We start from the raw sequence: 53,297 nt of genomic DNA, 5'->3' as shown, positions 1-53,297 counted from the left end.
CCCCAGCTGGTTCAAGCCGGGGAAAGGTTGCACATGGGTCAGTTCTCAGTGACAATTTTGGTGGTTGCCGGGTCAGATCTCAGCGACAATCAACAATGCCGCGCACAAGGCGAAGATCGCGGACTAGGTGGGATTGGTGCGGGTGGTCGGACTCGAACCGACACTCCTTGCGGAAAGGGTGTTTGAGACCCTCGCGTCTACCATTCCGCCACACCCGCACTGGTCGCTCCCCGGTGGTAGCCTCGGGGACCGGAGCCCTGTCTAACCCGCCGCGCCGCCGGGCTCAATCCGACGCGGATGGCCTATTCCGGACCCAGGGACCGATCGGTCAGCGCAACGCCTTGAAAACGATTCGCTTTTCCGGGCAGACACCGTGATTCTGAATCCCCTGCGTCTACCATTCCGCCACTTTGGCCACCGCAAATGGCATAGCCAAGCCGCGGCGCGGCGTCCAGAGGGTGCGGCGAAATTTGCCATGTGTGGAGCCGAGGCTTGACCGCGCGGCGCACGCGTGCTGTGTCGCGGGATCTGAAACCGGGGCAGCAGCACATGATCAGATCCCTTTACGACTGGACACTGCGCATGGCCAAGCATCGCCAGGCGCTCTGGGTGCTGGCGGCGGTCAGTTTCATCGAAAGCTCGGTCTTTCCGATCCCACCGGATGTGTTGATGATCCCGATGATCCTGGCGCGCCCGTCGCGGGCCTGGCTGATCGCCTCGGTGGCGCTTGTGTCCTCGGTGCTGGGCGGGCTTCTCGGCTATGTCATCGGCGCCTTCGCCTACCAGGAGATCGGCGTGCCGATCCTTACCGCGCTCGGCAAGGATGCGGCGATGGAGGCCTTCAGCACGCGGTTCAACGATCTCGGCTTCTGGGCGGTGCTGACGGCGGGGGTCACGCCGTTTCCCTACAAGGTGATCACCATCATGTCGGGCTGGACAGCGATGCCGATCGGCACCTTCGTCGCCACCTCGATCCTGGCCCGCGGCCTCCGGTTTTTCCTGGTCGCCGGTCTGCTGTGGAAATTCGGCCCGCCGATCCGCGATTTCATCGAGCGTCGGCTGGGACTGATGACGATCCTGTTCGTGCTGCTTCTCTTTGGCGGCTTCTACGTGACGAGGTTCCTGTGATGGGGCTGTCCAGACGCCAGCTTGCAGGCCTCGCCGCGGGCGGATCGGCCGCGCTCTTGCTCGCGGCCTTCGGCTTTCAGCATATCGGCGGCATGGCGCCCTGTTCGCTGTGCGTGTGGCAACGCTGGCCGCATGTGGTCGGGGTCGCCTGCGGGGCGGTGGCACTTTTTGCCCTGCCCCGAGCGGTGGCCCTTGCCGGCATGATGGCGGCGCTCGCCACGGCGGCGATCGGCGGCTACCATACCGGCGTCGAGCGCGGCTGGTGGAAGGGCCCTGGGACCTGCACCTCCTCGGGCACGTCCGGTCTCAGCGCCGACGAGCTTTTCGATCGGATCATGGCCGCGCCGCTGGTGCGCTGTGACGAGGTGCCCTGGCAGTTGCTGGGCCTGTCGATGGCGAGCTGGAACATGGTTCTGGCGCTCGGGCTTGCGGGGATCTGGTTTTTGGCCCTGCGCGCCCGCTGAGTACAGCGGCCGGGAGCCAAGCCAAGGAGCGCTCTTGCACGCTCATCCCCCCGATTTCCAGGTATTGAGCAGAAGGCTGGTTTCCGAACTGGCGATCCCGTCGAAGCGCCGGATCTGCGCCAGTACCCGGTCGAGGGCCTCCAGCGTGTCGGTGCCGATCTCGACGATCACGTCCCAGCGGCCATTGGTGGTGTGCATCGCGCGCACCGCGCTCAGGCCGCCAAGCCGGCGCAGGATGCGCTCGGTCCCGCGCCCCTCGATCCCCAGCATCATCAGGCCGCGCACCGGATCGCGGGCCGCATCCCCGCGCAGCACCACGGTAAAGCCGACAATCTCGCCGCGCGCGCGCAGCCGATCGATCCGCGCCCGCACGGTGGTGCGCGACACGCCAAGCCCGGCCGCCAGATCCGAGAGCGAGGCGCGCGCATCGTGCCGCAGCATCGAGATGAGGGCGTGATCGATCGTATCCATTTCGCAGAACTGAGCTTTCGTTTCGGAGGATAACGCACCAAACTGTGCAAAAAATTGGCTTCTAATCAACCCGTTTCGGCATCATTCTAATCGCGACCGTAAAAGGGAATATGTGATGACCACCAAGAAAATCGTTCTGATCGGCGCGCCGGTCGATAGCGGGAAGGATCGGCGCGGCTGTCTGATGGGGCCGGATGCCTACCGTACCGCCGGGCTGGCCCAGGCGCTTGGCGATCTGGACCACGGCGTCAGCGACATCGGCAATCTCGCGCCCGCCGAAACCGTGCCCGACCCCGGGATGCCGCCGCATGTCCACGCGCCCGCGCTGACCGCCGGCTGGACGGCGACGCTGGCCACTGCCGCGCGCGACGCGATGCAGGACGGCCTGCCGATCTTCCTCGGTGGCGATCACAGCCTGTCGCTGGGGTCCATGGCCGGGGTCGCGGCGCACGCGAACGCCCTCGGGCGTCCGCAATATATCCTGTGGCTCGACGCGCATAGCGACATCCACACGCCGCAAAGCACCGAATCGGGCAACCTGCATGGCACGCCCATCGGCTACGTGACCGGGCGCCCGGGTTTTCACGGCTTTCCGCCCGTCGCCTACCCGGTGCCGCAGGAGAATATCTGCATGCTCGGCCTCCGCTCGGTCGATGCGGCGGAACGTGCGGCGCTCGACGGCACGGCGATCCGCACGCATGACATGCGCGAGATCGACGAGCGCGGGATCGCCCGGCCGCTCGCCGCGTTCCTGTCGGATGTCGAGAACGCCGGCGGGATGCTGCATGTCTCGCTCGACGTGGATTTCCTCGATCCAGGTTTAGCGCCCGCGGTCGGCACCACCGTGCCCGGCGGCGCCACCATGCGCGAGGCGCATCTGGTGATGGAGATGGTCAGCGACAGCGGTCTTCTGACCTCGCTCGACCTCGTGGAACTGAACCCGTTTCTCGACGAGCGCGGGCGCACCGCGCAGGTGATGGTCGATCTCGCGGCCTCGGCGCTTGGCCGCCGCGTCTTCGATCGCCCCACCCAGGCCCATAACTGAGGATTTCCCAATGACGCTTTCTCCCTCCGACAAGGCACTGGTGCCCTTCGTCTCTGTCGACAACATGATGAAGCTGGTGCATCACATCGGGATAGAGCCGATGCTGGCCGGTCTGGCCGAGTATATCGAGGCCGATTTCCGGCGCTGGAACCTCTTCGACAAGAGCCCGCGCGTCGCGTCGCATTCCGACGAGGGCGTGATCGAATTGATGCCCACCTCGGATGGCGAGGTCTACGGGTTCAAATACGTCAACGGCCATCCGAGCAACACGAAGGCCGGATTACAGACCGTCACCGCCTTCGGGCTGCTGGCCAATGTCGGCAACGGCTACCCTGTGCTGCTGTCGGAAATGACTGTGCTGACCGCGCTGCGCACCGCTGCGACCTCCGGCATGGTGGCGAAATACCTTGCACCGAAGGGCGCCGACACGATGGCGATGATCGGCGCCGGCGCGCAGTCCGAATTCCAGAGCCTTGCGATGAAGGCGCTGGTCGGCATTACCTCGGTGCGGCTTTACGATATCGACGCCGCGGCGACCGCGAAGGCCGCGCGCAATCTTGCCGGCACGGGGCTGAACATCGTGACCTGTGCCAGCCCGGAAGAGGCCATCGAGGGCGCGCAGATCATCACCACCTGCACCGCCGACAAGCAGTACGCGACGATCCTGACCGACAACATGGTCGGTGCGGGAGTGCACATGAACGCCATCGGCGGCGACTGTCCGGGCAAGACGGAACTGGCGCCCGGCGTGCTGAACCGCTCCACGATCTTCGTGGAATACCCCGAACAGACAAGGATCGAGGGCGAGATCCAGCAGCTCGACCCCGACCATCCGGTGACCGAGATGTGGCAGGTGCTGGCCGGAGAGGCGCCGGGGCGCGCGTCGCAAGGGCAAATCACGCTGTTCGACAGTGTCGGCTTCGCGATCGAGGATTTCTCGGCGCTGCGCTACATCCGCGACCATATCGGCGGCAGCGACTACTACCTGAACCTCGACCTTCTGGCCGATCCCGACGATCCCCGCGACCTCTTCGGAATGGTCCTGCGCGCCGCCCCCTGACCGGGCAGGCCAGCTTGATCGCCGGCCCCGCCTCTGGCATAGGCAGGGCCGACGCGGTTGGCAGCTTGCATGGCCGCACGGCCCCGTTGCACTGACAGGCGAGCGCGCATGCCCATTCTCAAACCCGACTCTTGCCACCTTCTGCTGATCGACTTCCAGGCGCGGCTGATGCCGGCGATCCGCGACGGCGACGAGGTGCTGGCGAACGCCGCGCAGCTTCTGGCCGTCGCGCGCAAGCTGAAGGTCTCGCGCAGCTTCACCGAACAGAACCCCGACAAGCTGGGACGGACCGTGCCGGAGGTCGCCCCGCAGCCGGGCGAGCCGGTTCTGGCGAAGATGAGCTTCGACGCCTGCCGCACGGCCGGGGTGGTCGAGACCCTGGCGGGGGCGACGGATTTCGTCGTGATGGGATGCGAGGCGCATGTCTGCGTGTCGCAGACGGTTCTGGGGCTGATGCAGGCCGGACACCGCGTGCATGTCGTCGCCGATGCCGTCGGCGCGCGCGCGCAGATCAACCGCGACGTCGCGCTTACCCGGATGGCCCGCCACGGCGCGCAGATCGTCACCTCTGAAATGGTGGTCTTCGAATGGCTCGGCACGGCGACGCATCCGGCCCTGCGCGAGGTCATCGCGTTGATCAAGTGACGTGCCGGGTATCCTGCCGACGCGCGCATGGGCTGGACCGCGCCCGGATCCGGCGCTAAGCGAGGCAAGACGCGGCATCGAAGGACACCAGGACATGACGGCAGTGCGCAAGGCAGAGCATGAGAGAATCCGCGCGCTGGCGGCGCGCGTCCTGCGCACCGAGGCCGACGCGATCGCGCTGATGGCCGAGGACCCTCCCGAGGGGCTCGCGCGGGCGGTGCGGCTGATGCAGGGATCGACCGGGCGCGTCGTCGTCTCGGGCATGGGCAAGTCTGGCCACATCGCGCGCAAGATCGCCGCGACGCTGGCCTCGACCGGGTCGCCGGCGCTTTACCTGCACCCCGGCGAGGCGAGCCACGGCGACCTCGGCATGGTGACGGGCGGCGATGTCTGCCTGCTGCTGTCGAATTCCGGCGAGACGCGCGAGTTGTCGGACCTGATCCAGTATGCAAGGCGCTTCGACATCCCGATGATCGCCGTCACCCGCGTGGCCGGCAGTACGCTGGCGCGGCAGGCGGACGTGGCGCTGATCCTGCCCGACGCGCCCGAGGCGTGCGCGATCGGCATGGCGCCCACCACCTCGACCACCTGCGCGCTGGCCTTGGGCGACGCGCTGGCCGTGGCGCTGATGGAAGAACGCGGCTTTGCCGCCGATGCGTTCCACGTCTTCCACCCGGGTGGCAAGCTCGGGGCGCAATTCCTGCGGGTGGCCGATATCATGCATGTCGGCGACGCGCTGCCGGTGGTCGCGCCCGACACCTCGATGGGCGAGACCCTGATCGAGATGAGCGGCAAGGGCTTCGGCATCGCCGCGGTCATCGAGGCGGGACACCTGCACGGGGTGATCACCGATGGCGACCTGCGCCGCAATCTCGACGGGCTGATGGAGCGCGCCGCGGGCCAGGTGGCGACCCGCGATCCGCTGACCGCCCGCCCCGGCATGCTGGTGTCAGAGGCGCTCGGCGTGATGAACCGCAACAAGATCGGCGCGCTGCTGGTCGTCGACGAGGCGGGCGCGCTGTGCGGGCTGCTGCACATCCATGACTGCCTGCGCGCGGGCGTCGCCTGACACAGCCTTGCTCGGAAAGGACACGCAAGACATGACCAAAACCGTTGCCATAGGACCGCTGAAGGTGGCAAACGACGCGCCCTTCGCGCTGATCTCGGGACCCTGCCAGATGGAAAGCCTCGACCACGCGCGCCGCATCGCCGGCACGCTGGCCGAGACCTGCGACCGGCTCGGCATCCCCTTCGTGTTCAAGGCCAGCTATGACAAGGCCAACCGCTCGTCCCTGGGCGGCAAGCGCGGCCTCGGGATGACCCAGGGCCTTGCGAACCTCGCCGCGATCCGTGACGAGTTCGGCTGCCCGGTGCTGACCGACGTGCACGAAAGCGACCAATGCGCCCCCGCCGCCGAGGTCTGCGACGTGTTGCAGATCCCCGCATTCCTCAGCCGGCAGACGGATCTTCTACTGGCCGCGGGGGCCACGGGGCGCGCGATCAACATCAAGAAGGGGCAGTTCCTCGCGCCGTGGGACATGGCCAACGTCGCCGCCAAGGTCGCCTCGACCGGCAACGAGAACATCCTGCTGTGCGAACGCGGTGCGAGTTTCGGCTACAACATGCTGGTCTCGGACATGCGGTCGCTGCCGATCATGGCCGACACCGGCTATCCGGTGATCTTCGACGCCACCCATTCGGTACAATTGCCGGGCGGCATGGGCGCGTCGTCGGGCGGGCAGCGCGAATTCGTGCCGCCGATGGCGCGCGCGGCGCTGGCCGTGGGCTGTGCGGGCCTGTTCATAGAGACGCATGACGATCCAGACAACGCGCCCTCTGACGGACCCAACATGGTGCCGCTGGGGGACATGCCCGCGCTGCTGGAACGTCTGGTGCGCCTCGACCGGATGATCAAGGCGGGCTGAACGGGCAGGGCCAGCCGCCCTGCCCGGCCCCGCGCCACCCGTCAGGCGGGCACCTGCATGCCCTTTTCCTGTGCCAATGTGCGCATCCGCTTCTGCAGCTTCTCGAAGGCGCGCACCTCGATCTGGCGGATGCGCTCGCGGCTGACATCGTATTGCGTGCTGAGATCTTCCAGCGTGATCGTCTCTTCGCTGAGACGACGCTGCGTCAGCACGTCCTTCTCGCGGTCGTTGAGCACGTCCATCGCCTGCATCAGCAATTCGTGCCGCTGCTGCAATTCGTCCTGCGCCTCGTAGGCGCCGGCCTGATCGGCGTGCTCGTCCTCGAGCCAGTCCTGCCATTGCATCGACCCCTCGCCCTCGGACCCGACAGAGGCGTTGAGCGAGGCGTCCGACCCGGCCATGCGCTGGTTCATGCTGATGACCTCGTCCTCGGTCACGCCCAGATCACGCGCGATCTGCTTGACCGCGTCGGGCCGCATGTCGCCATCCTCCAGCGCGCCGATGCGCGCCTTGGCCTTGCGCAGGTTGAAGAACAGCTTCTTCTGCGCGCTGGTCGTGCCTAGTTTCACCAGGCTCCACGAGCGCAGGATGTATTCCTGGATGCTGGCGCGGATCCACCACATCGCGTAGGTCGACAGGCGGAAGCCGCGCTCGGGGTCGAAGCGCTTGACCGCCTGCATCAGGCCCACATTCGCCTCGGAGATGACCTCGGCCTGCGGCAGGCCGTAGCCGCGATAGCCCATGGCGATCTTCGCCGCGAGACGCAGGTGGCTGGTGACCATCTTGTGCGCGGCCTCGGTATCCTGTTCCTCGGCCCAGCGTTTTGCCAGCATGTACTCTTCTTCCGGCTCCAGCAGGGGGAACTTGCGGATCTCCTGCATGTAGCGGTTCAGCCCGCCATCGGGTGTCGGTACGGGCAGGTTTTCATAATTGGCCATGTGTCTGTCCCTTTCCTCGTCTATCCGGTGTGCCGTGGACCCGGCTCGCGCGGCGCGTGTCCACGTTCTAGGGTCAATTCTTTAACGCATGAGGTAGCGCGTTCCGTCGCAATGTGGTGATTATGTCACAAATTCACGCGATCTTGCATGCCTGTCAGCGTCTCGCCGCGCAGGGCGGCCAACAAGCCGGCAAGATCGTCCGGAAGTGCCGCTTCAAGGCGCACGTCCTGCCCGGTGACGGGGTGCGTGAAGCCAAGGCTGGCGGCATGCAGCGCCTGCCGGCCAAAGCCGCGCGCCGCATCGATCGCCCCCGGTGTCAGCGCCTTTTGCGACAGCTTGCGCCGCCCGCCATAGACCGGATCGCCGATCAGGGCGTGCCCGGCATGCGCCATGTGCACCCGGATCTGGTGGGTCCGCCCGGTCTGCAACCGGCATTCCAGCAGCGCCGCCGCCGGTGGATGCCCGAAACGCTCGATGACCCGCGCCCGGGTGACCGCGTGCCGGCCGCCTTCAAACGTGACCGCCTGGCGCTGCCGGTCGGTTCGGTGACGCGCCAGCCCGGTGGTCAGGCACAGCACGCCACCCGGCTCGAACGCCGCCCCCCGCACCCCGCGCAAGCGCGGATCGCCGGGCTCGGGCACGCCATGCACCACGGCAAGATAGCTGCGCGCGACGCTGTGCGCCTCGAACTGCGCGGCAAGGCCGTGATGCGCGACATCGGTCTTGGCCACCACCAGCAGGCCGGTCGTGTCCTTGTCGATGCGGTGCACGATTCCAGGCCGGCGCGTACCGCCGACCCCCGAAAGGGTGTCACCGCAATGATGCAGCAGCGCGTTCACCAGCGTACCCCTCGGGCTGCCGGGCGCAGGATGCACGACCATGCCCGCGGACTTGTCGATGACGATCAGATGGGCGTCCTCGAAAACCACGTCCAGCGCGATCTCCTCGGCGCCGACATGGCTGTCCAGCGGCGCGGGCATATCGATCTCGACGAGGTCGCCGGCGGCGACGCGCGCCTTGGCGTCGCATGTCACCGCGCCGCCGACGCGCACCGCACCTTCGGCCAGCAGCCGCGCCAGCCGCGTGCGCGACAGCGCCGCGGCCTCTGGCACATCGCGCGCAAGCGCCTTATCAAGGCGCGCAGGCGGATCGTCCCCGATCCGGAAAGAAAGCGGGTCGTGACCCATGGATGACAGCCCCCCGCCGGTCGGCCCGGCGACCCTGAAGTTCCTTGCACGGCTGGTCACGGTGCTGACCGCCACGATGATCGTCGGCGTTCTAGTGATCGTCGGGCTGCTTGTCACGCGATTGCAGCGCGCCGGCCCGCCATCCCTCACCCTCCCGGCCGAGATCACCCTGCCCGACGACGCGACGGCGCGCGCCGTCACGATGGGTAGCGACTGGTACGCGGTGGTCACGACCCGCGACCGCATCCTGATCTTCGACCGCACCACCGGCGAGATCCGCCAGACCGTGCAGATCGCCCCGGCCGAAGAGCCGAGGGAATGATCCGCGTCTGCCGGCTTCACCGAGACACCGGCCGCCGAAGCCTTGGCCGCGATCCCGGAAGGGTGTCGCGGCGCATCACGGCTACGGCAAGGACCCGGGTTGATCCCTGCCCGGAGATGCACATGATGCCGATTGCCTTACTGCGACGCGCCCGTGTGTTAACTGAAGGTCGAGAGGAAAAGGTTTGAAAGTTTTCGACATGCTGCGTTGCGTCGACGGAAACGCCAAGCGCGGGTCGCGGTTCCCTGATGTGCCACCACCCGAAGGCGACATGACATGATCCGCAACATCACGATCCTGCTGGTGTTTCAGCTGCTTGGCGAGACGGTCGCACGCGGCGCGGCACTCGCGGTGCCCGGCCCGGTGATCGGGCTGGCGGCGCTGTTCGTCACGCTCCTCGTCGTGCCGGGATTGGCAGAACGCATGCGCGACACCGCCGACGGGTTGCTGGCGCATCTGTCATTGCTGTTCGTGCCGGCGGGCGTCGGCGTCACCGCGCATCTGACAACCTTCGCCGAGGCGGGTCTCGGGTTGGCCGCGGCGCTCGTGGGATCGACGGTGCTGGCGATCCTCGTAGCCGTGGGTGCATTCGTTGCGACCGCGAGACTGACCGGGGCGCACCGCGATGACTGACCCGTTCCGGCTGTGGTCCTATCTCGCGCAGGAGCCCTTGCTCTGGCTGACCGTGACGCTGATGGCCTATGTCATCGCGGACTGGGTCTCTGACAGGCTGGGCCGGCATCCGCTTGCCAATCCGGTGCTGATCGCGATTCTGATCATTGCCACCGTGCTGGCCGTCAGCGACACCCGATACGAGACCTATTTCGAGGGCGCGCAATTCGTGCATTTCATGCTCGGCCCGGCGACCGTGGCGATGGCGGTACCTCTGTACGCCAATCTCGGCCGGGTGAAGCGGGTGCTCGCGCCGATGGCCGTGGCGCTGGTCGCGGGGTCGCTGACCGCGATCCTCTCGGCGCTCGGGATCGCGTATGCGTTCGGGCTGCGCGGCGAGGCACTGCTGTCGCTCGCGCCCAAGTCGGCCACGGCACCTGTCGCGCTCGGCGTCTCCGAGGCGATCGGCGGCGAGCCGACGCTGACCGCCGTGCTGGTGATCCTGACCGGCATCACCGGCGCGATTGTCGCCACTCCGCTGCTGAACGCCCTGCGCATCGAGGACTGGCGTGCGCGGGGCTTCGCGGTCGGGCTCGCCGCGCATGGGATTGGCACGGCGCATGCCTTTCGGGTCAATTCCACAGCCGGGGCGTTTTCCGGCATCGGAATGGGGCTCAACGCGATCCTGACCGCGTTTCTCGCGCCGCTGGTGGTAACGCTCCTGCTGTGATGTTGCGAAAGGGGTTAGACGTGTTGGATAGTCTGGCCGAGTTGGTTGTTTGAATGACCGTCACGACTGTTCAAACCAGGTGCGGCATAAGTCTGGAGGCAACCTGGGTTGGACGGTCGCACACTTGGTATTTTACAGCGCAGCGTTCCACAAGAAGTGCGGAGAGCCTCCGTTCGTTTCGGTCACCACCAACGTTCGGAAGGGTGGCCTGAGCGGCTGGCCATTTCATCTTCCCACGTAGTGAATTGATTATCCTGTGTCCAACACACATCAGCCGCTTCCCGGTTTTCAGCGTCGGTGCCCAAAAACTCGGCATCGGATTGTCTCCTGAGCTAAACACGTTCAAGCCCGTACGCCAGTCATAAAACGGGCGTGCGAGTGGAAGTTCTTGAAAAATAGAAGCGCATCTCACTGGTAACAATGACCACTCATGCCGTCGCGATAATGACCGCTCATGCCATCCGCCAAGGCATGAAGCCCCCAATGCGCCGCATCGGGATTGCAGTTAAACGGCGTGCGTTCCAGCCGTGCCTTCTTCACGTCTCTCTCGGCTTCGAAGACGATGGTGTCTTCCTTGATCGCGGCCATGACCTGCAGGTCGGCAAGGGTTTCGGGGTCGACCACGATCGGGTGGTTCGACAGTAGGACGAAGTCGGCGAATTTGCCCACTTCGATGCTGCCTTTGCGGTCTTCCTCGAAATGCTGCCAGGCCGGCCAGAGCGTCATGGCCTTCAGCGCGGTCATCACATCGACGCGCTGATGCGGCCCGAGGATGACTCAGGAAGATCGTCTCGAAGAGCAGCGCGGCGGCGGTAGTGAAGCTGACGGACATTCCCTTCTGGCAGGCCGCAAGTCCGGGCCCAAGGCCACATGGGTTTTACCGGTTCCGCTGGCGGGCGATCACCTCGCCGCAACAGCAAATCCCAACCTGATCGACGGAGCCGCGAACCCAGACATCCTGACGGCCATAGGCGACCGGGACCGAGTAATCGTTGGTGTCATGCCGCAAAAGCGACTGCGAGCTGGCCGATGTCGTAAATTGATAGAGACGCCAATCATTGATCTCGCGATTGCTCGCGTCAAAGACCACTTCGCCCGCAGAGCTGCGCATCCGGCCCTCGTCCGAGCGACAGGGGGGTGTCAAAGGCTGACCGGGAACGTCTTGTCAGCCATCCAGCGGCAACCTCACTCCCCGGCCTTGATGCCTGAAAGGCCGGGTTGGGTGATCCGCATCCGCGACTCCTCCAGCCCGTCTTCAAAGCCTTCGGCATCGCCATAATCGACGAATTGGGCATAATAGGCATGATGCGCGCCGACGCGCGCCGCGTGTTTGATCGGGCACCAGAAGGCCTCTGTCCGTCCCGCCATCTCCTGAATGTAGCCGATCAGACCGTTGCAATAACCACAATAGACACAGTTCAGCTTTTGCAGCCAGTTGAGGTAGGCAAGATGGTGCCGGTCCACCCGGATGAAATCGGCGCGGCGCACCTTTTCGATCCCGTAAGCCGGAAAGCATACCGCCTGGTAGATCGTGGCAAACAGATCCAGCAGGGCGAATGGCAGAATGAGACTGTAGATCACCGGCGCGGTGATCACCGTCATCGGCCGTGTCCGGCGCAGGAAGGTCAGAAACCTGACGCGCATCTCTCGATGGCGTCGCCGCATGTCGGCCTCGAACACGACCTTGCCATTCTCGAAGCGGTATCGGAACGCCTGGCGGCGCGCCTCGAACTCTTGTTCCAGCTCGTCCTGCAGGTCGCGGATGCGCGTCAGCAGGTTATCGGTGGCTGTCATCTCGGGGCTCTCCGGTTTGGTGACGCTTGAGCAGCCTACGCCGCTTGACCGGAAAAGCAAACGCGCCGGGAAGCAGCCCGACGCGCCCCGTATCCCGAGCATGCGCGACCTCAGGCCCTGCCGTTGCGAGGCAGACCCGCAATTCGCGCGCCTGTAGCATTCTGCAAGCGCACGCAAGAAAATCTGTCGTCACTGCTGTTGGCGGCTCTCCTTCGCCACAACGCAGATCTGAACCTTTTCTGACGACAGTCCCATTCCCTCTCGCGGGTCGGGACCAGCTGAGATCAGACGTGGTCATCATACGGGCGCGGGACCCGAAGCCGACTGGCGTTTCGACGCAAGGGTGCAAACGTAATCGACAGCGCCTTGCCACTGCAGGAGCCGGGCGGATGCATGGGGATACATGAAACTGCTGGTCCTCCTTCCTCAGAGCTCTTTTAATCGCAGTCCTGTTTTCCGGATCCGTGATGGCAAAGGCTCAGGCGGATCACGTTCCGGCCGGGCACAAATGCTGCGAGGGTGTGTCGCCGATGTCGCCTCATGCTGATACCACGAGGCAAGCCGACCATCCTTCATCTGAGGGTACTGCGATCGGTTCCGCGAGCCGCACCAGTTTCGCGGCGGGCGTCATGCCGGCAACTGGATCGACACGCCGGCGCTCTTCAGCGACCCCATTTTTCGCATGCCTTGGACGGCGCAGCTTTTCAGGAGACCACGATGAATATCCGCGTCCCTGCATCCGCCCTGATCCTCGCCTCCAGCGCGGCCGGCTCGGGTGACCATGCCCACGGCGAGACCCCCGTCGGTCAGAGCGGCAGCGCGACCGACGGCGACCGTACCATCGAGATCCGCATGGTCGAGACTGACGAGGGCATGGGCCACGAGCCGTCCGAGTTCTCTGTCCAGGAGGGCGAGACACTCCGGATCTCGGTGAGAAACGCGGGCGAGCTCGAGCACGAGATCGTCCTGGGCGCCGAGCAGAGCAACCTCGCCCACAAGACGGAAATGGCCGGGATGGGCCAGATGAAACACGACGATCCCAACGCCCTGCGCCTCGATCCCGGAGCGGAAGGCGAGCTCGTCTGGACATTCTCCAATGCCGGCATCTTCCAGTTCGCCTGCCTCATTTCCGGCCACATGGAAGCCGGCATGCATGGCCCGATCACCGTCAACTGAAGACACTCCTCCCAAGGCAGCGCAGGCGGACGGTCGGCCAGCGCCCGCTACCGGGAAACACGACATGACCAAAGCACTCACCACTCGCCGCAAAGAGCTCGTCGGGGGCGCAGCCCCGGGCATCGCGGCGTTCCTGTCACCCCGGCGCCGCGCAGCCTGTCGACGCATCGCGCGGTGGCGACCATCGGCCCCATCGTGTGCGAAAAGCACGGAACGATGCCAACCTTGAACATGTCGAAGACGGAAACAAACCTGTGCGCGCGCTCCCTGCTCGCGGATCTTGTGCCGTGTAGCTGAAAACGGCGCTTGTCCGAAAGCGATGCGTCAGACGCGGCTCACCGCCACGTTAGAGGATCAGAGCGCGGCACCCTCGGGCGGATCGGCGGGGCGCGGTCCGGTAAAGGGGCGCGGCCCCAGCCCCTCGGCGGAGATCGCGGCGTGCGCGGCGCGGCTCGCTTCGAGTCGCCCGAGCATCGCGAAAAGCCGCGGCCAGCGATCCGCCCGGAAATCGCCGACCCTCCCTTGCGGGTAAAGCGCGCGCCAACGCATCAGGCAGGCGAGGTAGGGGTCGAGCAGCGTGGCGTGATCGGCACCGAAACAAGGCGCCGCACGGGTCTCGATCATGTCGAGCCCCTCGGCGAACCGCGCCTGCATCGCCGCGCGCAGGCGATCCTGTGCGTGGCCGTCGTCGCCGACATACTGGTCGGGATAGAAGGTCATCCGCAGCGTCGGGTGCAGGGTATTGGACAGGACGAACAACCATTTCAGGAAATCGCCGCGCGCGGGGTCATCGGCGGCGGGCGCCCCGCCATGGCGGTCCGCCAGCCAAAGAAGGATCGCGCCGGTCTCGAAGATCGCGCCGTCCCGGGTCTCGAGCACCGGGATCAGCCCATTGGGGTTGAGCGCGAGATAGGCGGGCGATTTCTGCGCCCGGGCGCGGCGATCCACCAGCACGGCCTCGAACGGCACGCCCAGATCCTCCAGCGCCAGCCGGATGACCAGCGAGGCGTTGTCTGGCGCGTAATGCAGCTTGTAGAATGTCGGCATCGCCCTGCCCCTTTCGCCATTCCAAGTCTTTATGACGCGCGACGGGCGGCATGCCAAGGACGCGCGGATCTCCGACTTGTGGCTCTCTTGGCGGGGTGCCGCGTCTGGGGTAGTCTCGCCCTCAGGGACAGGGAGAGGAACCAGACCGATGAAGATGAGCGACACCCGCGAGATCAAGGCCGACCGCGCGACCGTCTGGGCGGCGCTGCTCAGCCCCGAGGTGCTGAAGGAATGCGTGCCCGGCGCGCAGGAGGTGACCGGCACGCCAGAGGACGGCTTCGAGGCCACCGTCACGCAGAAGGTCGGCCCGGTGAAGGCCACGTTCAACGGCACTGTGACGCTGACCGAGATGATCGAGCCCGAAAGCCTGACGCTGAGCGGCGAGGGCAAGGGCGGGGCTGCGGGCTATGCCAAGGGCTCGGCCGATGTGCGGCTGGAAGAGTCCGGGACCGGCACGACGCTGAGCTACGATGTCGAGGCGCGCGTCGGCGGCAAGCTGGCGCAGCTTGGCAGCCGCATCGTCGACGGCTTTGCCAAGCGTATGGCCGACCAGTTCTTCACCCGCCTGCAGGAGGTGATCGACGGCCCATCGGAAGACGACCCCGAACCCGAAGCGGAAAAGAAGGGCTGGTTGAAGCGGCTGATCAGTTGATCGCGGACACCAGGCCGCGCAGCCCCGCCCGGAACTTCGACGCGCCGCCATTGGCGGGGTGCCGAAGGGTGGGCAGATCGGGGGCGAGCGGGCGCAGGTGATCACGGGCGGTATTGCCGATGCAGATCACGCGGGCTGCAGGGAACCGAGATTGCAGATCCGCGAGGATATCGAGATGGGCCGCGACGTCGCCGGGTAACGGCGTCCGGTTGGTGAGGGGGGCGCCGGGCCGATGCGGGTGGAACGGGAACACGTTCCACAACACCACACAATCCGTCAGGCCAAGAGCCACGAGCTCGCGCCAGACGATCGACGCGGTCGGCTCGGAAAAGCCTTGGGCTTTTTCCGGCTTGTTGCGCCCCGTGTCCGGGTGGCTGGTGCGCATGCCCTCCATGGCGGGTCCGAACACGACCTCTGCCGGCACGCCGGGCTTGTGCCCCAGCAGTGTGCGTTCGCAGGTCATCGCGATGCCGGAAAACCGCGCGCCCTGGTATCCCGGCGCCTCGGCCACCAGCATCAGCCGGGCACTATCCTCGCGGCGGGCGAGGTAGGCCGCGAGCTGCCGGCGACGGATCTGGGGCGCCTCGGGGCCGATATCCACGCCGGGCAGATGAACCGTGTAGGGGTTAACGCATCCCGGTGGCGCCGCGGTCGACGCGAGCCTGTCGATGAAGGCGTCGATACGGCCCGCCCCTGTCATGAAACGGACAGGTTGAACACCCGGCTGGGATGCAGCGTGCCGGCCTTGTAGCGGCCCACGGCGACCGCGCGCCCGCCCATCGCCGCCCAGCATTCGTCGCCATATTCGACGTCGGTGGCGATCACCATGCCGGGATTGCCGTTGCGCAGCCGGGCCACGCCCTCGGGCGGGACGGTGACCATCGGCAGATCGACGAGACCGTCCTCGAGCGGGCGCAGATGCGCGTCGAGATCCGGGGTATGGGCCAGCGCGTCGATGGTGTCGATGCCGATCGCGTCCTCGGCCTCGAACGGGCCCGACCACGTGCGCCGCAGCGCCGTGACATGCCCGTGACAGCCCAGCATCTCGCCGAGATCGCGGGCGATGGCGCGCACGTAGCCGCCCTTGCCGCAAACCATCTCCAGCACCGCCGTGTCGGGATCGGGGCGATCGACCAGCAGCAGTTCCTCGACCCAGAGGGGTCTTGCGGCGACCTCGAATGTCTCGCCCTCGCGCGCCAGCTTGTAGGCCCGCTCGCCGTCGATCTTGACGGCGGAATATTGCGGCGGCACCTGCATGATATCGCCGACGAACGCCCCGAGCGCGTCCTTGATCTCGGCATCGGTGGGGCGGGAGTCGCTTGCCGCGGTCACCTCGCCCTCGGCATCGTCGGTATTGGTGGCCTGCCCCAGCCGCACGGTGAAGACATAGGCCTTGAGCGCGTCAGTGATATAGGGAACCGTCTTGGTGGCCTCGCCGAGGGCGATGGCGAGCAGCCCGGTCGCGTCCGGATCCAGCGTGCCGGCATGGCCGGCCTTGCGGGCCTGCAATGCCCATTTGACCTTGTTGACCACGGCGGTCGAGGTCATGCCCGCGGGCTTGTCCACGATCAGCCATCCCGAGACGTCGCGCCCCTTGCGTCTGCGTGCCATGTGCGGCCTTCATGTTGCTGCGGATCAGGCCGCAGGGCTAGTCCAGCGCCGCATCGGCGTCAACCACAACCCCCACAATGGGGCCCAGCGGAAAGCCCTGATCGCTGCGACCCAAGGCCGGCGCGTGCAACCGCGAGACGTTGCCGTCAAAGTAGAGCGCCTGCGCGGCGCCGAGATGATCGCGGAAGACGCGCCCGAAGCGGTGAAAATTGACCGGCGCGTCCGAGATCACGAACCACGCGCGATCCCCGTCCGCCGAGGTGCCGACGCCGTTGCGCACGTAGCGGCTGTCGCTGTCTTCCAGGAACCGCGGATGCAGCGCGCCGTCGATCACCAGCATCGGGCCCGACTGGGTGGCATCGCGGCATGGGGGCGGGTCGTCGGCGTAGCGCAGGGTCTCGATAACCTCCGCGCGGCCATCCCGCACGCAGAAGACCCCGTTCGGCAGAAGGCCGAAATTGCCCGGCCCGGCGCGCGTCACCAATCGCGCGACTTGCTGCCCGGCCTCGACGTAAAGACCCACCGGTCGGCGGTCGACGTGATACATGCCCGCATTCATCGCGAAGGCCAGGCGCGCGCCGTCGCGCTCGAGCATGCGGTCGATACTCTCAAAGCTGCCCAGCAGCTTGCCTGTGTCGGGATGATTCAGGAAGAGGCGCAGGTCGTCGCGGGCGGGATCGACGGTGCAGACGGTATATCCATGCCCCGCGATGCGCGTTTCTTCGCACTCGGCCGCCGCCGCCCCCGCGATCACGCCGAAGAGCAGGGCCGCAACGCTAGTCTTCCACATCCCGGCGGACTTCTTCCTGTTCGAAAAGGCGGCGGGTTTCCTCGATCCGGTCGAAGGTCTCGTCGAGGCGGAACCGCAGGTCGGGGGTGAATTTCAGCCCCGCCTTGCGCCCGATGACGCGGCGCAATTCGGACTTGTTGCGCGCGAGGATCTCGATCAGGTCCTCCTGCCCGTCCCCGCCCAACGGCATGACGAAGGCGGTGGCGATCTTGAGATCGGGCGAGGTGCGAACCTCGCCCACGGTCACCGACATGCGCACGAGGTCCGGGTCATGGATATCGCCGCGCATGAGCACGTCCGACAGGGTGCGCCGGATCAGTTCGCCGACGCGCAACTGGCGTTGCGTGGGGCCGGATCCGCCGTGATGCTTGTTCTTGGCCATGGGAATCATCTACGCCTTCGCCCGCGCCATTCCAAGGATGGATTTGCGGTCCCGTCCCGTCAAAGCGCGACCTGGTCGTTGACCGCGATATTGTCGATCAGCCGGACCCCCGCCAGACGCGCCGCCGCGAACAGCCGCGCGGGACGGTCGGGGGTGTCGAGGCGCGCGAGGTTCTCCTGCCCGCGCAGGTCGAGGTAATCGACCCAGGTGAAGCCGGCCGTCTCGAGCCGGGCGCGGCCGCGTGTGGCGAGCGTCTCGAGATCGCCACCCTGGCGCAGCCCCTCGGCGATCCGCTCCATCTCGGTGAAGAGGGCGGGGGCACGGGTGCGCGCGCGATCCGACAGAAGAAGGTTGCGCGACGCCAGCGCGAGGCCGTCGATGTCGCGGATCGTCGGGCAGCCATGCACGGTGACAGGCAGGTCGAGATCGCGGGTCATGCGACGCACCACCAGAAGCTGCTGGTAATCCTTTTCGCCGAAGAACGCGTCCGTGGCGGCCGTCTGTGTGAACAGCTTGGTCACCACCGTCGCCACCCCGTCGAAATGGCCGGGCCGGTGCGCGCCCTCCATCACGTCCGTCAGTCCGGCAACCGACACGGTCGTGGCGAAATGCGGCGGATACATCCGCTCGGCCTCCGGCACCCACAGCGCATCGACGTCGAAGCGCGCGAGCTTGCGCGCATCCTCGACCTCGGTGCGGGGATAGTTCTTCAGGTCGTCGGGATTGTTGAACTGCTTTGGGTTGACAAAGATCGTCACGATCACCCGGTCGCAGCGCGCCTTGGCCGCGGCGACCAGAGACAGGTGCCCGTCATGCAGCGCCCCCATCGTGGGCACCACGCCGATGGTCTCGCCGGCGCGGATGAAGGGCCGGGTGAGGTCGCGCAGATCGCCCAGATTGCGCAGGATCGGGGCGGTCATGCCCCGGGCGCCTTCTCGGCGAAAAGATGCTCGGACGCGGGAAAGCGGCGCGCGCGCACGTCCTCGGCATAGGCGGCGATCGCCGCCTCGCCCGTCTGCCCGAGCTGCGCGTAGCGCTTGACGAATTTCGGCCTGAAGTCGGTGAACATTCCCAGCATGTCGTCGACCACGAGGATCTGCCCGTCACAGCCCGGCGAGGCGCCGATGCCGATGGTGGGCGCGGCGATCTCGGCGGTGATCCGGTCGGCCAGCGGGGCCGTGATCTTTTCCAGAACGACCGCGAACGCCCCGGCCTCGTCCACGGCGCGCGCATCCGCGACCAGCGCCTCGGCCGCATCCCCGCGGCCCTGCACCTTGTAACCGCCAAGCGTATTGAGTGATTGCGGCGTCAGCCCGACATGCGCCATCACCGGCACACCGCGCGCCACGAGAAACGCGATGGTGTCTGCCATGTGCCGCCCGCCTTCCAGCTTGACCGCCGCCGCGCCCGTTTCGGCCATCAGGTGGGCGGCGTTGCGAAAGGCGTGCGCCGTGCTTTCCTCGTAGCTGCCGAAGGGCATGTCCACGACCATCATCGCCCGGCTAAGCCCGCGGGACACGGCGCGCCCGTGCATCACCATCATCTCCATCGTCACGCCCAGCGTCGAGGGCAGACCGTGCAGCACCATCCCCACGCTGTCGCCGACCAGCGCGAAATCGCAATGCGCATCCATCATCCGCGCCATCGGGGTGGTGTAGGCGGTCAGGCTGACGATCGGTGTGCCGCCCTTCATCGCCCGGATATCCCCAGGCATGGGGGCGGTTTTCTGGGCCGTGGCACTCATGGCGTGGGTTCCCGTCGCGGCTGTGTCGGCCCGGGTGCTATCAAGGTCGGGTGCGGAAATCCACCGGTCTGTGACATCGGACCGACGGATCGGGGGGGCGCGCGTCGCTTTCGGACAGCGTTGTGTCGGATGGGCTGCGACGGATTTCACAGGTTTGCTAGAAATGCCCCAAGAGCATTCCAAGGGAGTCGCACGCCATGAAAACCGAAGTCAAAGCCCTCGTCATCGGCGGCGGTGCGGTCGGCACCTCCATCGCCTATCACCTCGCCCGCGCCGGCTGGCAGGACGTGATGCTGCTGGAACGCGACGAGCTGACCTCCGGCTCGACATGGCACGCGGCCGGGCTGCTGCCGCTGTTCAACATGTCCTTCGCCACCACCCATATCCACAAGTACTCGGTCGATTTCTACAAGACGCTGGAGGCCGAGACCGGCCTCAATGCCGGCTTCGCGGTGGTGGGCAACCTGCGTCTCGCGCAGACGCGGGCGCGCATGGACGAATACATGCTTTACGCCTCGACCGCCGAGACCTGCGGCGTGGACTACACCTGGATGACCCCCGACGAGATCAAGGCCCGCTGGCCGCTCATCAACACAGAGGATTTGCAGGGCGCAATCTACCACGAGACCGACGGCTACATTAACCCCGCCGATGTCACGCAGGCGATGGCCAAGGGCGCACGCCAGCGCGGCGTGATGATAGAGCGCAAGTGGCAGGCCGACGCCTTCCACTGGACGGGAGACGCGTGGGAGGTCACCTGCACGAAGATGGTCGAAAAGGGCGGCAATCTCGTGCCCTCCGACGAGCAGATCGTGATCACCGCCGAACACGTGGTCACGGCGTCGGGCAACCATGCGCAGACCACGGCCGCCAAGCTGGGGATCAAGATCCCCGCCGTGCCGGTCGAGCATCAGTTCATCGTGATGGACAAGGATCCCGCGCTGGTGGATTTCCGCGCCAAGGGCGGGCCCGAGCATCCGGTGATCCGCGACGCCGATGCGCAAAGCTACGTGCGCGAGGAACGCGGCGGCTGGATCCTGGGCGTCTACGAGAAGACCGCGCCGGCCTGTTTCGAATACGGCGTGCCCGACAGCTTCCGCGCCGATCTTTTCCCGCTCGATCTGGAACGGATCGAGGATCAGTACATGGCGATGATCCACCGCATCCCGTCCTGCGAGGAGTCAGGGCTGAAGGACGACTATAACGGCCCGATCTGCTACACGCCCGACGGCAACCCGCTCGTCGGCCCCGCGCCGGGGCTTCGCAACATGTGGCTGGCCGAGGGGTTCTCGTTCGGCATCACCGCCGCGGGCGGCACCGGGTATTACCTCGCGCAGACGATGGTGAATGGCGAGGCCGAGATCGACATGGCGTCGCTTGACCCCAAGCGGTTCTCGTCGAACTGGATGACTACCGAGTTCGCGGCGCGCAAGAACGAAGAGGCATATGACCACGTCTACGTCCTGCACCACCCCGACGAAGAACGCCCCGCGGCGCGGCCCTTGCGGACCTCGCCGGCCTATGACCGGCAGAAGGCGCGCGGCGCGCAGTTCGGCTGGGTGAATGGCTGGGAGCGGCCCAATTACTTCGGGCCCCTCGAGGCGTCGGCGAGCTTCGATCACGACGCGCGCAGCTTCCGCCGCGGCGGCTGGTGGCCCTACGCCGTCGCCGAGGCCAAAGCGATCCGCGAAAGCGTCGGCCTGATCGACGCCACCGCGTTCACCAAGCACATGGTCAAGGGGCCGGGGGCGACCGCGTTTCTCGACTGGTTCACCTGCAACACGCTGCCTCGGGTGGGCCGCATCAATCTTACCTACGCGCTGACCGATCACGGCACCACCCGCACCGAATACACCATCCAGCGCGTGGCCGAGCACGAGTATTACCTTATCTCCTCCGGTGGCTGGACCGAGTATGACGGCGATTACCTGCGCAAGGCCGCCGCCGACAAGGCACCCGAACTGGGCTATATCGAGATCCGGGACGTGACCACGCAATGGGGCGTCTTCGCCATCGCCGGGCCGAAATCGCGCGATGTTCTGAACGCGGTGATCCGCGACGCCGATCCGGCGACGGCCCTGTCGAACAAGCGCTTCCCGTGGCTGTCGGCACGGCGGATCGAACTGGGAATGTGCCCCGTCAACGCCATCCGCGTCGCCTATACCGGAGAGTTGGGATGGGAGTTGCATCACCCGATCGAGATGCAGAACTACCTCTTCGACCTGCTGGAGAAGGCCGGCGCGCCGCACGGGATGAAGCTTGTCGGCGCACGCGCGCAGAACTGGCTGCGGCAGGAGAAATCCTACCGCGCCTTCGGGCACGAGCTGGGCCGCGACGGCACCCCGATCGAGGCCGATCTGCCGCGCTTCGTCGATACGCACAAGGACTTCCGCGGCAAGGCGGCGATGCTCGACACCGGCATCCGCATGAAATGCTGCACTCTGCTGATCGACGGGCCCGACGATGCCGACCCGTGGGGGCGCGAGGCGCTCTATGCCGCGGATGGCACCCGCGTGGGGCGCCTGACCTCGGGCGGGTACTCGGTCGTGTTCGGACAGTCCATCGGTATGGGCTACGTCACCCCCGACCAGGCAGTCGAGGGCACGCGATTGCAGGTGAAGATGTTCGACCGGCTCTGGGACGCCGTGGTCACCTGCGACAGCCCCTATGATCCGAAGAACGCGGCGCTGCGTAAGGATGCGACCGCCCCGGCATCGGGCGCGGCCCCGGCGCCCCGGCCGGAGCACGAGACCGCCTGACCCGCCCGGCGATCAGCCGCGCCGCAGGACCTGGAACGCCGCCGAGGCGCTCCAGCCGGCGGCGATGGCGATGGCCAGCGACATCAGCCCGTAAAGCATCGGCTGTTCGCGCGACAGCGTGAACAGCCAGCGTTCCAGCCCGACCTTGCGCACGTCGATTGCGGTCTCATATTGCGACACCACCCGCCCCTCGCGGGTCAGGAAGATTCGCGTCTGGTAGGCGCCCTCGGTCAGGTTCGCGGGCATGCTGATCGCGGTGCGGAACAGCGTCTGCTGGTCGATCGCCACCGCGCCCTCTCGCATCTGGTAGGCGTCCGCGTCGCGCTTGATGCGGATCAGCGCCTCGATGAAGGCCTCTGAATCCTCGACCATGGTGGCCGCGCCGACCGACCGGATGGCGCGCGCGATCGACACCCGGTGGCGCAGATCCTCGGTATCCGACATGACCGCGTCCAGCGGGCCGGTCGTGGCCACCGCGTAGAAACTGGGCGCGGCATCCAGATCGACCATGTCGGTATTCACCCAGATGCCGAATTCGCGCGACTTGCGCCGCACGGTGACCGGCTGCAATGGCCCCGAGACGGTGATCACCACGTCGAGCGGCGTTTCCGGGATCGCGCTCTCGCGCTTGACCGCGCCGAAAATCAGGATGTCGGAGCCCTCGAAGGTCGCGGTGATCGCCACCTGGTCGCGCGACAGGCCCAGCACCACTTCCTCGTCCTGAGCGTGCAGCGGGACCGCGGTCAGCACCATCAGCAGGGCGAGACACCAGCGCATCAATGCCCCCCGTCCGTGCCGAGGGAATAAAGCTCTGGCGGCTGAACCAGCAGGTCGAAGGCCAGCTTGCCACAGACCGCCAGCACCATGATCGCCAGCAAGATGCGCAGCTGTTCGGCCTTCATCCGGGTGCCGATGGTGGTGCCGAACTGCGCCCCGATCACGCCGCCCACCAGCAGCAGCACGGCCAGCGCGACATCGACGGTGTAATTCGTCGTGGCATGCAGCATCGTGGTGAACGCCGTCACGAAGATGATCTGGAACAGTGACGTGCCGACCACCACCTTCGTCGGCATGCCCAGCAGGTAGATCATCGCCGGAACCATGATGAAGCCGCCGCCGACCCCCATGATCGCCGCCAGGATGCCGACGCTGACCCCGACCAGCAGCGGCGGGATGATCGAGATGTAAAGCCCGGATGTGCGGAACCGCATCTTGAAGGGCAGCCCGTGCACCCAGCCATGCTTGCGGCGCCGCGCCGGCACACCGCGCCTCGTGTTGCGGATGGCGCGCAGGCTTTCGTTGAACATCATCCCGCCGACCACGCCGAGAAACACGACATAGCACAGCTTGACCAGCAGATCGACCTGACCCTGCGCCTTGAGGTAGTTGAATACCACAACGCCCAGGGCCGCCCCCACCAGCCCGCCGATCAGCAGCACCGTGCCCATCCGCAGATCCACGGTCTTGCGCCGCAGATGCGCGAGGACCCCGGAAAACGACGAGGCGACGATCTGGTTGGCCTCGGTGGCGACGGCGACGGCCGGCGGGATGCCGATGAAGAACAGAAGCGGTGTCATCAAGAAGCCGCCGCCGACCCCGAACATGCCCGACAGCACGCCCACGAGCCCCCCAAGCCCCAGAAGCAGGAAGGCGTTGACCGAAACCTCGGCAATGGGAAGATAGATCTGCATGAGTATGATTAGCCTCATGTGCGCGCTTTATGCAAGATCGCGGTCGGCATTCGGGGCATGAGATGGTGCGGGCGCCACGGAGACGCGGCGATCTGCACGCTTGCAGCCACGCCCCCCCGCTGCCACATTTACGCCAAATCCAAGGAGGATAGTCCATGATCGAAAAGACAGAGTTCTACATCGACGGCGCATGGAAGGCCCCGCGCGACGGCCGCGCGCATCAGGTCATCAACCCGTCCACCGAAGAGCCATGTGCAACCATCTCGCTGGGCGGCCAGGCCGATACCGACGCGGCCGTGGCCGCCGCGCGCGCCGCGTTTCCGGGCTGGATGGCCACCCCGGTCGAGGACCGGATCGCCCATGTCGAGAAGATCCTCGAGGTCTACAAGTCCCGCGGCGAGGATCTTGCACAGGCGATCAGCGAGGAGATGGGCGCGCCCATCCATCTCGCCCGGCAATCCCAAGTCGGCGCCGGCATCTTCCACATCACCAATTTCCTGAAAGCCGCGCGGGAATTCGAATTTGACGAGCCGCTTGGCGATCAGGCCCCCAACGACCGGATCATCCACGAGCCGGTGGGCGTCGTCGGCATGATCACGCCGTGGAACTGGCCGATGAACCAGATCACGCTGAAGGTGATCGCCGGGCTGGTCGCGGGCTGCACCATGGTGCTGAAACCCAGCGAGGAATCGCCGCTCAACGCGGTGGTCTTCGCCGAGATCCTGCACGAGGCGGGGCTGCCCAAGGGCGTGTTCAACCTCGTCAACGGCGACGGGCCGGGCGTCGGCAGCCAGATCTCGGCGCATCCCGATATCGACATGGTCAGTTTCACCGGCTCGGCGCGCGCCGGACGGCTGATCGCCAAATCCGCCGCCGACACGCTCAAGCGGGTCAGCCTCGAGCTGGGCGGCAAGGGCGCCAACCTCATCTTCGCCGATGCCGACGAAAAAGCCGTGAAGCGGGGCGTGATGGCCTGCATGAACAATACCGGCCAGTCCTGCAACGCGCCCACCCGCATGCTGGTGCAGCGCGAAAGATATGACAGCGCCGTCGACGAGGCCGCCGAGATCGCGTCGTCGATCAAGGTCGGCCCGGCGCATGAGGACGGCCGCCATATCGGCCCGGTGGTCAACGCGGTGCAGTTCGAAAAGGTGCAGGACCTGATCCAGACCGGTATCGACGAGGGCGCGCGCCTTGTCGCCGGCGGCATCGGGCGGCCCGAAGGCTTCAACAAGGGCTATTTCGTACGCCCCACCGTGTTTGCCGACGTGACCAACGACATGACCATCGCGCGCGAAGAGATCTTCGGCCCGGTCCTGTCGATCATTCCTTTCGAGTCCGAGGAAGAAGGCCTCGGGATCGCCAATGACACGCCCTACGGGCTGACCAATTACGTGCAGACCGGCGATCCGGCGCGGGCCAACCGGATGGCACGGGGTCTGCGCTCGGGCATGGTCGAGATGAACGGACAGTCGCGCGGCGCCGGCGCCCCCTTTGGCGGCATGAAGCAGTCAGGCTACGGACGTGAAGGCGGCAAATGGGGCATCGAGGATTTCCTCGAAGTCAAGGCTGTCTCGGGCTGGACACCGGGCGCCTGAAGACTCAGAACGGGGCCTTGGCGCGAAACTTCACGCCTGCGCCGCCATCGGGATGGCGCAGGCGCAATTCCTCGGAATGCAGCATCAGGCGCGGGTGATCGTGCGCCGCCCCGGTGGCATATAGCGGATCGCCAAGGATCGGATGGCCGAGGACCAGCATGTGCACCCGCAATTGATGGCTGCGCCCCGTTTTCGGCAAGAGCCGCACGCGGCTTTCCTCGGCGGTCTGACGCAGCACGCGCCATTCCGTCAGGGCCGCGCGCCCGGTCTCGTGGCAGACCTTCTGCAGCGGCCGGTTCGGCCAATCCACCGTCAGCGGCAGATCCACGGTGCCGGTCCTGGGTGCGAGTTCGCCGGCCACCCGCGCGACATAGCTTTTCTTCGCCTGGCGTTTCTCGAATTGCAGCCCGAGATGGCGCTGCGCATGCGGCGTGAGCGCGAATATCATCACCCCCGACGTGTCCCGGTCCAGCCGGTGCACCAGCAGGGCGGTCGGAAACGCCTCCTGCACGCGCGACAGCAGGCAATCGGACAGATGCGCGCCCTTGCCCGGCACGCTGAGCAGGCCCGCGGGTTTGCAGACCACGAGGATCTCGTGATCGTCATGCAGGATCTCGGGCGGCGCGTCGGGCGGTGCGTAATCGGACATGGCCGCGCGATACACGACCGCGCGGGTCAAGGCCACCATCCCCGATACACCACCTCAGCAGGGCCACGACCCTATTCGTTGGCCCGCAGGCGGGCGGGGCGCAGCACCTTGATCGTCGGGCGATCGGGCAGGTTGCGCAGCGAAACCTCGATCTCGCTGGTGCCGGGCCGCTCTATGGCGAACTCGCCCTCCATCCCGGCGAGGAAACGCTCCAGCGTGCGATCGGTGAACCAGTGCATCGGGATCACGATGCTGGCCTTCATCCGCCGCAAAACGTCCATCATGGCGTCCACGGACATCGTGAAGCCCCCATCGACCGGCGCCATCACCACGTCCATCCGCCCAAGCGCCGCGTACTGGTCGTCCGACGGCTCGTGATGCAGGTGCCCCAAATGCGCGATGCACAGCCCCTCGGCCTCGAACACGAAGATCGAATTGCCCTTCGGCTCCACCCCGCCGCCCGATCGGATATCGGTCGACACGTTGCGCACCAGCATGTCGCCCAGATCGACGTGATGCTCGACCCCCTGCCCGAATTCCGCGCCCCAGCCGCGCAGGACATGCGGGATCGCCGGGTCGGGATTCGCGGTCCAGTGGGTGGAATGCGCGTGGTTCATGGTCACGATATCGGGGATGAAATCGGCGGTGCCGAGAAACCCGGTGAAATCCGTCACCGCCGACAGATCCCCCGCCTGAATGAGAAACGAGGCATGCGCGACATAGCGGATGCGCACGGTGTAGTCGGGCAGCGGATCGCGAAACGACGCCTGGTGGACATAATCCAGCCCGGGCGCGGCTTCGGCGAGGGCGATGCAATGGCTCGGCCGGCGATCCTGCGCGAGAGCGGGCGCGGCGAGCATCAGGATGAACAGGGCAAGTCGAATCATCGGCGGTCCTCCATCTGGTGAGGCACAAGATAGCACGATTCCTGCGCGCGCCAGTTCCCGCGAAATTTTCAGTGCGAAACCGGGCCACCCTGCGCAAGAAAAAGGCATTGGCCGTCGGCAAGCACCCCGGAGCGCGGCGCAGCGCGATCCTCTTTTTCTCGCCGTCCACGCCTTGTGCGGTCACCTGCCAGAGCACATTTAAAAGAGGTGCATGGAAGTCCTTTAGCGGACCACGCGCATGTCTCATCAAAGTCATCGCCCTGACACGGATCAGGCAACCCTGATTTTCCTGAGAACCGGCCCGTCCGGCATCTCGCCGGGGCGGTTAATCAAACAGCGAGGTCATGATGGGAAAAGGCGACAACAAGCGCGGAAACAAGGAAGTGAAGAAGCCGAAGCAGGAAAAGCCCAAGCCATTGGCGACGGCCAATTCCGGCGCGGTGAAACCGATCTCGCTCGGCGAGAAGAAGGGCAAGTAACCCGGCCCGCGGGTGAGCATGGTGCGCTCGCCCGCAGCTCCCGGCAGGGGAGGCCCTCGCGTGCGTCCTGCGGATCGGGGCGGTCGCGCCCTTAACTCCGCGGCATCCGCAGCACCACGTTGCGCCCGCGCCTAGTGTAGCGCAACTCGGCGTCGCCGATTGCCGATACCCGCCCGCCATCCAGGCTGTCACCGACCTCGACCTTGCGGTATCGGCCGTTCGACAGCCGCACGAGGGCGCGCCGGTTCGACGCGCTGCCATAGACGCCGATCAGGTTGACCTCGCGCATGTTGACCGCGTTGCGCGTTGTGGCTGTCCGCGCGACCGAGGCCGAGGTCGGGATGCGCGGGGCCGCGGCTTGCGGTTGCGGCGCAGCGCGCGGCGCGCTGGGCACAAGCCCGCCGGGGCGCAGCTGCGGCTTCAGCGAGGCGGTCACCGCCTGTGACATCGCGGCCTCGTCGGGCCCCACGCTTTCGGCCGCCTCGGCCAGCGCCGCCTCGACCGCCTCTGGATCGGGTGGGGCGGCCAACGCGGCTTGCAGCACGCTCTCGGGGCGGGTGCGCGGGCGCAGCCCGGCCAGTTCGCTGCGCGAGCGCCCGCCAAGCGCGCCGCGCTCATGCCTCTCGACCAGGCCTTCGGGCCGCGAGCGCGGACGAATCTCGGAAATGCGGTCGAGTTCTGCGGCGACCTCCGGCGAAAGGGTCAGCCCCGGCACCGGCAGCACGCGCGCCGGCGCGTTGGGCGGCTGCACGGGCGGCGGGCCGGAATACACCTCGACACCGTCCGGCGTCAGCGCGCCGTCGGGGGTCGCGACCACCAGCCCGCGATCGTCGAACTGGTACGTCGTGCCCGGCGGGGCGGGGGTCGCCGGCGTCTCGGGACGCACATCGCGACGTGCATCCGACGGATCGGGCAGCGCAACCGCGTCGCCCACCGGCAGATCCTCGTCGATCGAGGTTAGGTAGAAATCGTCGAGGCTGCCCGCATCGGGCTGCACCGGCGGCTCGGGCGGAAGCGGCCAGATCCCGGTTTCCGCGTAGCGTGCGCGGGCCTCGTCCAATGTCAGCGGTTCGACCCGAGCGGGCGGGTCGGGGGCCGCGTCCGTCACGGCGTCGGGGGCGTCGTCGACCCCGGGCGCAGGGATACGCTCGGGCTGCGGGGCAAGCGCGGTCTCGGGTGGGGCGTCCTGCGCGCCTTGCGGTCCCGGTGGGATCGCGGGCTCGGTCCCGGCGATGTCCGGGCTTTCGGGTGTGACGGCGACCTGCGGTTCCGACCACTGCACAAGCCGCGCCAGCCCCGAGTCGGGGAAAATCGTCGCCCAGGCGGCGACCCCGGCAAGCGCCAGCAACAGCACGCTTGTCAGGATCAACCCGAGGAACCTTGGCTTGCCGCGCTGCCGGCGCTGCGTCTCTCGCGCGCCGAAGATGGTCAGGCGATCCGCCTCGTCCTCGGCACTGGGGGCGCTGCGGGCGGGGGCGGCCTTGTCTCGGCGTCGCACGGGGCCGGTCTTGTCCTTGTCGCGCCCGGTCGTTTCAGACCTCTTGCGGCGGCGGCGCGACAATGCGGCATCAAGCACCGCCGGATCCGGCGGACGGGGGGTGAGGCTGGCCGCGGCCGGGGCGGGACTGGCGACGGCGCCCTGCCCGTCCTCGCGCTTAGCGTGATCCGGGGGGCCCGCCGCGCCCTCCGTCACATCACGCGCGGCGCCCGCAAGCTGCGGCGCGCCGCTGTCGGGCACGTCGCGCGCGGCCCGGATCGGCTCTGGCGCCGGGGTCTCGGGCGTGGTGTCCGACGCGGGGTCAGTCGGCGTCGCCTCGATCCCGACACTGACGGATCCCTCGGGCCCCGGCCCACGGCCCGCTCCGGCGATCTCGATCGGGTCGCTGTCACGCTCGACCCGCGCCCCTGCCTGCGACGTCTCGCCGAAGAAAGGCTCGGTGCCGAAGGGGCAGGCCTCGGGGCGGGCCACGAAGCTCACCGGGTTAAACCGGTGCTCGCGCGCAAAGCTTTCCGCCTCTTCCAGCGTCTCGCGCGCCACCGCCGCCACGTAGAGCCGGTCGCCCACCACGTTCCAGTCGAATGCCAGATCGTCGAGCGCATAGGGCGTCGCCCCGTCGAGGGCGCGCATCGCAGCAGCCTCGTGATCGGCCCCGGGCGCGTCCGCGGCGGACAGATCGAGATAGCGGATCTGCGCGTCGGGAATCACCAGCTTGGTGGTCACGCCCGCCGGAGCGAGGGCGGCAGCCTTTTCGCGCAGGGCGGCAAGCTCCGCACTGAGATCGGCGCTGTCGAGCGCGACCTCGCCCACGAGATGCCAATGCGACGCGCCGGTCCGGTTCAACAGGCCGATACCGTCGAAGGACAGGGAAAGGGCAAAGTTCGGTCTCATCGCCACAGCTTTAACACGCGTCGCCAGCTACCGGGAGTCCCGCATGCGCAGGACAGGCAGCGTATCGCAGAGAACCGCGCCGGCCGGCCGGATGACCCGCGCGCGCCCGTCTCAGGTGCCCGCCTTGGCAAGCCCCTGCTCGAGATCCGCGATCAGGTCCCCGGCATCCTCGATCCCGATCGAAATGCGCACCACGTTCGGCGCGGCGCCGGCCGCCTCCTGCTGCTCGGGTGTCAGCTGCCGGTGCGTGGTCGATGCCGAATGGATGATCAGCGACCGCGTATCGCCCAGGTTGGCGACATGGCTGAACAGGTCCAGGCTGTCGACCAGCGCGACACAGGCGTCATACCCGCCCTTGAGCGCCACGGTGAACAGGCCGCCCGCGCCCTTGGGGCAGATCGCCGGGACGCGTTGATGATAGGGCGAGGAGTCCAGCCCCGCATAGGTCACGTGATCCACGGCCGGGTGGCGTTCCAGCCATCCGCCGACCGTCACCGCATTCTCGCAGTGGCGCTGCATGCGCAATGACAGCGTCTCGATCCCCATCAGCGTGTAATGCGCCGCCTGAGGGTTCAGCGTCATGCCGAGATCGCGCAAGCCCACGGCGATGCCGTGAAAGGTGAAGGCCAGCGGGCCGAAGGTCTCGTGGAATTTCAGCCCGTGATAGGCGGGCTCGGGCTCGGACAGCGACGGGAACTTGCCAGAGGCCGACCAGTCGAAATTGCCCGAATCGATCACCACGCCCCCGGTCACCGTGCCGTTGCCGGTCAGGAACTTGGTCATCGAATGCACCACCAGCGTCGCGCCATGCTCGATCGGTCGGCACAGGTAGGGCGTGGCCGACGTGTTGTCGACGATCAGCGGCAGACCGGCGGCGTCGGCCAGTTTCGCCACCGCGTCGAGATCGGCAATGTGCCCGCCGGGATTGGCGATGGATTCGCAGAAGATCGCGCGGGTATCGTCGTCGATGGCGGCCTCGATCGCGTCGGCGTCGTCGATGTCGACGAACTTGGCCGACCAGCCGAAGCGCTTGATGGTGTGGCTGAACTGCGTGACCGACCCGCCATATAGCCGCGTCGAGACCACCACGTTGCAGCCCGGCGCCATCAGCGGAAAAAGCGCCATGATCTGCGCCGCGTGCCCGGAGGAGCAGCAGACCGCGCCCGCGCCGCCTTCCAATGTCGCCATGCGCTCCTGCAGGGCGGCGACGGTCGGGTTGGTCAGGCGCGAATAGATATAGCCGACCTCTTGCAGGTTGAAGAGCGCCGCGGCGTGTTCGGCGTCGCGGAACACGTAGGCCGTCGTCTGGTAGATCGGCACCTGCCGCGCGCCGGTCGCCGGGTCGGGGCGGGCGCCCGCGTGAACTTGCAACGTGTCGAAACCATAGGCCATCTGGGGTGTCCTTTTTCCGCGAACTGCTTGCAAACCGGATTACGGCATTGAAAGGTGCCTCGCAACAGCGATGAGGAGATCAAGCTGATGCCCCACCCCTTTCACCTGGCGATCAACGTGACCGACCTTGACGCGGCGCGCGCCTTCTATGGCGGGCTTCTGGGCGCGGTCGAGGGCCGTTCGACGGCGACCTGGGTGGATTTTGACCTCTTCGGGCACCAGTTATCGCTGCATCTGGGCACGCCCTTCGCCACCGAGGCCACGGGGCGGGTCGGCGATCACCTGGTGCCGATGCCGCATTTCGGCGTGGTCCTGCCGCTGGACGAGTGGCACGCCGTGGCGGCGCGCCTGTCATCGGGCGCTGTGGATTTCGTGATCCCGCCCTCGGTGCGCTTCGAGGGCGAGCCGGGCGAGCAGTGGACTATGTTCTTCCACGATCCTGCGGGCAACCCGCTGGAACTCAAGGGGTTTGCCGAAAGTTCCGGGCTGTTCGCCACCTGACCCGGCGCGCGCCGCCTGTGCGGGCATGCGCGCTCAGCGCATCCAGAACCCGTTGCGCCTGAGGGTGTTGCGGATCGCCTGTTCGCGGCGCGGCAGATCGGCGCGGTCAAAGAGCGCGCGCGCCTTCTGCCCGCGCCCCTGGTAGATCATCCGCCTGATCGGCTCGTAGTCCTTGAGGGCCCGCTTGATCCGGTTGGGCGCCGTCACCTCTTCCAGCACCTCGATCACCCGGTCGGGCTCGCGCGCGTAGAGCAGCGGCAAGGCGCGGTAATGGCAGGTGACCTCGCCATCGAGCCACCCCTCGGGCAGGGTATCGCGGCCGCCGCCCAGCGCATGGATCACCAGCGGCAGCGCCACTTGGTCGAGCCACGGGTCGAGCGACTGGCAGACCAGCGCCTCGGGCGGGTCGTCGCGGATGGCGAGCGCATAGTCGAGAAATCGCCGCCCGAACACCTGCGGGCACCTGTAGAAGAAGAACCCCGCGTTGAAATAGAGATAGCGCTTCCAGTACTCGTCGGGCTGGCCGGGATCGAGCGAGCTGTCGAAATCCAGCCCGAACCGGTCATAGAGCGATTTCCAGATCGCCGTGTAGCCGGGGCCGTAAAGCTCGGGCTCGGGCCAGGTGCCGGTCCGACGCAGCGACGCCGCGGGGCGGTCGAAATCGAACGGCACCCTGGTGAGGTCTCCGGTCACCAGGGTGTCGGTGTCGAAAAAGACGAACGGCTCTCCTTCGGGCAGGGCGAAAAGCGCCTCGATCTTGTTGCCATACGGGTAGGCATGGCCGAAATGCCGCGCCTCGAAGGGCAGGATCTCGGCCCCCAGATCAACGAGGCAGGCGTGCAGCTCGGCGCTTTTCATCCGAGGATCGTTGCGCCACATCGCGCCGGGTTGCGGCTCTGCCACGAAGAAGCGTCCGGAAAACGCCGGCGACATCGCCCGCAACGAGGCGGCAAAGATCAGCGCCTCGTATTCCAGTCGTCCGCCCTGGCCGACGATCACGATGTTGAAGGCGGTAGAGGTATCGGCGTCCTGGGCCATGTCGCGCGCCTCGCTCACAGGCTGCGTGCACCGGTCGCGAATTGCCGGCCCGGGGTCGATGCGATCGCGCATGTCCGCCGGTATCGGTGCCGCGGCTAATCATCGTAATATTGCGACAAACGTGGATCGTCGCGCAGTTGCTCGGGCCGGTATCGCATGCGCGTGCCGTTGCGGTAGACGCGGCCACCCTTGATGCGTTCGATGACCGAGGGATGACAGCTGTCATACGTGACGCCGGATCGTTTCTCGCGCGGCCATGTGACCCGCAGCCTGTGCGGAACCCAGTCCGGATACCTGTCCGCAAGCTCGCGGCGTGCGCAATGTTGCGCGCCAAATGGATCCGGAAAGAGGTTTAGTCGATCGCCATTGACCCGCAGGGGATGCGTCACCGAGGTCGCCTCGTCGACCATCCAGCCCAGCGCGATATCCGACAGCCGCGACTCCGCCTCGGGATAGGCGCCGCCGCCGATGTCGGAATGGTTGCCGGCGAACCATTTCTGGATAAGCCAATCGTCCGGCGCGGCCCGGACATCCTTGGCGCGCGCCCATCCGACCCTCTGGAAATCCGCGCGATCCTCGTCGAGCGAGATCGCATGGCGCGCATGCGCGACGCGGGGATCGAGGAACATGTCGTAGTCGTCGAACCGCCAGTGCGCGAGATGCCAGCGACGGTCACCGGGCCCGGGGTAGTCGCGGATCACCCGGTACTGGCTTCTGAACGTATAGGCCAGCGACCCCAGCGTCAGGACCGCCAGAATGACGAGGAACGATTCCCAAAAATTCGTCGGCAGCATCCAGTCCAACAGGTCGGCCGCGCTGAACGAAAGCGCCGCGAACGCGACCAGCGCCGCAACGTTGATCGCCAGCCGCCGCAGCCCTGATACGCCAAGCGAGGCGACGGTATCGAGCACCCCCACGAAATAGGGCACGATATTGCCACGCGCATTCGCCTCGACGTCGTCCTGCGCCCCGTACCTTTCGCGGAACCGTCGTGCGAGTTCCTCGCGTTCCGGCTCGAACTGTCGCCGGTTCCGGCCCGCCCCGTGCCCGTAGCCCCTGAAGACAGCCTCTTCGGCGACCTTTCGCAAGGCACGGCCCGCGCGCGGCAGGTCGGATCCGTCGGCCGCGCGCGTCGGCACGCCGCACAGGTTCATCACGCCGCACACGCATCTCGCCGTGTAGGCCCCACGGCTGAAGCCGAAGAGAAAGACGCGGTCTCCGGGCTCGTGATATTTCAGGATCGTCTCGTAGCAATCCGCGACATTCGTCATCAGCCCGGCGCCCAGCCCCAGGCCGAGAAGCCGCTTGAGGTAGCGAAGCGGATGAAAGAAGGCGGGGCCATCGATTTCCTCGGTGCCCAGCCCGGCCTCGTAGAAGCCGAGCTGATCGGCCGGGTCGATCACGTGCCGGGGGCCGATGCGGGCTGCATGGTAAAGCGTGTAGATATTGCTGCGCAACTCGTCCGGCCGGCGCCCGCCGACCATCGCGGTCCCGTCGGAAAAGATGACGATGTTCTTGCCCATGCCGACCATCAATCTTGATCTTTCCCCGCGACGCAAGGGCCAACTTGAGCACGGTCTTCGTATCGCTCCTGCGAACGATCCTCGACGAGTGTTGAGATAACGCCCGGCAGCCCGCCATCGCCGGCCTTGTTGAATTGGGCGAAGACTTGGGCGGGTTCATGTGTCGCCGGCGGTGGATTTTGATCGCAAGAATAACATGTGCATATCAGGAAATGTCGATTACCATGTCATCGGGGAAGTTCCCGACAGGCGCGCATTGAACGAGGACCATCCATGAAGTCTGCCAATCTCCAGCCCGTGACCAAGCTCGAACAGGATCCGCACCGCCTCCGCGATGAACGGGAAAAAGTCCTCGAGGTCGCGATCGGTCGCGAGGTGCGCGCGTTTCGAAAGCAGCAGGGCATCACCGTGGCCGAGCTGTCGAGACTGACCGACCTTTCGATCGGCATGCTGTCCAAGATCGAGAACGGCAACACGTCACCGTCGCTGACCACCCTTCAGAACCTTGCGAACGCGCTTTCAGTGCCGCTGACCGCCTTCTTCAGGGGGTACGAGGAAAACCGCGAGGCGATCCTGACAAAGGCCGGCGAGGGCGTCGAGATCGAGCGCGCCGGCACGCGGGCCGGGCATCAATACAACCTTCTGGGCCATATCGGATCGAATGCCAGCGGTGTCATCGTCGAGCCCTACCTGCTGACGCTCACCAAGGAATCCGACACGTTCAACACCTTTCAGCATGGCGGGATCGAGATGATCTACATGCTCGAGGGCAAGCTGGACTATCTTCACGGCAACGAGATCTATCCGCTCGAGCCGGGCGATACGCTGTTCTTCGATGCCGATGCGCCGCACGGCCCCGAGCGGTTGGTCGAGCTGCCGATCCGCTACCTGTCGATCATCTGCTATCCGCAACAGAAAGGCTGATACCGCGCCGGCATGGTCGCACCCGACCGGCGCGCCGCGCTACGTCCGAAGCGGCGGCTCGGTTTCAAGATCGGGCCACACGCCCGGCGACGTGGGCAGACCATCGTCATACTGGCCGAGATACTCCAGCATCAGCGGGCGATTGGCGATGAAGCCCTTGTAATCGGCCAGCTCTTCGGGCAGATCGCGGATCACCCGGTGCAGGCGACGGCCCCATTTCGGGATGGTGACGAGATCCTGGAAGGCGATCAGGTAACAGCGGATCGGAAACAGCAGCGCGTTGGATCGCGGCAGGCGATAGAAGGTCTGCAATTCGACCCGAAGATGTTGCTTCGCGCCGATATTCTCCGGGGTCAGCGACGATTTCTGCACGCCCCATTCATGGTAATTCTCGGGGCTGGTATCCAGCAGCGGATTGACCGTCATGGTCCAGTTCAGGCGGCGGGCCGGGGCGCCCTGCCGGACATTGAGCAGGAATTTCAATGCGCGCTTGAAGATCCCCATCTCGTGCGCCAGCGGCACCGGCGCGTGCCATTCGAAGAAATCCATGCCAATGTCGAAATCGAGGCTCCAGTCAGCCTGGGTCGTCACCATCCCCGCATCCATGTAGAGCATGTCGCCGCGCTGATCGAGCACCGCGAAATCGCCCTGCGCCTGCCGGGTGATGTATTCCAGCGGGCCGCAGGGCAGCGTGGTTTCATCGAGAAAGGTGAAGCTGTGGTCGATGCCCATCGGCTTGTTGATCCAGCGCCAGCGGTCACCGTCACGGTGCAGTTCGAAGAGGTCGGGGTAATCCTCGGACTTGCTGACCATGATCAGTTCCAGCGTATCCCACCCCGCTAGCGTCATGTGCGGCAGCGACTGGCAGCGCAGGGGATCCTCGGCCAGCACGAGGGCGCGGTCCTGCATTTCCGCAAGGTAATGCTCGTCGACATCGAAGCGCATCTCGTAGACCGACCCTTCGGGTCCGCCCTGATGCTGCTCCATGTTGACGGAATACATGTAGCTGTCTTCGTGGAACGGAAAGGGGAAGCGCAGGATCGCCCGGTCGGAATTGCGAAACGAGTAATCGTCGCGAAACGTTTCCTGGTTGAACTGGATCGTCATGGTTGTCTCCTTTACCGGTCAAGCACGAGGCTTTTGCCGACGAAGCGGCTGACGCAGGGCATGATCTTTTTCCCGCTGGCATGCTCTTCCTCGTCGAGCCAGTGATCGCGGTGGTCGAAGGTGCCATCGGCCTCGACGACATCGGTCTCGCATTGGCCGCAGGCCCCGCCGCGACACAGGAACGGCGCCTCGACGCCGCAGCGCTCTATCGCCTCGAGCAGGCTTTCTCTCTCGCCCACCTCGATCGTGATGTCGGATTTGCACAGCCGCACCTCGAACGGCTTGCCGGGCTGTGGCGCGAGGAATTCCTCGGAATGGACGTTCTCGTCGGGCCAGCCATGCGCCGCGGCGGTCGCGTGCACCCATTCGATCATCCCCTTGGGCCCGCAGACATAGACATGCGTGCCAAGCGGCTGGCCATCCAGAAGCTCCTCCAGCGCGATGCGCTGGTCCTGATCGTCGTAATGGACATGCGCCTTGTTCGGATGCTTGCGCGTCAGCTCGTCGGCATAGGTGCCAAGCGCCTTGCTGCGGCAGGCATAATGCAGCTCCCAGGTGCCGCCCATGCGGTCCAGATGCGCGATCATCGCCATGAACGGCGTGATGCCGATCCCTCCGGCGAGAAAGACATGTTTGCACGCCCGCAGGTCGAGCGGAAAAAGGTTGACCGGGTAGCTGAGCGTCATCCGGTCGCCGACCGCGACCTTGGTGTGCAGGAACAGCGACCCGCCGCGCCCCGCGTCGTCGCGCCGGACGGAAATCGCATAGGTCGAGGTGTCAGCCGGATCGGACATCAGCGAATAGGGGTTGAGTCGCGTGCGCCCGTCATCGTTCATCTCGACGACCGTGTGCGACCCGGCCGAGAACGGCGGAAACAACTCGCCATCCGTGCGCTTGAACTCGAACCGCGTCACGAGATCGTTCAGCGGGACTATGGCGCTTACGGTCACGTCGATCTTCTCGGCGCCGGCTCTGGATTTCTGGGGGGCGGCACTCATGAGTATAGCTCCACGGGCTCAGGGACGTTTCCGGGATCTTCCGCATCCACGCGGACGCCCTGGAACGCCGCCAGCCTGCGGGAATAGTGATCGCGCACGAACAGGTTCAGCCCGCAATGCGCGCATACGAAGGGATCGGTCAGCACGTCTTCGGTGATGCCCTTGCAATGCACGCATTGCACCCGCCGCGCCACCGATCCGCGGTGCTCTGACTGGATGGCGCTGTGCGGAATGCCCGCCTGCGTCGCCTCGGCCTCGGCCTGGCCCATCAGCCCCTCGGTCCCAGCCAGGTAGACCTGCAGCCCCATATGCGCGTCGGACAGCACCCGACGGATGCGCGGGACGGACGCCTCGTAGCTGGGACCGACATGCAACTGTGAGGGCTGCAGCGCGCGCAACTTCTCGACATAGGTGTCGCCGGTATCCTTGGGCATGTAGATGATATGCGCCGTGCGAACCAATTCGGCATCAAGTGACGCGAGATCCAGCAGCGCCTCGGCGCCCTCGGCGTCGGCAATCATCAGGTGCGCCTTGCCCGGCCTCGGCTCCAGCGTGCCATAGACCGGGCGGCTTCGGATGCTTTCGGGGAACTGGAATTTGGACATAGCTTCGATCTCTCCAGTGGGGTCGCTGCCGGACGCAAGGCGCACCGCCCGTCGGGCAATGCGCGCCTGCTCGCCTCGGCTCAGCCTTTGGCGGTGCGGATGGATTTGTCCTTGTCGTAGAAAGGCATCTCCTCGGCAACACACGCGATGTCCGCGCCACCGTCATTGCGCACCGTCATCTTCGTACCGGGCACGGCGCAGTCGACGGGCATGCGCGCGATGCCGACATTGTGGTCGTTGAGTTCGGAATGCATGCCGAAGGTCACGACGCCCACCGGCTTGCCATCCTTGAGCAGCGGAGCCCCCTCGCCCGCCGGGGTCGTGCCGTCCAGCCTGACGCCATATATCTTGAAGCGCTCCTTGCCCTTGAGGGCATAGTGGTTTTCCGCCCCGCGAAAGCCGGTCTTGCCGGGCGAGACCGTGAAATCGAGGCCCAGCTCCCACAGCGAATCGCCGCAAGGCTGGTCGGCGAACGGATAGGTCTCCGAGTTGTCGCCGGGATAGAACAGCAGGTAGCTTTCGGTGCGCAGCAGATCCAGCGTCGAGAACTGCACCGGCCGGATGCCCATGTCCTTGCCGTCTTCGAGGATCGCATCCCAAAGCGCGATGGCATGCCGCCCCTCGCAGAAGATCTCGTAGCCGCGCTCGCCGGTATAGCCGGTGCGCGAGATCATCACCGGCTTGCCGAACAGCTTGGTCTGGATGATGCCGAAATAGGCCAGGTCGCGAATGCCCAGCACGTGTTTCGCCAGGAAATCGACGGCAACCGGCCCCTGCAGCGACATGTCATGCAGGTCGTCGTCGAAGATCATCGTGACGTTCTTGCCGAAGGCGGCCATGGCAAGGCTTTCATGCCCCGCGCCGGTGCCGTGCACGACCAGCCAGTCGTTCACGGAGATACGGTAGATCACGCAATCGTCGATGAACATGCCCCGGTCGTCCAGCATGGCGGCATAGACCGCTCGGCCCGGCATGATCTTGTCGACATTGCGGGTCGTGGCGCGGTCGATCACCGCCGCCGCATGCGGGCCGCTGATATGTATCTTCTTCAGACCGGACACATCCATGAGACCGGCCCTGGTCCGCACGGCCTCGTAATCGGCTTTGGCGCGGTCGTCGGACGGGTCGTAGAACCACGCCGTGCCCATCCCGTTCCAGTCTTCCAGCTCGCCGCCGATCTCGGCATGTCGCTGCGCCAGAGCGGAGGTCCTGTAGATGATGGCCATATGTTCAGATTCCCTGTTTTACGCGTTTGTGACATTGAGCCGCATGTCCGAAGAAAAATCAATGGTAAAGAAAATAAAATTCCTACGGGGAATATTTTGCGGCGAAAAGAAGCACTAGGGCTCGAAAACCGCCCGCATCCGAGGCGGAGCAGGATATCCGCGCTTGACGCCCGGATGCCAACAGTCACGTTTTCGGCAGTTTGTCGGGATGCCGCGGCGGCGTGAACGACGGTTTCATGACCCCGGCCGAAGATTGACCGCCCGCGTGATCGGCACAGCTTGCTGCTTGCTGCCCGCGGCAATGCGACGACCGGAGGGTGAAGATTACTTGCCTATCAGTAAAATATTATTCATTTCAGTTGCGAATGTCGTGCAGCAATGCTAGCACTCGCCAATAGCGCCCCCGCAACGGGGCAGGACCAAAACACGGAGCATCCCTGAAATGTGCGGAATTGTTGGACTCTTCCTGAAGGATAAAGCGCTCGAACCCCGGTTGGGCGCCTTGCTTACCGACATGCTGGTCACCATGACGGACCGGGGGCCGGACAGCGCCGGAATCGCGATCTACGGCGACCCGGTCGCGGCACGCGCCAAGGTGACCGTGCAATCCGACGCCCCCGACGCGGATTTCCCCGATCTCGCCGAGACCGTTCAGGCGTTCGTGAACGGCCCGGTATCGCTGACGCGCCGCGACACGCACGCGGTTCTGTCCGTTCCGGCCGGCACGGCCGAAGAGATCCGCGCGCATCTCAGGACCGTCGCGCCCTCGGTGCGCGTGATGTCGTTCGGCGACACGCTCGAGATCTACAAGGAGGTCGGCCTGCCCGGGGACGTCGCCGCGCGTTTCGACATCGCGTCCATGTCCGGCACGCACGGGATCGGCCATACGCGCATGGCCACGGAATCCGCGGTCACCACGCTTGGCGCGCATCCGTTCAACACCGGGGCCGACCAGTGCCTTGTGCATAACGGATCGCTGTCGAACCATAATGCGCTGCGCCGCAAGCTGCGCCGCGAGGGCGTTCACATCGAAACCATGAATGACAGTGAAGTCGCCGCCGCCTACATCACTTGGAAAATGAACAACGGCGCCACCCTCGGCGAGGCGCTCGAGAAATCGCTGGACGATCTCGACGGGTTCTTCAACTTCGTCGTCGGCACCAAGGACGGCTTTGGCGTCGTCCGCGATCCGATTGCCTGCAAGCCGGCGGTCATGGCGGAAACCGATCAATACGTCGCCTTCGGGTCCGAATACCGCGCGCTGGTCAACCTGCCGGGGATCGACGCCGCCCGCGTCTGGGAGCCGGAACCCGCCACGGTGTATTTCTGGCGCCACGGTGAAACCACCACCCCAACCAAGAAGGCCGCGTAAATGCAGACCTACGACCTGGAAGCAAACGGCCTGCGCGCTCTGAACGCCGCGCTGCACGCCCAGAACGCCGAGACCAACCAGACCCGGTGGGAAATCGTCAACCCCCGTGGCAGCCACGCCATCGCCGTCGGGATCGACGCGCCGATCGAGGTCGATGTCATGGGCTCCACGGGGTATTACTGCGCCGGCATGAACAAGCTGGCGACCGTGCATGTCCACGGCTCCGCCGGGCCCGGCGTGGCCGAGAACATGATGTCCGGCACCGTCGTGATCGACGGCGACGCGTCGCAATATGCCGGCGCGACCGGGCGTGGCGGCACCCTTGTCATCAAGGGCAATGCAAGCTCGCGTTGCGGCATTTCGATGAAGGGCATCGACATCGTGGTGCATGGCAATGTCGGCCATATGTCCGCGTTCATGGGGCAGTCGGGCAATCTCGTCGTCTGTGGCGATGCCGGCGATGCGCTTGGCGACTCTCTCTACGAGGCGCGGCTGTTCGTGCGCGGGTCGGTCAAGTCGCTGGGGGCCGATTGCATCGAGAAAGAGATGCGCCCCGAGCATATCGAGATCCTGCGCGACCTCCTGGCTCGCGGCGAATGCGACGCGACGCCCGAGGAGTTCAAGCGCTACGGCTCGGCCCGCCAGCTCTACAGTTTCAAAATCGACAACGCGTATTGAGGAAGCCATGACTGCGAAAGACACCCAAGAGAAAAGTCCCCCGCGGACCGCCCCGATCCAGTCGGCAACCTTCTCCAACCCGATCAATGCCGAGATCCGCCGCGCCGCGGCGACGGGCATCTACGATATCCGGGGCGGCGGCGCCAAGCGGCGCGTGCCGCATTTCGATGACCTGCTGTTTCTGGGCGCGTCAGTATCGCGCTATCCGCTTGAAGGGTACCGCGAACGTTGCGAGACCAAGGTGACCTTGGGCACGCGCTTTGCGAAGACCCCGATCGAGCTCGACATCCCGATTACCATCGCGGGCATGTCCTTCGGCGCGCTGTCGGGCCCCGCCAAGGAGGCGCTCGGCCGCGGCGCCTCGGCCGCTGGGACATCGACGACAACGGGCGATGGCGGCATGACCCCCGAGGAACGCAGCCATTCCACCAAGCTGGTCTATCAGTACCTGCCCTCGCGCTACGGCATGAACCCCGACGACCTGCGCCGCGCCGATGCGATCGAGATCGTCGTGGGCCAGGGCGCCAAGCCGGGCGGCGGCGGCATGCTGCTGGGGCAGAAGATCTCGGACCGCGTGGCCGAGATGCGCAATCTGCCCAAGGGCATCGACCAGCGCTCGGCCTGCCGGCATCCCGACTGGACCGGGCCGGACGATCTGGAAATCAAGATCCTGGAGTTGCGCGAGATCACCGGCTGGGAAAAGCCGATCTATGTCAAGGTCGGCGGCACGCGCCCCTATTACGACGTCGCGCTGGCGGTCAAGGCCGGCGCGGACGTGGTGGTCCTCGACGGCATGCAGGGCGGCACAGCGGCCACCCAGGACGTGTTCATAGAGCATGTCGGCCTGCCCACGCTCGCCTGCATCCGGCCCGCCGTTCAGGCGTTGCAGGATCTGGACGTGCACCGCGAGGTTCAGCTGGTCGTCTCGGGCGGCATCCGCAGCGGCGCCGACGTGGCCAAAGCGATGGCGCTTGGTGCCGACGCCGTGGCCATCGGCACCGCCGCCCTCATCGCGCTGGGGGACAACGATCCCAAGTGGGAGGCCGAGTATCAGAAGCTTGGCACCACCGCGGGCGCCTATGACGACTGGCATGAAGGGCAGGACCCGGCCGGGATCACGACCCAGGATCCCGAACTTCAAGCCCGGCTCGACCCCTTCGATGCCGGACGCCGCCTGCGCAACTACCTCAACGTGATGGCGCTGGAGGCCCAGACCATCGCGCGGGCCTGCGGCCACAACAACCTGCGCAACCTCGAACCCGAGGATCTTTGCGCGCTCACCATGGAGGCGGCGGCCATGGCGCGCGTGCCGCTGGCCGGTACGGCCTGGTGGCCGGGCAAGGATGGCGCGAACTTCTGAAACAACCGGCAAGGGGGGCGAGATGTGATCGCTCCCCTTTTCCGAATGACAAAACAAGACAACAGGGATGGACAAGAATGACGATTGATCTGGCAAAGCTGGCCCAGGAAAAAGGCATCAAGTACTTCATGATTTCCTTCACGGACCTGTTTGGCGGACAGCGCGCCAAGCTGGTTCCCGCGCAGGCGATCGCCGACATGCAGCAAGACGGTGCCGGGTTCGCCGGGTTCGCCACATGGCTCGACATGACGCCCGCCCATCCCGACATGCTGGCAGTGCCGGATCCCGACTCGGTGATCCAGCTGCCCTGGAAGCCGGAAATCGCCTGGGTCGCCGGAAATTGCGTCATGGAAGGCGAGGACGTCGCACAGGCCCCGCGCAACGTGCTGCGCCGCCTGATCGACGAGGCCGCCGAAGAGGGCCTGCACGTCAAGACCGGCGTCGAGGCAGAGTTCTTTCTGCTGACACCCGAAGGCGACCAGATCAGCGACCCGTTCGATACCGCGGCCAAGCCGTGCTACGACCAGCAGGCGGTGATGCGCCGCTACGAGGTGATCCGCGAGATTTGCGACTACATGCTGGAACTGGGCTGGGGCCCGTACCAGAACGATCACGAGGACGCGAACGGCCAGTTCGAGATGAACTGGGATTTCGACGACGTGCTCAGGACGGCCGACAAGCATTCGTTCTTCAAGTTCATGACCAAGTCGGTGGCCGAGAAGCACGGCTTCCGCGCCACCTTCATGCCCAAGCCGGTCGAGGGGCTGACCGGCAATGGCTGTCACGCGCATATCTCGGTCTGGGATGCCCCGGGCAGCGCCTCGAAAATCAACGTGTTCGCCGGCGCCGGCGACGGCCCCACGGGCGAGGTCGGCCTGTCCGAGCGCGGCAAGCATTTCCTCGGCGGAATCATGAAACATGCCAGCGCGCTGGCCGCGATCACCAACCCGACGGTCAACAGCTACAAACGCATCAACGCGCCGCGGACCATGTCCGGCGCGACCTGGGCGCCCAATACCGTGACATGGACCGGCAACAACCGCACGCACATGGTGCGCGTCCCCGGCCCGGGGCGGTTCGAATTGCGCCTGCCCGACGGGGCGGCCAATCCCTACCTTCTGCAGGCGGTCATCATCGCGGCCGGTCTCTCGGGCATCCGCAGCAAGGCCGACCCGGGCAAGCGCCATGACATCGACATGTATGCCGATGGCCACAAGGTGCGCGGCGCCCCCAAGCTGCCGCTCAACATGCTCGACGCGATCCGCGAATTCGACAAGGACAAGGCGTTGAAGGATGCGATGGGCGCCGAGTTCTCGGCCTCCTACATCAAGATGAAGATGCAGGAGTGGAACTCCTTCGTGACCCATTTCAGCCGGTGGGAACGCGAACACACGCTGGACATCTGATCCCGCTGCAGAACGCTAGCCCAGGGGGGGGGGCGTTGCGTGAGATTGCAGCGGCCCTTCGCATGCCCATGCCCGCCGCCCATGGCGCCGGATGGACCGGGCAGCGGCTGCCGGCGGCATTGCACCCGGCCGTCACATCGTGCCCAGTCCCGTCGCGCACGGCAGGCTGTGGGTCCAAAAAAAGCGTCCGGTCAGCCCATCGCCCGCGCGGCCATAACCCCGCCCCAGGCGGACACTGCCGTCAGCGTCGCGCCCCAGGCGAGGTCGGCGGCCACCATCGAGGGATGCCAGTCGCGCATCACCGTCCAGCTGGTCAGCTCGTAGGTGCCATAGGCGACGAAGCCCAGAATCGCGCCGTTGACGAGCGCCATCGCGGGCGTGCCGTCGCGCAGCGCGGGCCAACCCGCGAACCAGACCACGCCGGCCATGTATATGACGTAGAACAGCACGGCCGGCAGGGGACGTATGCCGTCCAGCAGCGTATCGCCGAGGTGCTACGCGAAAATCGGCTTCATGACGGTCGAGAGCATGACCGCGTCGGCGACCAAGAATATCACGCCGGTCACGACGACGAGAACCAAAAGGGCCATTCGTTTCTCCTTTTCAGCACGAGATATAACGCGGCGCTGCGGCCTGTCGACGGCCGGACGTACCGACACCGCAGCTTGCCGTGCGGCCTCCGGTCACTCGGCGTCGCAGTCGGTGACGGGAAATGTGTAGCCGATGCCGGGAAACGCCCCGGCCAGCGCGTAGCCGTCGTCATGGTCCTCGAAGATCGCCGAGATCTGCCGCGTCGTGATCGTCGTCGGAGGGCCGCCCTCCTCTTGCCAGACGATGGAATAGAGCTTGGTGAAGACGGACGCGCCGCCATGCCTGTTCGCGAGAAGATCCGCCGACATGCATTCGCTTGTCAGGCGTGTCCGGATGCATGTCAGGATTTCCGGGTCGCGATGCGGCCAGTCGGAGATGAAGACCATGCGGTCATCCGCAATGGTGACTCGTCCGCCCCCGTTGACCTCGTCGTAAGGCACCTTGCAGGTCCATGTCCCGGCGAAGGCCGGGCCGGCGATCAGGAGAAGACCCGCGACGGCAGGTATCGGATGCACTATGGATCTCCTTGGTCGGAATGACACTCCGCAGGGGGTCGCATGAGGGGGTCGCATGGGAACACATTTCTTAATGATACACCCTCGACGGCCTGTTTCACAACGCTCGCAACGCGGCATCTTCCCGGCGTGAGCAGCCAGGCCTTACAAATCCGGCTCTGCGCCCCTATGTCTATCACACAGGCGTGAAACTCTCCGCCCATGAAAGGCATCTTCGATGACCATGTTCTCCATCAAGCCAGACTTCGATCTCGCCGAATTCCTCGCGAGCCCCGCCCCGGTCGGTTCTGCCAGGGCCCGCAATGCGAGACGTCGCAAGATGCCCACCCAGCCCGCAGGGACGGCCGAAGAAAGCCCACAGCCATCGCCACCCAAGGCGGCCAAATCGAGCGAGACCCCGGACAAGTAAACCCGGCAAAAGCGGCGGGCGGCGCAACCGACCGGCGCGCACCCGCGGCGCAGGCTGCACGGCCAGTCCGCTCGCGCGCTGCCTCTGTCCCGAAAGCCCGTAGCATACACCGTGGCTCGAAAACCGGCACCGGGATACCGTACGCGCGACTGCAAACATCGCGAAAAGTGTGTGGTGAGTGATGACGGGCTCGAACTCTCTCATGCGACAATGATTACAATGGCGTGGGTGACGTTTCCTGACCGGGTGACCGCCACGACACACGACACCCTCCACTTTCTCGTGTTCCTGAGTTATCATGCGCCGGTGTCCGATGGCGTTCAGCGGATCGGTTCTTGGGCGATTGCGGATGCGGTCGACGCCGTTTTGAAAGAGGGACTTGGCGTAGTGGCCGTGGCTTTTGAGCGGTGGTGTGTGCTTTCCAAGCTTGTCCGCGACGGGCTGCGCGCGACCGCCTGATCAGGGATGTCGGTGACCCGCAGCACGGACATGAGACAGCGCGTCCTGAATCGTCTACCGTCATGATTGCAACAGGCCGTTTCCGACGGAGGTGATCATGGCGGAATTCGATTGGCACGCGGACCGAAGCGACCTGGACGGCTTGGCGCTGCTCGACCGCACATCCGATGACGCGGAGATCGATCTGGTGGCGGTGCGTGCCTGGCGACAGGGCCGGGTGCGCCGGGAAATGGCGGCGCGCGGGATCGACGCGGTGATCCTGATGGACCCGGTCAACATCCGCTATGCGACCGGCGCGCGCAACATGCAGGTGTTTTCCATGCGCAACGGACCGTCGCGTTACCTTTTGATGACCGCCGATCGCAGCATTCTTTACGAGTTCACCGGCGCGCTGCACCTGCCCGCCGGGCTCGAGACGATCGACGAGGTGCGCCCCGCCGTCACCGCGAGCTTCGTCGCCGCTGGCCCGGACATCGCGGCGCGCGAGACCCTCTGGGCGCGGGAGATGGCCGCGACGCTGCGCGACCTGGTGGGCGAGAGACCCAAGGTGGGGATCGAGCGGATGAACGGCGGCACGGTTCTCGCGCTTTCCGAGGCCGGCATGCACCTCGTGGATGCGCAGGAGCCCGTGGAAATGGCGCGCGCCATCAAGTCCGCCGAGGAGATGAAATGCGTGAACGCCTCGCTGCGCGCGACCGAACGCGGCGTGGCCGACCTGCGCGGCGCCATCCGCCCGGGCCTGACCGAGGCCGAACTCTGGTCGGTGCTGCATCGCTCGATCATCGCGCAGAACGGCGATTACGTCGAAACCCGGCTGCTCAATTCCGGCGCGCGCACGAACCCCTGGTTCCAGGAGACCGGCGACAAGCGGATCGGCGCGAACGAGTTGATCGCACTCGACACCGACGTGGTGGGCTGCCACGGCTATTACTCGGATTTCTCGCGCACCTTCCATGCCGGCCCGGACAGGCCCACAGACCGGCAACGCGACCTCTAGAAGGTGGCGTATGAGCAGGTGCATCACAACCTGGAGATCCTGCGCCCGGGCCTGTCGTTCCGCGATTACGCCGAGGCGGCGTGGGACATTCCCGCGAAATACCATGCCAACCGCTACTACCTCTCGGCCCACGGCTGCGGCATGACCGGGGAATACCCCTATCTCTACCATCGCGGCGATTTCCCGGATGCAGGTTACGACGGCGAGATCAGGCCGGGCATGACGCTCTGCGTCGAAAGCTTCATCGGCGAGGCGCATCAGGGCGAAGGCGTCAAGCTCGAACAGCAGGTGTTGATCACCGAGACCGGAGGCGAACTGCTCTCGCGCTTTCCCTTTGAACACGCGTTGCTGGCATAGGGCGGGCAGTCACGCCAGAGTGTTTTCCGCGGCTTGTGTCCGATGGTGTTTCTCGGGCGCCGGGTCACGGAGGATCGCCACGGCACCGAGAGCTTTGGCTCCGGGGCGGCGTCAGGATATCCCCGTGACCACGCGGCCGGCGGTCGGGACCGTGCGCAAACTGTCATCACGGCAGAGCGCGCGCCACCCCGCTCCGGAGAAGCGACCAGGGTCGCGATCACCGGATGGATTCGGCAAATTCCGTTCTGACCTGCACCGCGAGGTCCGGGTAATCGGTGAACACCGCGTCCATCCCCATGGCGAAATACGGGGCGAACCGGGCTCTCGCCTCTGCGATGCTCTTCGGGCGGAAGGTCCAGCCATGCACCTCCAGCCCGTGCGCATGGGCGCTCTCGATGAAGTCCTCGGTCAGGGACGGGCTGTCCAGCGAGACGCCGACGCCACCGGCGAACTGTGCCAGCGCCTCGAGGCTGCTGGTCCTGTCCGTGGTGTAATCGCGCACGCCGAACGCCCCCTTGTCCCCGACAGCGGCACCAAGTGCCGCAACGGGCAGGTCCATGCCGAGCGTGTTCTGATATCGCGCCATTTCCTCTGCCCCTGCGTGGCTGAAGCTTTGCAAATAGGTGCTCTGGTCGGCGGTCGTGAACCCGGCCGCGTTCAGGGCGTCCACGATCTTGCGCGACAGTTCCGACCGGTTCGGGGTCTTCGATTCCGGATAGACGCCGATCGCGTCACCCGAGGCCGCATTATGCGCGGTCACGAAGTCGAGGACTTCGCGCAGCGTCGGCACCTTGAACGCATCGCGACTGCCGGGCGTGAACCCGAGGTGGTCAGTCGAGGCGGGGCCCGTGGGCGTGACGGTCAGGGTCTTGATTTCCGCAAGCGTGAAATCCGAGACGTTGTAGGCGTCGTTGCGCGGGGCGAAGATCGAGGCGACGTCGGTGGTGCGCGTCAGGTCGGTGTCGTGCATCGCGACAAGCGCGCCGTCGGCGGTCAGCTGCACGTCCGGCTCCACGATGTCCGCCCCCATCCGGATCGCCAGTTCATAGGCACCCAGGGTGTGTTCGGGCAGGTAAGCACTCGCCCCGCGATGGGCGATCACCAGGGGCGCATGACCGCTCAGTGTGCTGAAACTCTGGGCCGAAACCGGGACGGCCCCGAAAACAAGGGCGGTCGCCAGAAGGATGTGACGCAACATGGAATCTCCGATGAGGAAACGAGCAGACCGCGCATACCGGAAAGCGCTGATTGACGCGACGATGGCGATCCTGCGGCGGATTGTCCACACGTCCGCTGTGCGGCCTGCAGGTGACGGCGCGGTTGCCGAGACGGCGAGATCCGCCTTCGTTCGGGGGCTTTGGCCACGGGGCGTCGTCGGCGCCAAAACGCCTCCCCGATGTGATCGACGAAAAACCCGAGGCTTCGCGCCCGGACCTTGTGTCCATCCCGGAACGTCCAGCCGTTGCTGGGCGACGGAACCCGGACCAAGGCGATCGGCTTGCGTCGAGGGCGAAAGGACAGCTTCACGATTGGCTCCTCGGTGATCATCAACGCGAAAGGCCCGGAATTTTTCTTTCACCGCCGTTTCATGACTGCCCCGGACCCCGTTTCATTGCTGCCGACCGTACGCGCCGCATGGCCTGGCGCCAAGGCCGAAGGATCGGATGCCTGCAGAGACACCTTTCACGGGGCGATAAACGTGGCGACCGGGATCGCCGGCTGGAAGTCACAAGGAAAAGACGGTGTTTTCTTCGAGAACAAGCTCCAGACTGCACCGGCAAAAGACACAAGGCCCGCGATGCGGGCCTTGGCATACGCGTTTCTCAGCGATCAGGGAATGAGGCAGAAGCTTTGCTCGTAATCCTCCCAGTTCGAGGTGGTCAGATACCAGTCATTCTGCCCGAATTTGAAGACACCGTTGCGCGCCCGATCCCATGCCACAAGCCTGATGGAATATCCGCATTCCGGCAGCGGATCGTCGTCGTCGATCCCGTCCAGTTCCAGGTCCCATTGCTGGGTCAGGTTGAGCGTGCCAAGCGCGACATCGGTCGCGGGCGGTTGCGTGCCGACATCGTTCAGGCTCGCGCTGCCCGGAGGCCAGCTCTGCACCTGTGTCGACGGCACCGGTCCACCGACATTCCCATTCCCGTTCCAGGACAGCGTATAATGCGAGAAATGCGCATCTGCGATTTCACCGCGAATGTCGATGATGACATCATTGCCCATCCCGTCGATCTTGCACTGGTTGTCGAACTGCACCGGCGGAGAGCCTGGCAGGAACAGGCTCATGTCAACGGGGTCGGGCTTGTCATTGTCCACCGTGATGAACACCGAGGTCGGTGATGGCGTTTCCGCCATCGTGGTGGTGTTTCTCAACACGATCCTGAAACGGGCGTTCACTGCACCCGGTGCGGTCGTCGAACGCCACGCCCCCAGGAAGCCGTGATCGGGGCATTCCGCGAAACGCCAGTAGTCCGTCAACGCGATCCAGCCCGAGGGATCCTCTGCATAGAGATCGTTGTCGTTGCAGGTCGGTCCCACGTCGCGCATCCAGTTCAACCCGGCATAGGTCAGAGGAACCTCCGCACCACCGTTCACGGACACCCGTATCTGGAATTCATGCGTGTTGTATTCCGGACATGCCGGACCCGGCAGGATCCCGTCCAGGCTTATGTCCCGGCCAAAAGGGCGCTGGTCACCGAACAGCCCGGTCCCCTGATTGATGGTTGCCACATCGATGTCGCTGACCTTGTTGATATAGAAATTGCACGCGACGTCTTCTTCGCCCGCGGACAGGGCATCCAGCCCCATATCACTGTCGCGCGGCTGCAGCGGTGCAATAAGGTCGATATTCCGGAGGTACGGCGCAGGCCCGACATTCAACGCATCGCCATCCGATAAGGCACCCTCCTTGATCTGGATCTCGGTCGAGAAAAGTTCGGTGGGCACCTGCTCCAGCGGATCGACTGCGGGCGTATACGCATCCAGCCCGTAATCGACACCATCCTGCGGAAGGCCGGACGGCACGGCCGGCAACAAGTCCTTGTTGGATCGCACAATCGTGCCATTCAATGCCGACAGCAAATCGCCATCGAGGAAACGCGGCTTTTGCACCTCGGGCGGTGTCCCTTCCGTCGAGAACAGGATGTCAGTCCTCGTGGCCTCCAGGATCTCGATCAGAAGATCGGGATTTTCACGCAACCGTTGCACTGGTGTCTGACGCACGCGCGCCATCAGTTCACGCTTGCCACTCGCACTTCCGGTGATATGCACGGCATCGAGGCCGAGGTTGAGGCTCCGCGGGAGATCGAACTTCACCAGCAAGGCGTTGTTCGGAATCACGCCCCCATTGCCGAAAAGAAGATCGCCCGCCGTGAATTGCCCGGCCCCGTTGACCGAGTCGATTTCGGTCGAGAACGCAATGAAGACGGCGCCTTCGTCGATGAATATCCGGTCCACCGCGTCGAGCCCGTGATCGAAACGCTCTATATCGAAAACCCGTAGCAGTTCTTCGTTCCGGGCACAGATCCGGGTACCCCCGCCCAGTTGATGCGCGAGCAGATCACCATCCGATACGACGGGTCCACCCGGCAAATCCCGCCCCTGGGACAGAAAATCTTCCGAAGTGGAAAACCAGAGCCCCTTGCAGTCGGCCAGGTTGATGCCTTGGGACAGTGCCGAGGTGGTCGCGCCCAGCAAAAGGGCGCTGGCAAGGGAGATTGAAGCGAGACAGGTTCGCCTTGAGAGCTTGAATAAAAGCATGAGATTTCTCCAGTAATCAAAATTGATCGCCCAACAGGCGTTATCTATAGTGAGTTCACTGATTAAATTCGCCGGGGCAATACATCCCAGCGGTTGTATTGTAGCGCAAAAGGCGTGTCTTGTTAAGTAGGATAATTTACACTTATGAAGGCTGAGTTTGTAACGATTGTTCCCGCGCGTCAGGCAAACGCGATTTGGGGTGAAAATCGTAAACCGCATGGAACCTCATGGGGTCCGGCGAGACGTGGACGTCCATCCAGTCCTCGCCGCGATCCGCGGTGCTCTCCCGGCTTTGCTGGTTCGGCGCGTCAAGTCAGACGGATTTGGACTGACCTCGCGCGATGATTGCCTTCCACCCAACGGAGGCCTCATGCAGAATTTCTCGCTTCTCGATCGGTCCCCCCATCCCCTAGGGGAAAACGGCCGCTGATGCGCTGGCCGGCACCGTCGATCTCGCCCGGTCGGTTGAGCACGCTGGATATCACCGTTTCTGGCTGGCCGAGCATCACAACATGCCGGGGATCGCCAGCGCGGCAACCTCCGTGGTGATCGGGCACGTGGCCGCCGCGACCCGGTCGATGCGGATCGGGTCCGGCGGCATCATGCTGCACAACCATGCGCCGCTGGTGATTGCCGAGCAATTCGGTACCCTCGCAACGCTCCATCCGGGGCGGATCGAGCTCGGCATGGGTATTTCGGCGACATGCCCGACACGGCCTTGGTGCGCGCCATTTCCGGGGCCGGCACCCATGTCCCGGTCTGGATCCCCGGGTCCAGTCTCTAAGGCGCGCGGCTGGCCGCCCATCTGGGCCTGCCCTATGCCTTTGCGTTGCATTTCGCCCCGGCCATGCTGGAACAGGCGCTGGAGATCTACCGTAGAACGTTCCGACACTCTGATCGCCTCGAAAAACCGCATGTGATGATGGCAGCCGGGCTCTGCACGGCCGAGACCGATGGCGAGGCGGCGTTCCTGAGTTCCTCGCAACTGCTCGCCTTCGCGCGGCTGATCACTGGCCGACCCGGCAAGCTTCCGCGTCCGATCCGCCACAGCGATCGCGAGATTCCGGCGCCGGTCTTGGCCGAGTTGGAGCAGGCCCTGTCATGCTCGGTCACAGGCTCTGCTGCAACGGTGAGACACCGGCTGCGCCGACTGATCGACACCTTCCGACCGGACGATCTGATGGTGCCCGAAATGATCTGAGACCAGGGCGCCCGGCTCCGCTCGTTCGAGATCGCGGCCGAGGTCCTGACGGACTTGCATCAAGGGGCCGCGGCTGCGTGAGCGTGGCAGAGCAACCGGCATGACCGGCCATATTCGCGACGTCCTAGCGATACACGAAAAACGGCCAGTCGCTCTCGCGGCTGACCGTCTTTCCCGGTCTCGTCGCAGGACACTCCGTCAATGCGCCGGGGTGACGACAACCGCGGGCTTGCGGTTGAAAAGCCGGCGCACAAGGCTCCTGATCAACAGGGCCCGCTGACGGCGCGCCTCCATGATTATCGTGTCGAGTTCGGGCTGGGTTGGCATATGATACATCGTCTGGTCTTTCGTATCGTCGCGTGATCAAGGCGGGTGGGATCGTAGTGACACCCATATTGCTGCGCTGCCGCATTTTTACCAATCCATCCCGCTATGCATTTCATGCATGGCTCACGTGACCCCGGCTTCTTCGGATTTCTCTGTCTGCTCCGTCAGGTTCCGGTGACCCGGATTTGGAAGGTCTGGGGGGCGACAGGACTGAAACGACCGAAAAGACATGGACCATGCGCACCCTCAGGGACGCCGGATCTGTCGGAGTTGCATTGGCGGCTGTGAATCGGCATGCAAAAGTGACCCACCTGGGTGGGTTATGATCATCTAAAACTGACCCACCTGCCACGTTAGCATCCGTGCGTTCATGC

At 65.5% G+C, this 53,297-nt stretch carries 51 protein-coding genes, 1 tRNA gene and 6 pseudogenes; 26 read left to right on the top strand and 32 right to left on the bottom strand.

Translation table 11 applies throughout. The annotated features are described in order from the left end of the window. Positions 1-134 precede the first annotated feature (134 nt). Positions 135-218: transfer RNA gene (locus tag V8324_RS12295), tRNA-Leu, on the bottom strand. Positions 219-549: 331 nt separating this feature from the next. Here V8324_RS12295 and V8324_RS12290 point away from each other — a divergent pair. Next, entirely contained in the window at positions 550-1,128 is a 579-nt protein-coding gene (locus V8324_RS12290; RefSeq protein WP_336420220.1) for a YqaA family protein, read from the top strand. After that, positions 1,128-1,592, top strand: a complete 465-nt coding sequence (locus tag V8324_RS12285; protein ID WP_336420219.1) for a disulfide bond formation protein B — start codon at positions 1,128-1,130, stop codon at positions 1,590-1,592. Before V8324_RS12290 ends, V8324_RS12285 begins: the two co-directional genes overlap by 1 nt. 42 nt (positions 1,593-1,634) lie before the next feature. Here V8324_RS12285 and V8324_RS12280 read toward each other — a convergent pair whose 3' ends face one another. Further along, positions 1,635-2,063: an Lrp/AsnC family transcriptional regulator gene (locus V8324_RS12280; RefSeq protein WP_336420218.1), complete on the bottom strand. Its 429-nt coding sequence runs from the start codon at positions 2,061-2,063 to the stop codon at positions 1,635-1,637. Between the two features lie 115 nt (positions 2,064-2,178). On the opposite strand from V8324_RS12280, the gene rocF reads away from it, so the two are divergent. The 5 genes from rocF to kdsA all read left to right on the top strand — a co-directional run bounded on the left by rocF (position 2,179) and on the right by kdsA (position 6,738). After that, the gene (rocF, locus tag V8324_RS12275; protein ID WP_336420217.1) at positions 2,179-3,108 is read left to right on the top strand and encodes an arginase; all 930 of its coding nucleotides are present in this window, start codon (positions 2,179-2,181) and stop codon (positions 3,106-3,108) included. Positions 3,109-3,118: 10 nt separating this feature from the next. Then, positions 3,119-4,168, top strand: coding sequence for an ornithine cyclodeaminase (locus V8324_RS12270; protein WP_336420216.1), 1,050 nt, complete (start codon positions 3,119-3,121; stop codon positions 4,166-4,168). A 108-nt stretch (positions 4,169-4,276) separates the two neighbouring features. Beyond that, complete coding sequence (locus V8324_RS12265; protein ID WP_336420215.1) at positions 4,277-4,813, top strand: isochorismatase family protein; 537 nt, start codon at positions 4,277-4,279, stop codon at positions 4,811-4,813. Positions 4,814-4,907: 94 nt separating this feature from the next. Then, complete coding sequence (locus V8324_RS12260; RefSeq protein ID WP_336420214.1) at positions 4,908-5,882, top strand: KpsF/GutQ family sugar-phosphate isomerase; 975 nt, start codon at positions 4,908-4,910, stop codon at positions 5,880-5,882. A 31-nt stretch (positions 5,883-5,913) separates the two neighbouring features. Further along, on the top strand, positions 5,914-6,738 hold the full coding sequence (kdsA, locus tag V8324_RS12255) for a 3-deoxy-8-phosphooctulonate synthase (protein ID WP_336420213.1): 825 nt from the start codon (positions 5,914-5,916) through the stop codon (positions 6,736-6,738). Between the two features lie 41 nt (positions 6,739-6,779). Here kdsA and rpoH read toward each other — a convergent pair whose 3' ends face one another. Then, positions 6,780-7,676: an RNA polymerase sigma factor RpoH gene (gene rpoH / locus V8324_RS12250; RefSeq protein WP_336420212.1), complete on the bottom strand. Its 897-nt coding sequence runs from the start codon at positions 7,674-7,676 to the stop codon at positions 6,780-6,782. A 125-nt stretch (positions 7,677-7,801) separates the two neighbouring features. Further along, entirely contained in the window at positions 7,802-8,863 is a 1,062-nt protein-coding gene (locus tag V8324_RS12245; protein WP_336420211.1) for an RluA family pseudouridine synthase, read from the bottom strand. Here V8324_RS12245 and V8324_RS12240 point away from each other — a divergent pair. The 3 genes from V8324_RS12240 (at position 8,862) to V8324_RS12230 (ending at position 10,527) form a co-directional block, all read left to right on the top strand. Next, on the top strand, positions 8,862-9,185 hold the full coding sequence (locus V8324_RS12240; protein ID WP_336420210.1) for a DUF6476 family protein: 324 nt from the start codon (positions 8,862-8,864) through the stop codon (positions 9,183-9,185). The two genes, V8324_RS12245 and V8324_RS12240, sit on opposite strands and share 2 nt — an antisense overlap. 276 nt (positions 9,186-9,461) lie before the next feature. Beyond that, positions 9,462-9,818, top strand: coding sequence for a CidA/LrgA family protein (locus tag V8324_RS12235; protein WP_336420209.1), 357 nt, complete (start codon positions 9,462-9,464; stop codon positions 9,816-9,818). Then, positions 9,811-10,527: an LrgB family protein gene (locus V8324_RS12230; protein ID WP_336420208.1), complete on the top strand. Its 717-nt coding sequence runs from the start codon at positions 9,811-9,813 to the stop codon at positions 10,525-10,527. The genes V8324_RS12235 and V8324_RS12230 overlap by 8 nt, the downstream gene beginning before the upstream one ends. 408 nt (positions 10,528-10,935) lie before the next feature. Here V8324_RS12230 and V8324_RS12225 read toward each other — a convergent pair whose 3' ends face one another. From V8324_RS12225 to V8324_RS12210, 4 genes and pseudogenes are all read right to left on the bottom strand, one after another. Beyond that, entirely contained in the window at positions 10,936-11,301 is a 366-nt protein-coding gene (locus tag V8324_RS12225; RefSeq protein ID WP_336420222.1) for an amidohydrolase family protein, read from the bottom strand. 16 nt (positions 11,302-11,317) lie between these two features. Further along, positions 11,318-11,418: pseudogene (locus tag V8324_RS12220) on the bottom strand (ATP-binding protein); the annotation flags it as partial. A 1-nt stretch (position 11,419) separates the two neighbouring features. Next, positions 11,420-11,569 (bottom strand): annotated as a pseudogene (locus V8324_RS22405) (Mu transposase domain-containing protein); the annotation flags it as partial. A gap of 143 nt (positions 11,570-11,712) precedes the next feature. Further along, positions 11,713-12,321, bottom strand: a complete 609-nt coding sequence (locus tag V8324_RS12210; protein ID WP_336420207.1) for a hypothetical protein — start codon at positions 12,319-12,321, stop codon at positions 11,713-11,715. Positions 12,322-13,038: 717 nt separating this feature from the next. On the opposite strand from V8324_RS12210, the gene V8324_RS12205 reads away from it, so the two are divergent. Then, the gene (locus V8324_RS12205; RefSeq protein WP_336420206.1) at positions 13,039-13,497 is read left to right on the top strand and encodes a cupredoxin domain-containing protein; all 459 of its coding nucleotides are present in this window, start codon (positions 13,039-13,041) and stop codon (positions 13,495-13,497) included. A gap of 143 nt (positions 13,498-13,640) precedes the next feature. Here V8324_RS12205 and V8324_RS12200 read toward each other — a convergent pair. Both V8324_RS12200 and V8324_RS12195 read right to left on the bottom strand, forming a co-directional pair. Further along, a pseudogene (locus V8324_RS12200) lies at positions 13,641-13,730 on the bottom strand (serine dehydratase beta chain); the annotation flags it as partial. A gap of 121 nt (positions 13,731-13,851) precedes the next feature. After that, complete coding sequence (locus tag V8324_RS12195; RefSeq protein ID WP_336420205.1) at positions 13,852-14,544, bottom strand: glutathione S-transferase family protein; 693 nt, start codon at positions 14,542-14,544, stop codon at positions 13,852-13,854. Positions 14,545-14,692: 148 nt separating this feature from the next. Here V8324_RS12195 and V8324_RS12190 point away from each other — a divergent pair, with 148 nt between their 5' ends. Beyond that, positions 14,693-15,196 carry a CoxG family protein gene (locus tag V8324_RS12190; protein WP_336420204.1) on the top strand — a complete coding sequence of 168 codons (504 nt, stop codon included), beginning with the start codon at positions 14,693-14,695 and terminating at the stop codon, positions 15,194-15,196. Here the strand turns inward: V8324_RS12190 and V8324_RS12185 are convergent. Genes V8324_RS12185 through panB form a run of 6 tightly spaced genes read right to left on the bottom strand, consistent with a single transcriptional unit; the run spans position 15,189 to position 19,723 of the window. Next, positions 15,189-15,896: a uracil-DNA glycosylase gene (locus V8324_RS12185; RefSeq protein WP_336420203.1), complete on the bottom strand. Its 708-nt coding sequence runs from the start codon at positions 15,894-15,896 to the stop codon at positions 15,189-15,191. The two genes, V8324_RS12190 and V8324_RS12185, sit on opposite strands and share 8 nt — an antisense overlap. After that, on the bottom strand, positions 15,893-16,807 hold the full coding sequence (truB, locus tag V8324_RS12180; RefSeq protein WP_336420202.1) for a tRNA pseudouridine(55) synthase TruB: 915 nt from the start codon (positions 16,805-16,807) through the stop codon (positions 15,893-15,895). Before truB ends, V8324_RS12185 begins: the two co-directional genes overlap by 4 nt. Before the next feature lie 37 nt (positions 16,808-16,844). Then, positions 16,845-17,597 (bottom strand): phosphodiester glycosidase family protein, encoded by a 753-nt coding sequence (locus tag V8324_RS12175; protein WP_336420201.1) that lies wholly within the window; start codon positions 17,595-17,597, stop codon positions 16,845-16,847. Then, a complete protein-coding gene (gene rbfA, locus V8324_RS12170; RefSeq protein WP_336420200.1) occupies positions 17,584-17,979 on the bottom strand; it encodes a 30S ribosome-binding factor RbfA in 396 nt (131 codons plus the stop codon). The genes V8324_RS12175 and rbfA overlap by 14 nt, the downstream gene beginning before the upstream one ends. A 59-nt stretch (positions 17,980-18,038) precedes the next feature. Next, the gene (panC, locus tag V8324_RS12165; protein WP_336420199.1) at positions 18,039-18,899 is read right to left on the bottom strand and encodes a pantoate--beta-alanine ligase; all 861 of its coding nucleotides are present in this window, start codon (positions 18,897-18,899) and stop codon (positions 18,039-18,041) included. After that, positions 18,896-19,723 carry a 3-methyl-2-oxobutanoate hydroxymethyltransferase gene (gene panB / locus V8324_RS12160; protein WP_336420198.1) on the bottom strand — a complete coding sequence of 276 codons (828 nt, stop codon included), beginning with the start codon at positions 19,721-19,723 and terminating at the stop codon, positions 18,896-18,898. Before panB ends, panC begins: the two co-directional genes overlap by 4 nt. A 197-nt stretch (positions 19,724-19,920) precedes the next feature. Between panB and V8324_RS12155 the strand changes: the two genes are divergently transcribed. Then, positions 19,921-22,482 (top strand): GcvT family protein, encoded by a 2,562-nt coding sequence (locus tag V8324_RS12155; RefSeq protein ID WP_336420197.1) that lies wholly within the window; start codon positions 19,921-19,923, stop codon positions 22,480-22,482. Positions 22,483-22,494: 12 nt separating this feature from the next. On the opposite strand, the gene V8324_RS12150 is transcribed toward V8324_RS12155, so the two are convergent. Then, positions 22,495-23,259 (bottom strand): TIGR02186 family protein, encoded by a 765-nt coding sequence (locus V8324_RS12150; RefSeq protein WP_336420196.1) that lies wholly within the window; start codon positions 23,257-23,259, stop codon positions 22,495-22,497. Then, positions 23,259-24,173, bottom strand: coding sequence for a sulfite exporter TauE/SafE family protein (locus V8324_RS12145; RefSeq protein WP_336420195.1), 915 nt, complete (start codon positions 24,171-24,173; stop codon positions 23,259-23,261). The genes V8324_RS12150 and V8324_RS12145 overlap by 1 nt, the downstream gene beginning before the upstream one ends. Before the next feature lie 155 nt (positions 24,174-24,328). Here V8324_RS12145 and V8324_RS12140 point away from each other — a divergent pair, with 155 nt between their 5' ends. Then, positions 24,329-25,771: an aldehyde dehydrogenase family protein gene (locus tag V8324_RS12140; protein WP_336420194.1), complete on the top strand. Its 1,443-nt coding sequence runs from the start codon at positions 24,329-24,331 to the stop codon at positions 25,769-25,771. 4 nt (positions 25,772-25,775) lie between these two features. Here V8324_RS12140 and V8324_RS12135 read toward each other — a convergent pair whose 3' ends face one another. Both V8324_RS12135 and V8324_RS12130 read right to left on the bottom strand, forming a co-directional pair. Next, positions 25,776-26,420, bottom strand: coding sequence for a pseudouridine synthase (locus V8324_RS12135; protein ID WP_336420221.1), 645 nt, complete (start codon positions 26,418-26,420; stop codon positions 25,776-25,778). Between the two features lie 71 nt (positions 26,421-26,491). Further along, complete coding sequence (locus V8324_RS12130) at positions 26,492-27,307, bottom strand: MBL fold metallo-hydrolase (protein ID WP_336420193.1); 816 nt, start codon at positions 27,305-27,307, stop codon at positions 26,492-26,494. 344 nt (positions 27,308-27,651) lie between these two features. Between V8324_RS12130 and V8324_RS12125 the strand changes: the two genes are divergently transcribed. Continuing rightward, the gene (locus V8324_RS12125) at positions 27,652-27,786 is read left to right on the top strand and encodes a hypothetical protein (protein ID WP_336420192.1); all 135 of its coding nucleotides are present in this window, start codon (positions 27,652-27,654) and stop codon (positions 27,784-27,786) included. Positions 27,787-27,877: 91 nt separating this feature from the next. Here the strand turns inward: V8324_RS12125 and V8324_RS12120 are convergent, their stop codons facing one another. Then, positions 27,878-30,175 (bottom strand): hypothetical protein, encoded by a 2,298-nt coding sequence (locus V8324_RS12120; RefSeq protein WP_336420191.1) that lies wholly within the window; start codon positions 30,173-30,175, stop codon positions 27,878-27,880. 111 nt (positions 30,176-30,286) lie between these two features. Further along, positions 30,287-31,567, bottom strand: coding sequence for an O-acetylhomoserine aminocarboxypropyltransferase/cysteine synthase family protein (locus tag V8324_RS12115; protein WP_336420190.1), 1,281 nt, complete (start codon positions 31,565-31,567; stop codon positions 30,287-30,289). Positions 31,568-31,654: 87 nt separating this feature from the next. On the opposite strand from V8324_RS12115, the gene V8324_RS12110 reads away from it, so the two are divergent. Beyond that, on the top strand, positions 31,655-32,068 hold the full coding sequence (locus V8324_RS12110; RefSeq protein ID WP_336420189.1) for a VOC family protein: 414 nt from the start codon (positions 31,655-31,657) through the stop codon (positions 32,066-32,068). Between the two features lie 33 nt (positions 32,069-32,101). Here the strand turns inward: V8324_RS12110 and V8324_RS12105 are convergent, their stop codons facing one another. Further along, complete coding sequence (locus V8324_RS12105; protein ID WP_336420188.1) at positions 32,102-33,106, bottom strand: hypothetical protein; 1,005 nt, start codon at positions 33,104-33,106, stop codon at positions 32,102-32,104. A 95-nt stretch (positions 33,107-33,201) separates the two neighbouring features. After that, positions 33,202-34,629, bottom strand: a complete 1,428-nt coding sequence (locus V8324_RS12100) for a DUF2235 domain-containing protein (RefSeq protein WP_336420187.1) — start codon at positions 34,627-34,629, stop codon at positions 33,202-33,204. A 273-nt stretch (positions 34,630-34,902) separates the two neighbouring features. On the opposite strand from V8324_RS12100, the gene V8324_RS12095 reads away from it, so the two are divergent. Next, a complete protein-coding gene (locus tag V8324_RS12095; protein WP_336420186.1) occupies positions 34,903-35,553 on the top strand; it encodes a helix-turn-helix domain-containing protein in 651 nt (216 codons plus the stop codon). Positions 35,554-35,592: 39 nt separating this feature from the next. On the opposite strand, the gene V8324_RS12090 is transcribed toward V8324_RS12095, so the two are convergent. The 4 genes from V8324_RS12090 to V8324_RS12075 all read right to left on the bottom strand — a co-directional run bounded on the left by V8324_RS12090 (position 35,593) and on the right by V8324_RS12075 (position 39,489). Beyond that, entirely contained in the window at positions 35,593-36,660 is a 1,068-nt protein-coding gene (locus tag V8324_RS12090; protein WP_336420185.1) for a heme-dependent oxidative N-demethylase family protein, read from the bottom strand. An 11-nt stretch (positions 36,661-36,671) separates the two neighbouring features. Further along, on the bottom strand, positions 36,672-37,658 hold the full coding sequence (locus V8324_RS12085) for a PDR/VanB family oxidoreductase (protein ID WP_336420184.1): 987 nt from the start codon (positions 37,656-37,658) through the stop codon (positions 36,672-36,674). Then, on the bottom strand, positions 37,655-38,263 hold the full coding sequence (dmmA, locus tag V8324_RS12080) for a dimethylamine monooxygenase subunit DmmA (protein ID WP_336420183.1): 609 nt from the start codon (positions 38,261-38,263) through the stop codon (positions 37,655-37,657). Before dmmA ends, V8324_RS12085 begins: the two co-directional genes overlap by 4 nt. Before the next feature lie 80 nt (positions 38,264-38,343). Further along, positions 38,344-39,489 (bottom strand): aminomethyltransferase family protein, encoded by a 1,146-nt coding sequence (locus V8324_RS12075; protein ID WP_336420182.1) that lies wholly within the window; start codon positions 39,487-39,489, stop codon positions 38,344-38,346. Positions 39,490-39,931: 442 nt separating this feature from the next. Here V8324_RS12075 and V8324_RS12070 point away from each other — a divergent pair, with 442 nt between their 5' ends. The 4 genes from V8324_RS12070 to glnT all read left to right on the top strand — a co-directional run bounded on the left by V8324_RS12070 (position 39,932) and on the right by glnT (position 44,305). Beyond that, positions 39,932-40,861, top strand: a complete 930-nt coding sequence (locus V8324_RS12070; protein ID WP_336420181.1) for a class II glutamine amidotransferase — start codon at positions 39,932-39,934, stop codon at positions 40,859-40,861. Then, positions 40,862-41,539 carry a GXGXG domain-containing protein gene (locus tag V8324_RS12065; protein WP_336420180.1) on the top strand — a complete coding sequence of 226 codons (678 nt, stop codon included), beginning with the start codon at positions 40,862-40,864 and terminating at the stop codon, positions 41,537-41,539. 7 nt (positions 41,540-41,546) lie between these two features. Next, a complete protein-coding gene (locus V8324_RS12060; protein WP_336420179.1) occupies positions 41,547-42,899 on the top strand; it encodes an FMN-binding glutamate synthase family protein in 1,353 nt (450 codons plus the stop codon). A 77-nt stretch (positions 42,900-42,976) separates the two neighbouring features. Then, the gene (glnT, locus tag V8324_RS12055) at positions 42,977-44,305 is read left to right on the top strand and encodes a type III glutamate--ammonia ligase (RefSeq protein WP_336420178.1); all 1,329 of its coding nucleotides are present in this window, start codon (positions 42,977-42,979) and stop codon (positions 44,303-44,305) included. 191 nt (positions 44,306-44,496) lie between these two features. On the opposite strand, the pseudogene V8324_RS12050 reads toward glnT, so the two are convergent. Then, positions 44,497-44,787 (bottom strand): annotated as a pseudogene (locus V8324_RS12050) (DUF2177 family protein); the annotation flags it as partial. A gap of 201 nt (positions 44,788-44,988) precedes the next feature. Continuing rightward, positions 44,989-45,411 carry a hypothetical protein gene (locus V8324_RS12045; RefSeq protein WP_336420177.1) on the bottom strand — a complete coding sequence of 141 codons (423 nt, stop codon included), beginning with the start codon at positions 45,409-45,411 and terminating at the stop codon, positions 44,989-44,991. A 217-nt stretch (positions 45,412-45,628) separates the two neighbouring features. Here V8324_RS12045 and V8324_RS12040 point away from each other — a divergent pair, with 217 nt between their 5' ends. From V8324_RS12040 to V8324_RS12030, 3 genes and pseudogenes are all read left to right on the top strand, one after another. Next, positions 45,629-45,820, top strand: a complete 192-nt coding sequence (locus V8324_RS12040) for a hypothetical protein (RefSeq protein WP_336420176.1) — start codon at positions 45,629-45,631, stop codon at positions 45,818-45,820. Positions 45,821-46,039: 219 nt separating this feature from the next. Next, the gene (locus V8324_RS12035) at positions 46,040-46,279 is read left to right on the top strand and encodes a hypothetical protein (protein WP_336420175.1); all 240 of its coding nucleotides are present in this window, start codon (positions 46,040-46,042) and stop codon (positions 46,277-46,279) included. 97 nt (positions 46,280-46,376) lie between these two features. Then, positions 46,377-47,633: pseudogene (locus V8324_RS12030) on the top strand (M24 family metallopeptidase). A gap of 217 nt (positions 47,634-47,850) precedes the next feature. Here V8324_RS12030 and V8324_RS12025 read toward each other — a convergent pair. Then, complete coding sequence (locus tag V8324_RS12025; protein ID WP_336420174.1) at positions 47,851-48,831, bottom strand: glycerophosphodiester phosphodiesterase family protein; 981 nt, start codon at positions 48,829-48,831, stop codon at positions 47,851-47,853. Positions 48,832-49,095: 264 nt separating this feature from the next. Between V8324_RS12025 and V8324_RS12020 the strand changes: the two genes are divergently transcribed. Next, positions 49,096-49,494 carry a hypothetical protein gene (locus tag V8324_RS12020; RefSeq protein WP_336420173.1) on the top strand — a complete coding sequence of 133 codons (399 nt, stop codon included), beginning with the start codon at positions 49,096-49,098 and terminating at the stop codon, positions 49,492-49,494. Here V8324_RS12020 and V8324_RS12015 read toward each other — a convergent pair. Next, positions 49,464-51,395, bottom strand: coding sequence for a hypothetical protein (locus V8324_RS12015; RefSeq protein WP_336420172.1), 1,932 nt, complete (start codon positions 51,393-51,395; stop codon positions 49,464-49,466). The genes V8324_RS12020 and V8324_RS12015 overlap by 31 nt on opposite strands. Positions 51,396-51,765: 370 nt before the next feature. Between V8324_RS12015 and V8324_RS12010 the strand changes: the two are divergent. Next, positions 51,766-52,677 (top strand): annotated as a pseudogene (locus tag V8324_RS12010) (LLM class flavin-dependent oxidoreductase). Positions 52,678-53,297 lie beyond the last annotated feature (620 nt).

Source organism: Roseovarius sp. D22-M7 (genome assembly GCF_037083785.1).
Lineage (GTDB): Bacteria > Pseudomonadota > Alphaproteobacteria > Rhodobacterales > Rhodobacteraceae > Roseovarius.
Note: the sequence above shows the minus strand (reverse complement) of the source record. Positions and strands in the feature narration are given on the sequence as shown.

What these genes read in the sequence shown, in the direction of transcription:
- V8324_RS12290 (WP_336420220.1), top strand. Translation starts at nt 550, where the DNA reads ATGATCAGATCCCTTTACGACTGGACACTGCGCATGGCCAAGCATCGC.
- V8324_RS12285 (WP_336420219.1), top strand. Translation starts at nt 1,128, where the DNA reads ATGGGGCTGTCCAGACGCCAGCTTGCAGGCCTCGCCGCGGGCGGATCG.
- V8324_RS12280 (WP_336420218.1), bottom strand. Translation starts at nt 2,063, where the DNA reads ATGGATACGATCGATCACGCCCTCATCTCGATGCTGCGGCACGATGCG.
- rocF (WP_336420217.1), top strand. Translation starts at nt 2,179, where the DNA reads ATGACCACCAAGAAAATCGTTCTGATCGGCGCGCCGGTCGATAGCGGG.
- V8324_RS12270 (WP_336420216.1), top strand. Translation starts at nt 3,119, where the DNA reads ATGACGCTTTCTCCCTCCGACAAGGCACTGGTGCCCTTCGTCTCTGTC.
- V8324_RS12265 (WP_336420215.1), top strand. Translation starts at nt 4,277, where the DNA reads ATGCCCATTCTCAAACCCGACTCTTGCCACCTTCTGCTGATCGACTTC.
- V8324_RS12260 (WP_336420214.1), top strand. Translation starts at nt 4,908, where the DNA reads ATGACGGCAGTGCGCAAGGCAGAGCATGAGAGAATCCGCGCGCTGGCG.
- kdsA (WP_336420213.1), top strand. Translation starts at nt 5,914, where the DNA reads ATGACCAAAACCGTTGCCATAGGACCGCTGAAGGTGGCAAACGACGCG.
- rpoH (WP_336420212.1), bottom strand. Translation starts at nt 7,676, where the DNA reads ATGGCCAATTATGAAAACCTGCCCGTACCGACACCCGATGGCGGGCTG.
- V8324_RS12240 (WP_336420210.1), top strand. Translation starts at nt 8,862, where the DNA reads ATGGATGACAGCCCCCCGCCGGTCGGCCCGGCGACCCTGAAGTTCCTT.
- V8324_RS12245 (WP_336420211.1), bottom strand. Translation starts at nt 8,863, where the DNA reads ATGGGTCACGACCCGCTTTCTTTCCGGATCGGGGACGATCCGCCTGCG.
- V8324_RS12235 (WP_336420209.1), top strand. Translation starts at nt 9,462, where the DNA reads ATGATCCGCAACATCACGATCCTGCTGGTGTTTCAGCTGCTTGGCGAG.
- V8324_RS12230 (WP_336420208.1), top strand. Translation starts at nt 9,811, where the DNA reads ATGACTGACCCGTTCCGGCTGTGGTCCTATCTCGCGCAGGAGCCCTTG.
- V8324_RS12210 (WP_336420207.1), bottom strand. Translation starts at nt 12,321, where the DNA reads ATGACAGCCACCGATAACCTGCTGACGCGCATCCGCGACCTGCAGGAC.
- V8324_RS12205 (WP_336420206.1), top strand. Translation starts at nt 13,039, where the DNA reads ATGAATATCCGCGTCCCTGCATCCGCCCTGATCCTCGCCTCCAGCGCG.
- V8324_RS12195 (WP_336420205.1), bottom strand. Translation starts at nt 14,544, where the DNA reads ATGCCGACATTCTACAAGCTGCATTACGCGCCAGACAACGCCTCGCTG.
- V8324_RS12190 (WP_336420204.1), top strand. Translation starts at nt 14,693, where the DNA reads ATGAAGATGAGCGACACCCGCGAGATCAAGGCCGACCGCGCGACCGTC.
- V8324_RS12185 (WP_336420203.1), bottom strand. Translation starts at nt 15,896, where the DNA reads ATGACAGGGGCGGGCCGTATCGACGCCTTCATCGACAGGCTCGCGTCG.
- truB (WP_336420202.1), bottom strand. Translation starts at nt 16,807, where the DNA reads ATGGCACGCAGACGCAAGGGGCGCGACGTCTCGGGATGGCTGATCGTG.
- V8324_RS12175 (WP_336420201.1), bottom strand. Translation starts at nt 17,597, where the DNA reads ATGTGGAAGACTAGCGTTGCGGCCCTGCTCTTCGGCGTGATCGCGGGG.
- rbfA (WP_336420200.1), bottom strand. Translation starts at nt 17,979, where the DNA reads ATGGCCAAGAACAAGCATCACGGCGGATCCGGCCCCACGCAACGCCAG.
- panC (WP_336420199.1), bottom strand. Translation starts at nt 18,899, where the DNA reads ATGACCGCCCCGATCCTGCGCAATCTGGGCGATCTGCGCGACCTCACC.
- panB (WP_336420198.1), bottom strand. Translation starts at nt 19,723, where the DNA reads ATGAGTGCCACGGCCCAGAAAACCGCCCCCATGCCTGGGGATATCCGG.
- V8324_RS12155 (WP_336420197.1), top strand. Translation starts at nt 19,921, where the DNA reads ATGAAAACCGAAGTCAAAGCCCTCGTCATCGGCGGCGGTGCGGTCGGC.
- V8324_RS12150 (WP_336420196.1), bottom strand. Translation starts at nt 23,259, where the DNA reads ATGCGCTGGTGTCTCGCCCTGCTGATGGTGCTGACCGCGGTCCCGCTG.
- V8324_RS12145 (WP_336420195.1), bottom strand. Translation starts at nt 24,173, where the DNA reads ATGCAGATCTATCTTCCCATTGCCGAGGTTTCGGTCAACGCCTTCCTG.
- V8324_RS12140 (WP_336420194.1), top strand. Translation starts at nt 24,329, where the DNA reads ATGATCGAAAAGACAGAGTTCTACATCGACGGCGCATGGAAGGCCCCG.
- V8324_RS12135 (WP_336420221.1), bottom strand. Translation starts at nt 26,420, where the DNA reads ATGTCCGATTACGCACCGCCCGACGCGCCGCCCGAGATCCTGCATGAC.
- V8324_RS12130 (WP_336420193.1), bottom strand. Translation starts at nt 27,307, where the DNA reads ATGATTCGACTTGCCCTGTTCATCCTGATGCTCGCCGCGCCCGCTCTC.
- V8324_RS12125 (WP_336420192.1), top strand. Translation starts at nt 27,652, where the DNA reads ATGATGGGAAAAGGCGACAACAAGCGCGGAAACAAGGAAGTGAAGAAG.
- V8324_RS12120 (WP_336420191.1), bottom strand. Translation starts at nt 30,175, where the DNA reads ATGAGACCGAACTTTGCCCTTTCCCTGTCCTTCGACGGTATCGGCCTG.
- V8324_RS12115 (WP_336420190.1), bottom strand. Translation starts at nt 31,567, where the DNA reads ATGGCCTATGGTTTCGACACGTTGCAAGTTCACGCGGGCGCCCGCCCC.
- V8324_RS12110 (WP_336420189.1), top strand. Translation starts at nt 31,655, where the DNA reads ATGCCCCACCCCTTTCACCTGGCGATCAACGTGACCGACCTTGACGCG.
- V8324_RS12105 (WP_336420188.1), bottom strand. Translation starts at nt 33,106, where the DNA reads ATGGCCCAGGACGCCGATACCTCTACCGCCTTCAACATCGTGATCGTC.
- V8324_RS12100 (WP_336420187.1), bottom strand. Translation starts at nt 34,629, where the DNA reads ATGGGCAAGAACATCGTCATCTTTTCCGACGGGACCGCGATGGTCGGC.
- V8324_RS12095 (WP_336420186.1), top strand. Translation starts at nt 34,903, where the DNA reads ATGAAGTCTGCCAATCTCCAGCCCGTGACCAAGCTCGAACAGGATCCG.
- V8324_RS12090 (WP_336420185.1), bottom strand. Translation starts at nt 36,660, where the DNA reads ATGACGATCCAGTTCAACCAGGAAACGTTTCGCGACGATTACTCGTTT.
- V8324_RS12085 (WP_336420184.1), bottom strand. Translation starts at nt 37,658, where the DNA reads ATGAGTGCCGCCCCCCAGAAATCCAGAGCCGGCGCCGAGAAGATCGAC.
- dmmA (WP_336420183.1), bottom strand. Translation starts at nt 38,263, where the DNA reads ATGTCCAAATTCCAGTTCCCCGAAAGCATCCGAAGCCGCCCGGTCTAT.
- V8324_RS12075 (WP_336420182.1), bottom strand. Translation starts at nt 39,489, where the DNA reads ATGGCCATCATCTACAGGACCTCCGCTCTGGCGCAGCGACATGCCGAG.
- V8324_RS12070 (WP_336420181.1), top strand. Translation starts at nt 39,932, where the DNA reads ATGTGCGGAATTGTTGGACTCTTCCTGAAGGATAAAGCGCTCGAACCC.
- V8324_RS12065 (WP_336420180.1), top strand. Translation starts at nt 40,862, where the DNA reads ATGCAGACCTACGACCTGGAAGCAAACGGCCTGCGCGCTCTGAACGCC.
- V8324_RS12060 (WP_336420179.1), top strand. Translation starts at nt 41,547, where the DNA reads ATGACTGCGAAAGACACCCAAGAGAAAAGTCCCCCGCGGACCGCCCCG.
- glnT (WP_336420178.1), top strand. Translation starts at nt 42,977, where the DNA reads ATGACGATTGATCTGGCAAAGCTGGCCCAGGAAAAAGGCATCAAGTAC.
- V8324_RS12040 (WP_336420176.1), top strand. Translation starts at nt 45,629, where the DNA reads ATGACCATGTTCTCCATCAAGCCAGACTTCGATCTCGCCGAATTCCTC.
- V8324_RS12035 (WP_336420175.1), top strand. Translation starts at nt 46,040, where the DNA reads ATGGCGTGGGTGACGTTTCCTGACCGGGTGACCGCCACGACACACGAC.
- V8324_RS12025 (WP_336420174.1), bottom strand. Translation starts at nt 48,831, where the DNA reads ATGTTGCGTCACATCCTTCTGGCGACCGCCCTTGTTTTCGGGGCCGTC.
- V8324_RS12015 (WP_336420172.1), bottom strand. Translation starts at nt 51,395, where the DNA reads ATGCTTTTATTCAAGCTCTCAAGGCGAACCTGTCTCGCTTCAATCTCC.